This is a genomic window from Bradyrhizobium sp. ERR14, from assembly GCF_014198235.1.
In the GTDB taxonomy this organism is placed as follows: domain Bacteria; phylum Pseudomonadota; class Alphaproteobacteria; order Rhizobiales; family Xanthobacteraceae; genus Bradyrhizobium.
The window spans coordinates 270,728-327,459 of record NZ_JACIHD010000008.1 but is presented as its reverse complement, the minus strand read 5'-3'; the positions used below and the strand labels follow the sequence as shown (position 1 = coordinate 327,459).

54 protein-coding genes (1 of these 54 cut by a window edge) are annotated in these 56,732 nt (G+C 63.6%); 43 read left to right on the top strand and 11 right to left on the bottom strand.

Annotated features, from left to right (window positions below; translation table 11 throughout):
- The 4 genes in view from GGD62_RS23805 to GGD62_RS23790 are tightly spaced (at most 22 nt apart) and all read left to right on the top strand, a layout consistent with a single transcriptional unit that may run on beyond the window.
- Positions 1-725: the 3' portion of a carbohydrate ABC transporter permease gene (locus GGD62_RS23805; RefSeq protein ID WP_183710477.1), read on the top strand. The gene continues 124 nt to the left of window position 1, outside the view; 725 of the gene's 849 nt are visible here — the last part of the coding sequence; its start codon lies off the left edge, out of view; it ends in the stop codon at positions 723-725.
- Between the two features lie 22 nt (positions 726-747).
- Positions 748-1,845 carry a Gfo/Idh/MocA family protein gene (locus GGD62_RS23800; protein WP_183710475.1) on the top strand — a complete coding sequence of 366 codons (1,098 nt, stop codon included), beginning with the start codon at positions 748-750 and terminating at the stop codon, positions 1,843-1,845.
- Between the two features lie 10 nt (positions 1,846-1,855).
- Positions 1,856-2,500: a ThuA domain-containing protein gene (locus GGD62_RS23795; RefSeq protein ID WP_028143575.1), complete on the top strand. Its 645-nt coding sequence runs from the start codon at positions 1,856-1,858 to the stop codon at positions 2,498-2,500.
- Positions 2,497-3,546 carry a LacI family DNA-binding transcriptional regulator gene (locus GGD62_RS23790; protein WP_183710473.1) on the top strand — a complete coding sequence of 350 codons (1,050 nt, stop codon included), beginning with the start codon at positions 2,497-2,499 and terminating at the stop codon, positions 3,544-3,546. Before GGD62_RS23795 ends, GGD62_RS23790 begins: the two co-directional genes overlap by 4 nt.
- A 128-nt stretch (positions 3,547-3,674) precedes the next feature.
- Here the strand turns inward: GGD62_RS23790 and GGD62_RS23785 are convergent, their stop codons facing one another.
- A complete protein-coding gene (locus tag GGD62_RS23785) occupies positions 3,675-4,715 on the bottom strand; it encodes a tripartite tricarboxylate transporter substrate binding protein (protein ID WP_183258809.1) in 1,041 nt (346 codons plus the stop codon).
- Positions 4,716-4,926: 211 nt separating this feature from the next.
- Positions 4,927-5,895 carry a LysR family transcriptional regulator gene (locus GGD62_RS23780; RefSeq protein WP_183710536.1) on the bottom strand — a complete coding sequence of 323 codons (969 nt, stop codon included), beginning with the start codon at positions 5,893-5,895 and terminating at the stop codon, positions 4,927-4,929.
- 173 nt (positions 5,896-6,068) lie between these two features.
- Here GGD62_RS23780 and GGD62_RS23775 point away from each other — a divergent pair, with 173 nt between their 5' ends.
- From GGD62_RS23775 to GGD62_RS23735, 9 genes are all read left to right on the top strand, one after another.
- Positions 6,069-6,689 carry a UbiX family flavin prenyltransferase gene (locus GGD62_RS23775; RefSeq protein WP_183710471.1) on the top strand — a complete coding sequence of 207 codons (621 nt, stop codon included), beginning with the start codon at positions 6,069-6,071 and terminating at the stop codon, positions 6,687-6,689.
- 26 nt (positions 6,690-6,715) lie between these two features.
- A complete protein-coding gene (locus tag GGD62_RS23770; RefSeq protein ID WP_183710469.1) occupies positions 6,716-8,134 on the top strand; it encodes a UbiD family decarboxylase in 1,419 nt (472 codons plus the stop codon).
- A gap of 125 nt (positions 8,135-8,259) precedes the next feature.
- Positions 8,260-9,099 carry a helix-turn-helix transcriptional regulator gene (locus GGD62_RS23765; RefSeq protein WP_183710467.1) on the top strand — a complete coding sequence of 280 codons (840 nt, stop codon included), beginning with the start codon at positions 8,260-8,262 and terminating at the stop codon, positions 9,097-9,099.
- Positions 9,100-9,242: 143 nt separating this feature from the next.
- A complete protein-coding gene (locus tag GGD62_RS23760; protein WP_183710465.1) occupies positions 9,243-12,251 on the top strand; it encodes a molybdopterin cofactor-binding domain-containing protein in 3,009 nt (1,002 codons plus the stop codon).
- Positions 12,248-13,063: a xanthine dehydrogenase family protein subunit M gene (locus tag GGD62_RS23755; protein WP_183710463.1), complete on the top strand. Its 816-nt coding sequence runs from the start codon at positions 12,248-12,250 to the stop codon at positions 13,061-13,063. Before GGD62_RS23760 ends, GGD62_RS23755 begins: the two co-directional genes overlap by 4 nt.
- The gene (locus tag GGD62_RS23750) at positions 13,060-13,578 is read left to right on the top strand and encodes a (2Fe-2S)-binding protein (protein WP_183710461.1); all 519 of its coding nucleotides are present in this window, start codon (positions 13,060-13,062) and stop codon (positions 13,576-13,578) included. Before GGD62_RS23755 ends, GGD62_RS23750 begins: the two co-directional genes overlap by 4 nt.
- Entirely contained in the window at positions 13,571-15,115 is a 1,545-nt protein-coding gene (locus GGD62_RS23745; RefSeq protein WP_183710459.1) for an AMP-binding protein, read from the top strand. The genes GGD62_RS23750 and GGD62_RS23745 overlap by 8 nt, the downstream gene beginning before the upstream one ends.
- 29 nt (positions 15,116-15,144) lie before the next feature.
- The gene (locus tag GGD62_RS23740; RefSeq protein ID WP_092261952.1) at positions 15,145-15,951 is read left to right on the top strand and encodes an enoyl-CoA hydratase/isomerase family protein; all 807 of its coding nucleotides are present in this window, start codon (positions 15,145-15,147) and stop codon (positions 15,949-15,951) included.
- 76 nt (positions 15,952-16,027) lie between these two features.
- Positions 16,028-17,359, top strand: a complete 1,332-nt coding sequence (locus tag GGD62_RS23735; protein ID WP_183710457.1) for an MFS transporter — start codon at positions 16,028-16,030, stop codon at positions 17,357-17,359.
- A gap of 39 nt (positions 17,360-17,398) precedes the next feature.
- Here the strand turns inward: GGD62_RS23735 and GGD62_RS23730 are convergent, their stop codons facing one another.
- Together GGD62_RS23730 and GGD62_RS23725 are read right to left on the bottom strand one after the other, a co-directional pair.
- Complete coding sequence (locus tag GGD62_RS23730) at positions 17,399-18,133, bottom strand: SDR family NAD(P)-dependent oxidoreductase (protein WP_179731174.1); 735 nt, start codon at positions 18,131-18,133, stop codon at positions 17,399-17,401.
- Positions 18,134-18,142: 9 nt separating this feature from the next.
- The gene (locus GGD62_RS23725; RefSeq protein WP_018316072.1) at positions 18,143-19,183 is read right to left on the bottom strand and encodes a LacI family DNA-binding transcriptional regulator; all 1,041 of its coding nucleotides are present in this window, start codon (positions 19,181-19,183) and stop codon (positions 18,143-18,145) included.
- Between the two features lie 168 nt (positions 19,184-19,351).
- On the opposite strand from GGD62_RS23725, the gene GGD62_RS23720 reads away from it, so the two are divergent.
- The 11 genes from GGD62_RS23720 to GGD62_RS40900 all read left to right on the top strand — a co-directional run bounded on the left by GGD62_RS23720 (position 19,352) and on the right by GGD62_RS40900 (position 31,539).
- Positions 19,352-20,653, top strand: coding sequence for a sugar ABC transporter substrate-binding protein (locus GGD62_RS23720; RefSeq protein WP_183710455.1), 1,302 nt, complete (start codon positions 19,352-19,354; stop codon positions 20,651-20,653).
- A gap of 62 nt (positions 20,654-20,715) precedes the next feature.
- Positions 20,716-21,603, top strand: coding sequence for a carbohydrate ABC transporter permease (locus GGD62_RS23715; RefSeq protein ID WP_049814758.1), 888 nt, complete (start codon positions 20,716-20,718; stop codon positions 21,601-21,603).
- Between the two features lie 4 nt (positions 21,604-21,607).
- Entirely contained in the window at positions 21,608-22,435 is an 828-nt protein-coding gene (locus GGD62_RS23710; RefSeq protein WP_018316074.1) for a carbohydrate ABC transporter permease, read from the top strand.
- A 7-nt stretch (positions 22,436-22,442) separates the two neighbouring features.
- Positions 22,443-23,447 (top strand): zinc-binding dehydrogenase, encoded by a 1,005-nt coding sequence (locus GGD62_RS23705; RefSeq protein WP_183710453.1) that lies wholly within the window; start codon positions 22,443-22,445, stop codon positions 23,445-23,447.
- Between the two features lie 5 nt (positions 23,448-23,452).
- Positions 23,453-24,526, top strand: a complete 1,074-nt coding sequence (locus GGD62_RS23700) for an ABC transporter ATP-binding protein (RefSeq protein ID WP_183710452.1) — start codon at positions 23,453-23,455, stop codon at positions 24,524-24,526.
- A complete protein-coding gene (locus GGD62_RS23695; RefSeq protein WP_183710451.1) occupies positions 24,523-25,482 on the top strand; it encodes a sugar kinase in 960 nt (319 codons plus the stop codon). Before GGD62_RS23700 ends, GGD62_RS23695 begins: the two co-directional genes overlap by 4 nt.
- The gene (locus tag GGD62_RS23690) at positions 25,479-26,516 is read left to right on the top strand and encodes a tagatose 1,6-diphosphate aldolase (protein ID WP_179731161.1); all 1,038 of its coding nucleotides are present in this window, start codon (positions 25,479-25,481) and stop codon (positions 26,514-26,516) included. The genes GGD62_RS23695 and GGD62_RS23690 overlap by 4 nt, the downstream gene beginning before the upstream one ends.
- A gap of 48 nt (positions 26,517-26,564) precedes the next feature.
- A complete protein-coding gene (locus GGD62_RS23685; protein ID WP_183710450.1) occupies positions 26,565-27,692 on the top strand; it encodes a mandelate racemase/muconate lactonizing enzyme family protein in 1,128 nt (375 codons plus the stop codon).
- 736 nt (positions 27,693-28,428) lie between these two features.
- Complete coding sequence (locus tag GGD62_RS23680; RefSeq protein ID WP_183710449.1) at positions 28,429-29,628, top strand: ABC transporter substrate-binding protein; 1,200 nt, start codon at positions 28,429-28,431, stop codon at positions 29,626-29,628.
- A gap of 108 nt (positions 29,629-29,736) precedes the next feature.
- Positions 29,737-31,251: an AMP-binding protein gene (locus GGD62_RS23675; RefSeq protein WP_246800258.1), complete on the top strand. Its 1,515-nt coding sequence runs from the start codon at positions 29,737-29,739 to the stop codon at positions 31,249-31,251.
- 66 nt (positions 31,252-31,317) lie between these two features.
- Positions 31,318-31,539: a hypothetical protein gene (locus tag GGD62_RS40900; RefSeq protein WP_246800257.1), complete on the top strand. Its 222-nt coding sequence runs from the start codon at positions 31,318-31,320 to the stop codon at positions 31,537-31,539.
- Positions 31,540-31,645: 106 nt separating this feature from the next.
- Here the strand turns inward: GGD62_RS40900 and GGD62_RS23670 are convergent, their stop codons facing one another.
- Positions 31,646-32,158 (bottom strand): helix-turn-helix domain-containing protein, encoded by a 513-nt coding sequence (locus GGD62_RS23670; RefSeq protein WP_183710448.1) that lies wholly within the window; start codon positions 32,156-32,158, stop codon positions 31,646-31,648.
- A 236-nt stretch (positions 32,159-32,394) separates the two neighbouring features.
- On the opposite strand from GGD62_RS23670, the gene GGD62_RS23665 reads away from it, so the two are divergent.
- The 7 genes from GGD62_RS23665 (at position 32,395) to GGD62_RS23635 (ending at position 39,111) form a co-directional block, all read left to right on the top strand.
- Positions 32,395-33,024: a 2-hydroxychromene-2-carboxylate isomerase gene (locus GGD62_RS23665; RefSeq protein ID WP_183710447.1), complete on the top strand. Its 630-nt coding sequence runs from the start codon at positions 32,395-32,397 to the stop codon at positions 33,022-33,024.
- Positions 33,025-33,066: 42 nt separating this feature from the next.
- Positions 33,067-33,804 carry an SDR family oxidoreductase gene (locus GGD62_RS23660; RefSeq protein WP_018316088.1) on the top strand — a complete coding sequence of 246 codons (738 nt, stop codon included), beginning with the start codon at positions 33,067-33,069 and terminating at the stop codon, positions 33,802-33,804.
- A 13-nt stretch (positions 33,805-33,817) separates the two neighbouring features.
- A complete protein-coding gene (locus tag GGD62_RS23655) occupies positions 33,818-34,996 on the top strand; it encodes an acyl-CoA dehydrogenase family protein (RefSeq protein ID WP_183710446.1) in 1,179 nt (392 codons plus the stop codon).
- A gap of 24 nt (positions 34,997-35,020) precedes the next feature.
- Positions 35,021-36,151: an acyl-CoA dehydrogenase family protein gene (locus GGD62_RS23650; RefSeq protein ID WP_183710445.1), complete on the top strand. Its 1,131-nt coding sequence runs from the start codon at positions 35,021-35,023 to the stop codon at positions 36,149-36,151.
- 14 nt (positions 36,152-36,165) lie between these two features.
- Positions 36,166-37,353 carry an acetyl-CoA C-acyltransferase gene (locus tag GGD62_RS23645; protein WP_183710444.1) on the top strand — a complete coding sequence of 396 codons (1,188 nt, stop codon included), beginning with the start codon at positions 36,166-36,168 and terminating at the stop codon, positions 37,351-37,353.
- A 23-nt stretch (positions 37,354-37,376) separates the two neighbouring features.
- Positions 37,377-38,381 carry a nitronate monooxygenase family protein gene (locus GGD62_RS23640; RefSeq protein ID WP_183710443.1) on the top strand — a complete coding sequence of 335 codons (1,005 nt, stop codon included), beginning with the start codon at positions 37,377-37,379 and terminating at the stop codon, positions 38,379-38,381.
- A 118-nt stretch (positions 38,382-38,499) separates the two neighbouring features.
- Complete coding sequence (locus GGD62_RS23635) at positions 38,500-39,111, top strand: TetR/AcrR family transcriptional regulator (protein ID WP_183710441.1); 612 nt, start codon at positions 38,500-38,502, stop codon at positions 39,109-39,111.
- Between the two features lie 92 nt (positions 39,112-39,203).
- Here GGD62_RS23635 and GGD62_RS23630 read toward each other — a convergent pair whose 3' ends face one another.
- Positions 39,204-40,364 (bottom strand): iron-containing alcohol dehydrogenase, encoded by a 1,161-nt coding sequence (locus tag GGD62_RS23630; RefSeq protein WP_183710534.1) that lies wholly within the window; start codon positions 40,362-40,364, stop codon positions 39,204-39,206.
- A 233-nt stretch (positions 40,365-40,597) separates the two neighbouring features.
- Positions 40,598-40,891, bottom strand: coding sequence for a dihydroxy-acid dehydratase (locus GGD62_RS41880; RefSeq protein WP_210317909.1), 294 nt, complete (start codon positions 40,889-40,891; stop codon positions 40,598-40,600).
- Between the two features lie 127 nt (positions 40,892-41,018).
- Here GGD62_RS41880 and GGD62_RS23620 point away from each other — a divergent pair, with 127 nt between their 5' ends.
- On the top strand, positions 41,019-41,339 hold the full coding sequence (locus GGD62_RS23620; protein ID WP_183235987.1) for a hypothetical protein: 321 nt from the start codon (positions 41,019-41,021) through the stop codon (positions 41,337-41,339).
- A 523-nt stretch (positions 41,340-41,862) separates the two neighbouring features.
- The gene (locus GGD62_RS23615; RefSeq protein WP_183232656.1) at positions 41,863-43,152 is read left to right on the top strand and encodes a c-type cytochrome; all 1,290 of its coding nucleotides are present in this window, start codon (positions 41,863-41,865) and stop codon (positions 43,150-43,152) included.
- Positions 43,153-43,159: 7 nt separating this feature from the next.
- On the opposite strand, the gene GGD62_RS23610 is transcribed toward GGD62_RS23615, so the two are convergent.
- Entirely contained in the window at positions 43,160-43,459 is a 300-nt protein-coding gene (locus tag GGD62_RS23610) for a hypothetical protein (protein ID WP_038970411.1), read from the bottom strand.
- Between the two features lie 52 nt (positions 43,460-43,511).
- A complete protein-coding gene (locus GGD62_RS23605) occupies positions 43,512-45,482 on the bottom strand; it encodes a 4Fe-4S binding protein (protein ID WP_183710439.1) in 1,971 nt (656 codons plus the stop codon).
- Between the two features lie 179 nt (positions 45,483-45,661).
- Here GGD62_RS23605 and GGD62_RS23600 point away from each other — a divergent pair, with 179 nt between their 5' ends.
- The 10 genes from GGD62_RS23600 (at position 45,662) to GGD62_RS23555 (ending at position 54,834) form a co-directional block, all read left to right on the top strand.
- Positions 45,662-46,387, top strand: a complete 726-nt coding sequence (locus GGD62_RS23600; RefSeq protein ID WP_312014282.1) for a biotin/lipoate--protein ligase family protein — start codon at positions 45,662-45,664, stop codon at positions 46,385-46,387.
- Complete coding sequence (locus tag GGD62_RS23595; RefSeq protein WP_183710437.1) at positions 46,384-46,923, top strand: DUF6505 family protein; 540 nt, start codon at positions 46,384-46,386, stop codon at positions 46,921-46,923. The genes GGD62_RS23600 and GGD62_RS23595 overlap by 4 nt, the downstream gene beginning before the upstream one ends.
- A complete protein-coding gene (locus GGD62_RS23590; RefSeq protein WP_183258844.1) occupies positions 46,920-47,927 on the top strand; it encodes a DUF6352 family protein in 1,008 nt (335 codons plus the stop codon). Before GGD62_RS23595 ends, GGD62_RS23590 begins: the two co-directional genes overlap by 4 nt.
- Positions 47,924-48,439, top strand: a complete 516-nt coding sequence (locus GGD62_RS23585; protein WP_018316102.1) for a DUF3305 domain-containing protein — start codon at positions 47,924-47,926, stop codon at positions 48,437-48,439. Before GGD62_RS23590 ends, GGD62_RS23585 begins: the two co-directional genes overlap by 4 nt.
- The gene (locus tag GGD62_RS23580) at positions 48,436-49,071 is read left to right on the top strand and encodes a DUF3306 domain-containing protein (RefSeq protein WP_183710434.1); all 636 of its coding nucleotides are present in this window, start codon (positions 48,436-48,438) and stop codon (positions 49,069-49,071) included. The genes GGD62_RS23585 and GGD62_RS23580 overlap by 4 nt, the downstream gene beginning before the upstream one ends.
- A 137-nt stretch (positions 49,072-49,208) precedes the next feature.
- Positions 49,209-49,988: a molecular chaperone TorD family protein gene (locus tag GGD62_RS23575; protein WP_179731125.1), complete on the top strand. Its 780-nt coding sequence runs from the start codon at positions 49,209-49,211 to the stop codon at positions 49,986-49,988.
- 29 nt (positions 49,989-50,017) lie between these two features.
- A complete protein-coding gene (locus GGD62_RS23570) occupies positions 50,018-50,227 on the top strand; it encodes a twin-arginine translocation signal domain-containing protein (protein ID WP_183710432.1) in 210 nt (69 codons plus the stop codon).
- A gap of 14 nt (positions 50,228-50,241) precedes the next feature.
- Complete coding sequence (locus tag GGD62_RS23565; protein ID WP_018316105.1) at positions 50,242-53,184, top strand: formate dehydrogenase subunit alpha; 2,943 nt, start codon at positions 50,242-50,244, stop codon at positions 53,182-53,184.
- Positions 53,185-53,196: 12 nt separating this feature from the next.
- Complete coding sequence (gene fdh3B, locus GGD62_RS23560) at positions 53,197-53,793, top strand: formate dehydrogenase FDH3 subunit beta (protein ID WP_018316106.1); 597 nt, start codon at positions 53,197-53,199, stop codon at positions 53,791-53,793.
- Between the two features lie 39 nt (positions 53,794-53,832).
- Positions 53,833-54,834, top strand: coding sequence for a formate dehydrogenase subunit gamma (locus GGD62_RS23555; protein ID WP_018316107.1), 1,002 nt, complete (start codon positions 53,833-53,835; stop codon positions 54,832-54,834).
- A gap of 31 nt (positions 54,835-54,865) precedes the next feature.
- Here the strand turns inward: GGD62_RS23555 and GGD62_RS23550 are convergent, their stop codons facing one another.
- On the bottom strand, positions 54,866-55,063 hold the full coding sequence (locus GGD62_RS23550) for a hypothetical protein (protein ID WP_246784211.1): 198 nt from the start codon (positions 55,061-55,063) through the stop codon (positions 54,866-54,868).
- 851 nt (positions 55,064-55,914) lie between these two features.
- Positions 55,915-56,130 (bottom strand): hypothetical protein, encoded by a 216-nt coding sequence (locus GGD62_RS23545; protein WP_049814761.1) that lies wholly within the window; start codon positions 56,128-56,130, stop codon positions 55,915-55,917.
- Positions 56,131-56,732 lie beyond the last annotated feature (602 nt).

Here is a 56,732-nt window from a genome sequence, read left to right as displayed (position 1 = left end):
AATCGCTCGGCGAATTGCGCGTCAACCCGTTCGGTTTGCCGCGTCAATGGGAATGGCAGAATTACTCCGACATCCTGTTCTCCGCGCGCTACTGGCAGCTCCTGCGCAACTCGCTGATCATATCCTCGCTCGCGGTGGTGTTGACCCTGATCACCGCATCGATGGCGGCGTTCACCTTTGCCCATGTCAAGTTCTACGGCAGCTCGATGCTGCTGAGCTATCTCACGCTCGGCCTGCTGTTTCCGGCGGCGACCGCGGTGCTTCCGCTGTTCATCAAGGTGCGCGATCTCGGGCTGCTCGATACCTATTTCGGCGTTGCCTTGCCGCAGGTGGCCTTCAGCCTCGCGATGAGCGTGCTGCTGCTACGGCGGTTCTTCAAGGACATTCCCCACGAACTGCTCGAGGCTGCGCTGGTCGACGGCTGCAGCTACATCAAGTTCTTCCGCTATGTGACGTTGCCGCTGTCGCGGCCGATCCTGGCGACCGTCGGGACCATCACCTTCGTCAACAGCTGGAACGCCTACCTGTTGCCGCTGGTGATGCTCAACACGGATGCGCTCTATCCGTGGCCGCTCGGCATCATGGTCTATCAGGGCGAGTATTCGTCCGAATGGCACCTGATCCTGGCCTTCATCACGTTGACCATCCTGCCGACGATCATTCTCTTCCTTCTGGCGCAGAAGCACATCGTTGCCGGCCTCACTGCGGGTGCGGTCAAGGGATGAATGGACCCTTACGGAGATCACAATGAGAAAAGTCGGAATTGGAATCATCGGCTGCGGTGTCATCAGCACCGCCTACCTCAAGGCGGCGCAACGCTTCCCGGTCATGGAGGTCAGGGCGCTCGCCGATATGCGCAGTGAAGTCGCGGAGCGGCAGGGTGCCGTTTTCGGGCTGCCGGCGATGCGGGTCGATCAATTACTCAAACGCGATGACGTCGAGGTCGTCATCAATCTCACGGTGCCGCTGGCACACACTGATGTCAGTCTCGCGGTGCTGAATGCCGGAAAGCATGTCCATTCCGAGAAGCCGCTCGGCATCAACGCCGCCGAAGCCCGCAAGGTGATCGATCTCGCCGCACAGAAGAACCTGCGCGTCGGCTGCGCGCCCGACACGTTCCTTGGCGGCGGGCATCAGACCGCCCGCAAGCTGATCGACGACGGTGCGATCGGCACGCCGGTGGCGGGCAGTGCCTTCTTCGGCTGCCCCGGCCATGAGCGCTGGCACCCGGCGCCGGGCTTCTATTACTTGCGCGGCGGCGGACCGATGCTCGACATGGGGCCGTACTACATCACCGATCTCGTGCAATTGCTCGGCCCGGTCGCGAGCGTGATGGGCTCAACCGCGCGGCCGAAATCGGAGCGCCTGGTTACCAGCCAGCCGATGAACGGCACGCTGATCCCGGTCGAGGTTTCGACCCATGTCGCGGGCGCGCTTGAATTCGAGAGCGGAGCAGTCATCTCGATCGCGATGAGCTTTGATGTACCGAAGCACCGGCACGCGCCGATCGAGATCTATGGCGACAAGGGCAGCCTGCAGGTGCCGGACCCGAACCGCTTCGGCGGCGAGGTACACCTCGCCAGGACCGGTGGCGAATGGGAAGCAATGCCATTGACGCACGGCCATGTCGAAGGCGAGTTCCGCTCCATCGGGGTCGCCGACATGGCGTCCGCGATCCTGAACAACCGACCGCACCGCGCCAGCGGCGCGCTTGCGTTCCACGTGCTGGAGGTGATGGAGGCGTTCCAGACCTCCGCCGATGAAGGGCGCCGCGTCAAGATCGAGAGCAGCGTCGAGCGGCCGGCGATGCTGCCGGCGGGACTTGAAACGGGACAGATCGACTGAGGGAATGACCATGCGCAAGGCAATGATTGTATGGGGCGGCTGGCCGGGACACGATCCGGATCTCTGCGCCTCGATGATTCGCGGCTGGCTGAGGGCGGAAGGCTTCGAGGTGCGGATCGAGACGACGACGGCGGCATTCGCCGATCCCGCGATCCACGACATGTCGCTGATCATCCCGATCTACACGATGTCGAAGATCGAGAAGGCGGAAGCGCTCAATCTCTGCGCTGCGGTGCGGAGCGGCGTCGGGCTCGCCGGCCATCATGGCGGCATGTGCGATGCGTTCCGCGATTCCGTCGACTACCAGTTCATGTGCGGCGGGCAGTGGGTTGCCCATCCCGGCAACATCATCGACTACAAGGTCGACTTGACGAAGCCGGATGACCCCATCATGAAGGGCCTGAACAGTTTCGAACATCGTTCCGAGCAGTATTACATGCATGTCGACCCCGCCAACGAGGTGCTGGCGACGACGACCTTCACCGGCGAGCACGCGCCGTGGATCGAGGGTGTGGTGATGCCCGTGGTCTGGAAGAAGCGCTACGGCGCGGGCAGGGTGTTCTATTCCTCGCTCGGCCACCGTGCCTACGAGCTCGACGTGCCGGAGATCCGGACACTGATGACCCGCGGCATGCTGTGGGCGGCGCGCGAATGACGGGTGGGGCGACGCAGCCGGTGATTCGTGCCACGCTCGAGGACGTCGCGCGTGCGGCCGGCGTTTCGCTTGCGACCGTCGATCGAGTCGTCAACCGGCGCGAGGGCGTGCGCGCCAAGACCGTCGCGCGTGTCGAGGCCGCGGTGGCAAAACTCGGCTATCGCGCCGACCTCGCGGCGGCGCGGCTCGCCCGTGGGCAAACATTCCGCTTCGCCTTCGTGCTGCCGACCGGCAGCAACAGCTTCATGACCAATCTGAGCGAGCAGGTCCTGCGCACCGCGGACTGGCTCGCCGGCCAGCGCGGCTTCATCGACATTCTCCATGTCGATGTGTTCGATGCGGATGTGCTCGCCGGCGCGCTGGAGACCCTGTCGCCGGCCTACCAGGGCGTTGCCGTCATCGCGCTCGATCATCCCAGGGTTCGGGCCGCGATCGACGAGCTCGTCGGACGCGGGGTCGCCGTGGTGACCCTCGTGTCGGACGCGCCAAGCTCGCGCCGCCTGCACTATGTCGGCATCGACAATCCCGCCGCAGGCCGCACTGCCGCGACGCTGATGGGGCGCTTCCTCGCCGGGCGCGAGGGGACGGTCGCGGTGATCGCGGGATCGCTGTCGCTGCGCGATCACACCGAACGGCAGTTCGGTTTCCATCAGATCCTGTCCAGCGAGTATCCAAACCTGCCCGCGCTGCCGGTCATCGAGGGCCGCGACGACAGCGATCGCACACGGGAGCTCACGGCCGCGCTGCTCGCGCGCCATGCAGATCTTCGCGGCATATACTGCTGCGGTGCCGGAAACCGCGGCATCGCCGATGCGCTCGAGGCTTCGGGCCGCGCTCGCGAAGTGGTCTGGATTACCCATGAGCTGACCCAATACACACGGCGTTTCCTGGTTCGCGGCACCCTCGATGCCGTGATCAATCAGGATCCCGGGCACGAGGCGCGCTCCGCGGCACGCATTCTGCTCGCGCACTGTTCGGGCGAGCCAATCAGCGCCGACCAGGAGCGCATCCGCATCGACATTTTTCTGCGGGACAATCTGCCGTAACGCGAGCTTATACCGCCAGCACGCAGCGTTGAGCCAGGCGCGAGCCGGTCAGCGAGCGAGCTTTGGGCGAGCAGAGCGCGGATAGCGGATCACGCGGAAGAGGCTGACGACTAGCCAAAAGCTGTAACTCACATCGGCTCGATGCCGATCTTCTTGATGATCCCGGCCCATTTCTTGGTTTCCGCGGTCATGAAATCCTTAAGACCTCGGGGGTCCATCACCAGGGGCTCGGCGCCCTGCTCCACCAGGAGGGTGCGCACCTTCGGATCGTTCATGGCTTCGATCATGGCGGCATAGAGCTTGTCGATAACGGCGGTGCCCGTGCCCGCGGGCGCGAGCAGGGCAAGCCACGCCGCGCTCTCGTAATCCTTCAGGCCAGCCTCGGCCGCGGTCGGCACGTCCGGCAGCGCCGTCATGCGTTTGTCGCTGGCAACCGCGAGCGGGCGCGCGTCGCCGCTCCTGATCAGACCGATGACGTTCGGCAAGAGCTGGAAGCCCAGCGGGACTTGGCCCGCGATGAAGTCCGGCGTGTAAGCGGCGATGTTGCGGTAAGGAACGTGGGTTATCTCGGTGCCCGTGAGCTGCTCGAAATAGGCGGCAGCGAGGTGCTGCGACGAGCCGACTCCGACCGTCCCGTAGTTCAGCTCCCGCGGGCGCGCCTTGGTGTACTCGATCAGCTCGCGCAGCGATTTTGGCGGCAGCCTCGAATTGATCACAATGACATTCGGCAGCGTGGCAAACAGCCCGATCGGGGCAAGATCCTTCAGCGGATCGTAGGGCAGCTCCTTGTACAATGATCGGTTCGCGGCCAGTGGGCCGGAGGTGCTCATCAGCAGCGTGTAGCCGTCCGGGGCGGCATGTGCAGCGGCCGCGGTACCGATATTGCCGCCGGCTCCGGGGCGATTGTCGACCACGAAGGCCTGTCCCAATGACGCCGACATGCGGTTAAGGAGGATGCGCGTGATGACGTCGCTGGCGCTGCCGCCTGCGAAGGGCACGAGCACCTGGATCGGACGTGCGGGGTAGTCTTGCGCTTGCGCAGGACGCAGCCCGGTGGCGGAGAGAGCTGCGCCCAGGCCGAGCGAGAGCAAAGACCTGCGGTCAGGGTGAAATCCTTCAACGCGCGGCGCTGTGCCGTCCGTGATCTTGCTGTGACCGAACCTTGCCATCGCGGACTGAATCTCCCGACCGTGTCTTGTTCTGCAAGCCTTGGGAGCGTCCGTGACAAGAATGTCCGGGAGGAGCGCCAGGCCGCGATTTTCTGCGCCTGGACCGTAGTTAGCGGCTTGACGTGACCGTCATGCCGGCTCGTCTCGAAACTTACCAACCCGTCTCATTTTGCAACGGGCGCGACATCTTGTCCGAATGAGCGTTCGGAATTCAGGAAATCATCTTCCCAGCCTTGCGACGCCGCTTGCGGGATGACGAGGCTGCGCCGCCGGAGCCAGGTTCAGCCAACTCCTTTGCCACCGCCGCGGCCTGCGCCAGATCGTGGCTGATGACGTCCAGCACGGCCTTGGCCGCAACCGAGACCGCTCGCCGCGGGTGATGCACCCAGGCGATCGAGCGAACGATCCGTTGCGCGTCGAAACGATGGGCTCGAATGGTTCCGTTTGCCAGTGACTGCCGGAGCGCGATGGTCGGCAGCACGGTCGCGAAGTCGGTGGTCGCGATCACGTCGCAGAGGGCGGGCAGCGTGTCGAGCTCCAGGCGCGGCCGCAGGTCGATGCCGAGGGCTGCGGCGTGCTCATCGAGGATCAGCCGCAGTCCGTGGCGCTTCGATGGTAGCACCAGATCGAAATTCGCGATGTGGTCGAAGCGCAGTTTTGCGGGCGGCTTGATCGGGCCGTCCTTGCGGCAGGCGAACACCATTTCCTCGTCCATGATGTGATGTGCGGCGAGCGGCGTCCTTCGGCGCGGCACGTTGATCAGCGCGAAATCGAGCTGGCCGCTGTTGACCCAGTCGACCAGCGTTTCGGTGTAGCCTTCGCACGCGGAGAGGATGATCTCGGGATAGCGGCGCGCGACAGTCGCTGACGAGCTCGCCATCGTGCTCTGCGCGACGGAGGTGATGAGGCCGACCGCGACGCGGCCCGAAATCCGCCCGCCGACCTGGGCCATCTCCTGGCGCGCATACTCCGCATCGCGCACGATCGGCGCCGTCAGCCGCACCAGCGCCTCGCCGGCGCTGGTCAGCGTCATGCCCTGGACGCTGCGGTCGAACAGCTTTTGGCCGAGCTCGGCCTCGAGCTTGGCGATTTGCATGCTGAGCGCCGGCTGCACGATGTTGAGCCGGCGCGCGGCCCGCGTGACGTTCTTTTCATCGGCCAGGCACAGGAAATATTGCATCTGCCTGAGTTCCACGACGCTAGTCCTTCGTTCGCCAACTCGCTCGCGATCCATCATCTCTGATGATGAACGATATAATCAATCATTATTTGTTGTGATGGCAGAGATTGCCTAGTTTTGCGGCCGGCTACGTGACCTCGAGGGTACGTGCCTACGGGAGCGAAATCAGACATATGCAGCACGCAGCGCCCAAGCGGATGATCATCGGCATTTCCGGCGCCTCGGGCGTCACCTATGGCGTGCGCCTGCTGCAACTCCTGCGCAATGCCGGCGTCGAGACTCACCTGGTGATGTCGAAGACGGCCAAGCAGACCTTTGCCTACGAGACCGACCTGAAGATCGCGGAGGTGAGGGCGCTCGCCAATGTCAGCCATGCGATCGACGACATGGCTTCGGCAATCTCGAGCGGCTCGTTCCGTACCGCCGGCATGATCGTGGCGCCGTGCTCGATGCGCTCGATGTCCGAGATCGCCTCGGGCGTCACCACGACGCTTTTGACCCGCGCCGCCGATGTCGTGCTCAAGGAGCGCCGGCGCCTGGTGCTGATGGTGCGCGAGACCCCGCTGCACACCGGGCATCTCAGGACGATGACGGCGCTATCAGAGATGGGCGCGATCATCGCGCCACCTGTGCCCGCCTTCTACGCAAAACCCGAGAATCTCGAAGACATGGTCGAGCACACCGTCGGCCGGGTGCTCGACCTTTTCGATATCGATATCGGCGTGGTGCGCCGCTGGGGCGAGGACGAAGCGCTCAAGCGCCGCTCGCCGTCGCTGCGCAAGATCGCGCCCTGACCCGAACGGCCGAGGAAAGATACGTCATGCGAATGAAAAATTCGGCTAAGGGCTCGAACGCACCGGCCGATCTGCGTGCCTGGCTCGCTTACCTCGCCGAGCGCGGCAAGCTCGCGATTGCCCGCGAGGGCATTGCGCTGACCGATGAACTCGCCGCCATCGCGAAGCGGCTGGAGCGCGACAGCGCGGTGCTGTTCCCGCGCCCCGACGGGCACGAAATTCCCGTCATCGCCAACCTGTTTGCCGGCCGTGATTGGGTCGCCGATTCCATCGGCGTCACCGAGGACCAGTTGCTGCCACGATTCCTTGCTGCCGCAAGCAATCCGCTGCCGACCCGCGAGGTTCCCGACGGTCCAGTGCAAGAGGTCGTTCACGACGACGTCGATCTGCTCCGACAGCTTCCAGTGCCGAAGCACAATGAACGCGATAGCGGTCCCTATATCACGGCCGGCCTGCTGATCGCCCGCAATCCGAGGACCGGCGTTCAGAACGTTTCGATTCATCGTTGTCAGGTCAGCAGCAGGAATCGTATCGGCGTTCTGCTACTGCCCCGGCACACTTTCTCTTACTATCGTCTCGCGGAGGAGCTGGGCCAGGCGCTGGAGATCGCCATCGTCATCGGCGCGCATCCGGCGCTGCTGCTGGCTTCGCAGGCGATTGCCGCACTGGACGAGGACGAGATGGCGATTGCGGGCGCGCTGCTCGGCTCGCCCGTGGACGTCGTCAAATGTCGCACCAATTCGGTTCGCGTGCCCGCCCATGCGGAGATCGTGATTGAAGGACGGATTCTGCAAGGCGTACGCGAGCCGGAGGGTCCGTTCGGTGAATTCCCGCAATATTACGGCCCGCGCGCCAATCGCGAGGTGATCGAAGTCGATGCCATCACGCATCGCGCGGCGCCGATCTTCCATACCATCGTCGGCGGCGGCTTCGAGCACCTGATTCTCGGCGGCGTGCCGCGCGAAGCGACGCTGCTCCAGCATCTGCGCCGCAGCTTCCCGACCGTGCTCGATGTTCGCCTCACGCGCGGCGGCACCTGCCGCTACCATCTCGCGATCAAGATGGACAAGACCAATGACGGCGAGCCGAAGAACGTCATGATGTGCGCCTTCGGCGCGCATTACGACATCAAGCAGGTGGTTGTGGTCGACAAGGATGTCGATATCTCTTCCTCCGAGGAGATCGAATGGGCGGTGGCGACGCGCTTCCAGGCCGACCGCGATCTCATGGTCGTCGCCGGCGCGCTCGGCTCAAAACTTGATCCGACCACGGATGACGGTATCGGCGCCAAGATGGGCCTCGACGCGACCGCGCCGGTCAGGGCGTCCGAGCTCGCCTTCAAGCGCATCCGCGTCAAGGGCGAGGAGGACGTCGACCTGGCCAAGGCGCTGCAGGCCGATCCGGGCGCTGCGGTCGCGCGCCTTCTTGCGGAGGCGCGGATGTGAGCGGTTTACCGCCGCGGAAGCGGCTTGCGTCCGTTTGCGCCGTTGGAATATGTAGCTGGGGCGGCCTATAGTGCCGCACCAGCAAGGCAACCATTTTGCGGCGCAACGCCGGGAGGAAGAAACTGATGTCGACGGCCCTGCGCATCGCTCATGGCGCTTTCGGCAGGGTCGCTCTGCTCGACATGGACCGTTCGCTGGTCCGCCACGCTCATCATCACTGCCACGTCCTGCTCAAGGTCGAGGGCGCCGACACCCAGTTTCTGGTCGGCGACCAGGTCACGCCGCTCACGGACACGGCCGCCGTTCTGGTCGACGGCTGGAAGCCGCATGCCTATGTGCATGACGTCGATCGCCCGCGCACGCTCATCATGGCGCTTTATATCGAGCCGGAATGGCTGAAGGAGTTCCGGCCCGGATGGGCCGCGAGCGGCGCGCCGGGCTTTTTCGAGCGGCCCTCGGGCGAAGTCTCGCCGCGCATTCGGCAACTCACGCTGCATCTTGCGGCCGAAATGATGGCGAATCCCGATGCGGTGCGAACCCACGAGCAGACCCTTTCGGACCTCATGATCACGGTGATCGAGCGCTTCACGCCCTGGCGCAGCTTTCCGACCTCGATCCGCGGCATGAGCGCCGTGAGCTGCGACTGGCGGATCCGCCGCGCGATGGACGCGATGCGCGTGAACGATTCCTACGCCAACGTCGATCAGTTCGTGAAGGGCGCGGGCCTGTCGCGCGCGCAGTTCTTCCGCCTGTTCGAGACCTCGCTCGGCGTTTCGCCAAAGCTTTACCTCAACGTCGTCCGCATGGAGCGCGCGCTCGACGCGGTGATGCGCGAGGACACGCCGCTCGGCGAGCTCAGCGAGCGCTTTGGTTTTCCGGAGCCTGCGCATTTCACGCGCTTCTTCCGCGATCATGCCGGTGTCAGCCCGCGCGAGTTTCGCAACGTCTCGCGCCTCGCGGGCTGATCCTTGCGGGTTGATATTGCGCTGCACGCTCTCGAATGAGACGATTTGGTAAGTCGTGAGAGCGGGCGGTATGGCCCTCGCGCCTCCTGTCCTGACAAACGTCGCCGTCGCGTCAGAGAACGCGTCGGGAGGTATGCCGGGACATGGTGCAGGCCGCGGTTCAATCCGCAAATTCGGTTGATCAGGGTGGCGACAAGCCGTGGGTCGGGCGTTCAATCGAGCGTGTCGAGGATGCCACGCTGCTCAGCGGTCGCGGCCGCTTCATCGACGATCTCGGCGTCCAGCCCGGCACGCTGCATGCGACGATCCTGCGCTCGCCGCACGCCCACGCCGATATTGTTTCGATCGACGTTGAAGCGGCCAGGCGGCTGCCGGGCGTTGCCGCGGTCCTGACCGGCGAGCAGATCAAGGCGGTCACCACAAGTCTCGTCGTCGGCGTGAAGGCGCCGGTCGAGTGCTGGCCGATCGCGGTCGAGCGTGTGCGCTATGTCGGCGAACCGGTCGCCGTGATCGTGGCGACTGATCGTGCCCGTGCTGAAGATGCAGCCGAACTCATCAATGTCGCGTATCGCCCGCGAGCGGCCACAGTCGACCCGCTCGGGGCGATAGCACCGGGTGCACCGGTCCTGCACGACGGTTTTCCCGGCAATCTCGCCAGCGACCGCGCGTTCCACTACGGCGATCCTGAAAAAGCGTTTGCGGATGCGCCGCATCGCTTCTCCATCGACATCCGCTATCCCCGCAACTCCTGCACGCCGATCGAGACTTATGGCGTCGTCGCCTCGCATGATGCCGGCGAGGATGCCTTTGAGGTTCTCGCGAATTTTCAGGGGCCGTTCAGCATTCACACCGTGATTGCGCGTGCACTGAAGGTGCCGGGCAATCGGCTGCGGCTGCGTACGCCGCCGGATTCCGGCGGCAGCTTTGGCGTCAAGCAGGGCGTGTTTCCGTACATCGTTCTGATCGCGGCTGCTGCGCGCGTCACGGGCCGGCCGGTGAAGTGGATCGAGGATCGGCTCGAGCATCTCACCGCGTCGGTGTCAGCTTCCAACCGCGCGACGACATTGGCCGCGGCGGTTGCGGCCGACGGCAAGATTCTCGCGCTCGACTGGGACCAGGTCGAGGATTGCGGCGCGCATCTGCGCGCGCCCGAGCCCGCCACGCTTTACCGCATGCACGGCAACATGACGGGGGCCTACGACATCAACCACGTCAGGATTCGCAACCGCGTCGTGGTCACCAACAAGACACCGACCGGCCTCAACCGCGGCTTTGGCGGGCCGCAGGTCTATTTCGCGCTGGAACGCCTGGTGCAGCGCATCGCGATCGGGCTCGATCTCGATCCGCTCGATGTCATCAAGCGCAATCTGATCGAGGCAGGTGCCTTTCCCTATCGTACCGCAACCGGCGCGTTGCTCGATTCCGGCAACTACCAGGACGCGATCGCGCGCGCGGTCGAGCAGGGCAGGCTTGCGGAACTGAAGGCGCGGCGCGACGCGGCGCGGGCAGAGGGGCGTCTCTACGGGATCGGTTTCACGGCGGTGGTGGAGCCCAGCGTCTCCAATATGGGTTACATCACAACGGTGCTGACCGCGGCCGAGCGCCGCAAGGCCGGGCCGAAGAACGGGGCGCAGGCGACCGCCACTGTCGGCCTCGATCCGGTCGGCAGCGTCACTGTTCACGTCGCCTCCGTGCCGCAGGGGCAGGGCCATCGCACCGTGCTGTCGCAGGTGGTCGCCGACGTCTTCGGCCTTGAGCCGAAAGACATCCGCGTCAACACCGAGATCGACACTGCCAAGGACGCCTGGTCGATCGCGTCGGGCAACTATGCCAGCCGTTTTGCTGCGGCGGTGGCGGGCACCGCCAAGATCGCGGCCGAGCGCGTCGCCGGCCGTCTCGCCCGTATTGCTGCCAGTCAGCTCAACGTCGAGGCCGCGGACATCGAGTTCGCGAAAGGTTTCGTGGCCTCAAAACACAATCCGGAGAACCGGATCTCGTTCTCGCGTGTCGCAGCGCTCAGTCATTGGTCGCCGGGATCGCTGCCTGACGATGCCGGCCAGACCATTCGTGAGACCGTGTTCTGGACACCGCCGGAGCTGACGCCGCCCGGCGAGGACGACCGCATCAACTCCTCGCTGTGCCATGGCTTCATCTTCGACTTCTGCGGCGTCGAGATCGACCGCATTACTCTGCAGACGCGGATCGACCGCTACGTCACCATGCACGATTGCGGCACCATCCTCCATCCCGGCATGGTCAATGGCCAGATCCGTGGCGGCTTCACCCAGGCGCTCGGTGCCGCGCTCTACGAGGAATATGCCTACGCCGAGGACGGCAGTTTCCTCACGGGAACGCTCGCGGACTATTTGCTGCCGACCACCACCGAGGTGCCGGAGCCCGAGATCTTCCACATGGAGACGCCATCGCCGTTCACGCCACTCGGCGCGAAAGGCGTTGGCGAAGGCAATTGCATGTCGACGCCGGTCTGCCTCGCCAACGCGGTCGCGGATGCGCTCGGTATTGCCGACATCACGTTGCCTCTCGTGCCTGCCCGGCTTGCCGAGCTGGTGCGCGGCGCCGAGCCGCCGCCTCCCGCGGATGGCGTGGCCGCGGCGCCTGCGCGCGAAGCAGATCGGCGGCTCCGCGGCGAAGGGCAGGCCTCGGTGAGGGGGACGCCCGAGCAGGTCTGGGCCATGCTGCTCGATCCCGCCACGCTCCAATCGATCATTCCCGGCTGCCAGCGCGTCGACAAGATCACCGAGACGCATTTCCGCGCGGATGTCACGCTCGGCATCGGACCCGTCACCGGGCGCTATCGCGCCGACGTGGAGCTGTTCGATCTCGATCCGCCGTGCGCGGTCACCTTGCGCGGCGGCGCCACCGGCGCGCTCGGCTTCGGCAGCGCTGAGGGGCGCGTCACACTCGCGCCCGACGGCAGCGGCGGGACGAAGCTGACCTACAGCTATGACGCCGCGATCGGCGGCAAGATCGCAAGCATCGGCGGCCGGCTGCTCGACGGCGCGACGCGGGTGATCATCGGCCAGTTCTTCGCAGCGCTCGCCCGCAGGGCCGGCGGTGGTGGTGCGTCGGGCGGCTTCTCGCTGTTGGCTCTGCTGGCGAAGGTCGCCGGCCTGTTCGGGGGGCGCCGATGAAGCCGCCCGCATTTGACTATCTCCGCGCCGAGACCGTCGGCGAAGTCCTCGACGGGCTGGCGCAACAAGGCGGCGATGCCCGTGTGCTCGCCGGCGGACAGTCACTGATGGCGATGCTCAACATGCGCCTCGCCAAGCCGAAGCTTCTGATCGACATCATGCGGATCCGGGAGCTCTGCAAGATCGAGCGGACAGCCGATGCCATCGTCATCGGTGCCGGCGTGCGCCAGGCTGATCTGCTGGCCTGGCCGGATCTGGCCGAGGCATTGCCGCTGGTGGCGTTGGCGCTGCCCTGCGTCGGTCACATGCAGACCCGCAGCCGCGGCACCATCTGCGGTTCGCTCGCGCATGCCGATCCCAGCGCCGAGATGCCGCTCGCGCTGGTCGCGCTCGGCGGCGAGGTACTTTTGCGCAGTGCCAGGCGCCGTCGCCGCGTCGCGGCCAAGGATTTCTTCGCCGGGATGATGCTGACGGCGCGCAGCGACGACGAGCTGATCGAAGGCATCTCGCTTCCGGTCATCAATGGATCTCGCTTCGCGTTCCGCGAGGTCGCACGCCGGCACGGCGATTTTGCCATCGTGGCCTGCGCCGCGATGAAGACGCCATCCGGCGTCCGCCTCGCGGTCGGTGGCGTTGCGGACGTCCCGACCGCGCGGGACTGGCCGCGACTCGAGGGCAGCGCGGTCGACGATGCCCTCAACGCCTTTGCCTACGAGCTCGGCGCCCGCGACGACGTCCATGCCACCGCGCGCTATCGCCGCGACCTCGTGCGCATGATCGGCCGCGATCTGATCGGCGAGGTTCTGCGATGACCCGTTTCAAATCCGACGCCCGCCATCCCATCCACGTCTCGCTGAATGGCGAGCCCGTCGCGGGGGAAGCGGAACCTCGGACGCTGCTGTCCGATTTCCTGCGCCACCGATTGGGCGCCACCGGCACCCATGTCGGCTGCGAGCACGGCGTCTGCGGCGCCTGCACGGTCGTCGTCGACGGCATGCTGACCCGTTCCTGCCTCACGCTGGCGGCGCAGGTCGATGGCTGCGAGATCAGGACGGTTGAAGGGCTTGCACCCGCGGCCGATCGTCTCGGCGTACTGCAACAGGCCTTCCGCCGTCACCACGCGCTCCAGTGCGGCTTCTGCACCGCCGGCATCCTGATGTCGCTCGATCATTATCTCGCCAGGAACCCGGCGCCGACCGAGGCGGAGATTCGCGATCTTCTCAGCGGGCATCTGTGCCGCTGCACCGGCTACACGCCGATCATCCAGGCGGCCCTCGAAGCCGCCGCCCAGCTCGCTTCATCGAAAAAAGAGACGTCAGATGCTTGATCTCGCCAGCAGCTTCATGGCCAGCGCCGCGCGCGATCCGCGCGCCATCGCGCTGGTCGACGGCGATCTCCGCCTGACCTACCGGCAATGGTACGACAAGATCTCTGCTTTGGTCGCATCCTTCGGCCGCCTGGGCCTCAAGCCCGGCGACCACGTCGTCACGCTGCTGCAAAACCGCTGGGAGGCCGCGACGCTGCATTGGGCCTGCCAGTTCGCAGGACTCGTAATCACCCCGATCAACTGGCGCGCCAAGGCCGACGAGCTGGACTTCTGCATCGAGAACGCCGAAGCCCGCGCGGTTTTCTACCAGGATGTTTCTGCTGAGGCGGTGCAGGGTTCGGCGCTCGCCGGCCGGGTGCTACGCGTGTCGGTCGATCCGGGCGCAGGCGAGGCGGTGGGCTTTGCCGATCTGATCAGGGGCAGCGCGCTCGACGCCGAGCCGTGCGTCGGCCCTGATGCCTGGTCGATCATGCTCTACACATCGGGCACAACCTCGCGGCCGAAGGGCGTGCCGCGGCGTCATCGCGCCGAGCGTGCCGCGGCGATCGCCCATGTCGCGCAAAACCTCTACGGCCGCGGCGAGCGCACGCTCGGCGTGATGCCGCTCTACCACACCATGGGCGTCCGCTCGTTGCTCGCGATGTCGCTGATCGGCGGCAGCTTCATCTGCCTGCCGCGCTATGACAGCCGCCAGGCGCTGGAGCTGATCGAGCGGGAAGGGATCACCAATCTCTATCTGGTGCCGACGCTCTATCACGATCTCGTCCACCACGAGGCCTTTGCCGGGACCGACGTCTCCAGCGTGCGCAAGCTCGGCTTTGCCGGCGCCTCGATGACGGATGGCCTGCTGAAGAAGCTGAACGAGGCCTTCAGGCCGGAGCTGTTTGTCAATCATTACGGCAGTTCCGAGATCTACACCTTCACGATCGATCAGAACGCTACGGCAAAACCCGGCTCGGCGGGCAAGGCAGGGCTGAACCAGCACGTCAAGGTCGTGCGCATCGGCGCGCGTTCGGTGACGGAGCTTGCCGCGGTGGGCGAGGAGGGTGAGATCATCGCCACGCTCGCGGGCGACGAAGCCTTTGAGGGCTACTGGCGCCGCCCCGAGGCCGACGCCAAGTCGCTGCGCGAGGGCTGGTATTTCACCGGCGACACCGGCTTTATCGATCCGGACGGCGACCTGTTCGTCACGGGCCGCGTCGACGACATGATCATCACCGGCGGCGAGAACGTTTCGCCGGTCGAGATCGAGAGCTGCCTGTCGCTGCACCCGGCCGTCGACGAGGTCGCGGTGGTTGGCGTCGCCGACGAAAAATGGGGCAAGGTCGTCGCCGCCTTCGTCAAGCGCAATCGCAACGTTTCCGAGATCGAGCTGGAGAAGTTCTGCCGCACCTCGGGCCTCGCCAATTTCAAGCGGCCGCGTCGCTACGTCTTCGTCGACGCGATTCCGAAATCGCCGGTCGGCAAGCTGCTGCGGCGCCTGCTCGTCGCCGGAGAATACGAGACCGAGCGCCGGCCGCCATCGGACGCCGCTTGATCGTCACGCATCAACAGAAGGAAGCGAAAATGCCGTCACCCTATACTTTTGCCGATCCTCGGCTCGCCAAGCTCGATGGGTTCAAGGTCGAGATCGATGAGGCGCATGAGCGCGCGGACATCATCCTGGGACGTCCGCCCTACAACGTCGTGGCGATGCCGCAGCGTGACCAGCTCCGGCTGACCTTCGAGACTCTCGACGAGGATCCGCGCGTGCGCATCATCGTGCTGCGCGGAGAGGGCGAGCATTTCTCGAGCGGCGGCAATATCGGAGGCTTCATGGAAGCGAGCCCCGAGCACGTCTCCAAGCTCGCCTGGAACATCGCCGCGCCGGCGCGTTGCGCGAAGCCTGTCATCGTCGCCAATCGCGGCTATTGTTTCGGCGTTGGCTTCGAGCTGTCGCTGGCCTGCGACTTCCGTATCGCCTCGGAGACCACGCAGTACGCGCTGCCCGAGCAGAAGCTCGGACAGATCCCGGGCTCCGGCGGGTCGGCGCGGCTGCAGAAGATGGTCGGCATCACCCGCACCAAGGACATCGTGATGCGCTCCAAGCGCATCTCGGCGAAGCAGGCGCTGGAGTGGGGCATCGCCACAGAATGCGTGCCCGATTCCGAACTGGAGAAGGCGACCGACAAGCTTGTCGACGAGCTCCGCAGCTTCTCGCCGCTGGCGCAGCGCACCGCCAAAAAACTCCTGAACGACACCGAGGATTCGACGCTCGCCATCGCCATCGAGCTCGAAGGCCATTGCTACAGCCGTCTGCGCCAGTCGGAAGATTTCAGGGAAGGCGTCGAGGCCTTCAACGCCAAGCGTCCGCCGAAATTCGCCGGTCGCTGATACGCGACGCAACAAGCTGCCGCGGTTCGCAATGGCGCGGACCGCGGTCCTATTCAAACGGGGAGGGTAAATCAAAATGGCTGAGATGGATATGCCGGTCGCCGGTGCACGGGCATCGACCGATAACAAGCAGATGGTCAATGCGATCATCGCGTCAGTGCTCGGATGGGCGCTCGACCTGTTCGATTTGTTCATTCTGCTCTATGTGGCGCCGGTGGTTGGCGCGCTGTTCTTCCCGTCGAGCAATGCGGCGCTGTCGCTCGCCGCGGTCTACGGTTCATTCGCCGTTACGCTGCTGATGCGACCGCTCGGTTCGGCGGTGTTCGGGCACTACGCCGACGTGCACGGCCGCAAGCAGGCGATGCTGATCGCCATCATCGGCGTCGGCATCAGCACGGCCGCGTTCGGCCTGCTGCCGACCATTGCGCAGGTCGGCGTGATCGCTCCCATCGTGTTCCTGATCCTACGCCTGGTGCAGGGCGTGTTCGTCGGTGGTGTCGTAGCCTCGACCCACACGATCGGTACGGAATCGGTGCCGCCGCATTGGCGCGGCGCGATGTCGGGCCTGGTCGGCGGCGGCGGCGCCGGCATTGGCGCGCTGCTGGCGTCCTTCATCTTCCTGATCACGTCCTCGGTATTTCCCGGAGATGCCTTTGCCGTCTGGGGCTGGCGCTTCATGTTCTTCTCGGGGCTGCTGAGCTCGCTGCTCGGCTGGTTCATCTTCCGTAATCTTGAAGAATCTCCCTACTTCAAGGAGCTCAAGCGCCAGCAGGGCAACAAGCAGGCGAAGGTCTCGAAGGCGCCAGTCAAGGACGTATTGTCCCGCGAGTATCGCGGCGTCCTGCTGATCAACCTGCTCATTACCTTCGGCGGCGGCGCCGGTTATTATCTGACCTCGGGGTACCTGCCGAGCTTCCTGAAGGTCATCAACGCGGTTCCGAACCAGACCTCCTCGCTGATCCTGATGGGCGCCAGCGTCTCGGCGTTCTTCGCCGCGGTGCTGGTCGGCGCGCTGAGCGATCTCATCGGCCGCAAGAAGACGTTCCTGCTGATCGGCGTCCTGGCGGCGGTGCTGTTGCCGCTGTGCTATCTGAACCTCGCCACGACCAAAGACACCACGCAGATCACGCTTCTTGCGCTTGCCATCGCCTTCATCGGCAATGCCGGCTATGCGCCGGTGCTGATCTTTCTGAACGAGCGGTTCCCCACGGCGCTCCGCGCCAGCGGCACCGGCCTGTCATGGAACATCGGCTTTGCGCTGGGCGGTATGATGCCGACGTTCGTTTCGCTGGTAAGCGGCAGCCCCGCGGAGATTCCGATGTCGCTGGCCTACTTTGCAGTCGGCGTGTTCGTGATCTATTTGATCGGCGCGGTCGTGATCCCCGAGACCAAGGGCAACTTCCGCTGAGCTGGATCGGCGCGGCTGCACCTGCGGCCGCGCCAGCCGCTACCCCGCAAGAAACCCGCCATCCACCGCGACCACCGTTCCGGTCGCGTATTGCGAGGCCGGCATGCAGAGGAAGGCGACGGCACCGGCGATGTCCTCGGGCTGGCCCCAGCGCTTGAACGCGGTGCGGTCGGCGATGCGCTGATAATGGGCGCGGTCGGTGCGGCCGGCGGCATTGATCGCGGTTTCGACATAGCCGGGCGCAACGGCGTTGACGCGGATGCCGTCTTCGGCCCACGCCAAGGCCAGCGCCTTGGTCAACATCACGACGCCGCCCTTGCTGGCGCAATAGGCAGGAATCCGCGGCAGAGCCAGGGTTGCATTCATCGAGGCGATGTTGACGATCGATCCTTTCATCTTCGCCAGCTGCGAGCGGAACGCCATGCAGGTCCGGAACGTGCCCGTGAGATTGACGTCGAGCACTTTCATGAAGGTCTCGATTTCGTATTCCTTGTCCCGCGCCAGGATGCCGGCGCAATTGATCAGCGCATCGACGCGTTGGTGCTGCCCGGCGAGTGACGCGACGGCTTCATCGCTCGTGACATCGAGCGTCGTGAGCGCAAGTCCGGCGCGCGGCTTGAGCAGGGAGCGTGCGAGATCGGCGTCATTGACGCCTGTGGCGGTCACCGTCGCCCCGAGGTCGCAGAACTGGTTGCTGATCGCGGCGCCGATGTCGCCGGCGCCACCGATCACGACGGCATGAAAGCCGGGGGTGAGAGAAAAGCTGGCACTCATCGGAAGATCTCATTTCGGGATTGCGGGAGGCGGAGCTGTCGATTCCCGGACCACCAGCGAGAAGTCGATCTCGCGATGCATGATGGTCTGCTCGCCGGCGAGGCTGCGCACCAGATATTCTCCGGCCCGCTGCCAGGTCTCGTCGGTTGGGACGTGGATCGTCGTCAGGCTCGGTCGCAAATGGCGGCTCCAGTCGAGGTCGTCGAAGCCGACGACCGACAGATCACGCGGCACCGAAAAGCCGCTGCGCTCCGCTTCCAACAGGACGCCATAGGCAATGACGTCGTTGCCGCAGACTACGGCCGTCGGGCGATTCTTGAGGTTGAGGAGATGGCGGGCCGCCTCGCGCGCGTCGTCCAGGGTATAGGGCACCTCGACATGCCATTCCGGAGGCAACTCCAGGCCGTTCTCCGCGAGCGCGCGGCGAAAGCCGGCGACGCGGGCGCCGGCGCGGTCGTTGTTGCGCTGAAGCGCGGAAACGATTCCGATCCGGCGATGGCCGAGCTCGATGACATGCCCGGCCGCCCGATGGGCGGCCGCCTCGTTGTTCGTGCCGACGCAAGGGTAGGGCCGGTCGGGCTGATAGATCCCGACATTGATGAAAGGCACCGCATTGTCCGCGAGTAGCTTGCGCAACCCCTCGTGATGGCAGTCGCCCCGCAGCACGAGGCCATCGACGCCGCGGCCGATCAGGTTGCGGGCCTGTTGCAGCTCGACGTCGAGATCGTATCCGCTCGTGGTGAGAAACAGCATGTAACCCACCGAGGAGAGGTATTTTTGCAGCGAGGCGATGCCGCGCGCGAACATCGTGTTGTCGATCGTCGGCACGATCGCGCCAAGCGTACGCGATCGCCGCGATGACAGAATGCGGGCCGGCGCATGCGGGATGTAACCGACGGCTTCGATTGCCTGCGCGATGCGCGCGCGCAGGGACGGGCTCACCGCATCGGGATTGTTGAGCGCACGAGAGACCGATGCCGTCGACACGCCGGCTCGTGCCGCGACGGCGCGGATGCCTTGCTTCGTCAATTTGGCGGACGGTGCGTTCATAATGTAACGTTACAATGTCGTCCCACGAGCGAGGTAAGCAGAATAATTGCGATAATGCCGCACAAAGGATCGATTGTCTATCGCTTGACAGAGGTGCGTTGGCGCTTAGGATGTAACCGTTTTCAGAAAGTGCCGACAGCATAATGCGGCCAGCGGGAGGAGAGTTCGATGAAAGTCAGGATGCTCGCGACGCGAGTCGCGTTGCCCGTTCTTGCGATTGCCGCCGTCAGCGCGCAGGCGCGCGCAGCCGATTTCGACTGGATGAAGTTCAAGGGCAAGACCGTCACCTTTCTCGCCAACAACAATCCGGTTTCGCAGGCGCTGCTCACCTATAAGGCCGATTTCGAGAAGCTGACCGGCATGACCCTCAAGGTCGACGGCTATCAGGAACAGCAGATGCGCCAGCGTCTGGTCACCGTCATGAATGCGAACAGCGACGAGGTCGATGTGTTCATGACGCTGCCCTCGCGCGAAGGCGAGCAATTCGCCGCTGCCGGCTGGTACGGCGATCTCACCGCGATGGCCAAGAACGAGGTCGCCAAGGACTACGATCCGGTCGGGTTGAGCCAGGCCTTGCTGAAGGCCGCGACGTTCGGCGGCAAGCTGACCAGCATGCCAATGAACATCGAGGGCCCGATTTTCTATTACCGAACCGATATCTTCAAGAAGTGCGGCCTCGAGGCGCCGAAGACCATCAAGGACGTCGAGGCCGCCGCCGAGAAGATCAAGACCTGCGACAGCACGGTGACGCCGTTCGTCTCGCGTGGCCTCAAGCCTGCGATCGCCTACACCTTCAGCAACATGCTGCACAATATCGGCGGCACGTATATCGCGAGCGGCAAGTCGAGCCTGTGCTCGGCCAAGGGCAAGGAGGCGCTCGACACCTATAGCCGGTTGCTGCGCGACTTCGGACCGCCCGGCGTCGTCAATTATAGCTTCCAGCAGATTTCGGCGCTGTATCGCGGCGGCCGCGCGGCGATGGCCTTCGAATCCTCGAATGAATTGCGCACGGTGATGGAAGGCGGCGCGCGCCTGAAGGACACCGGCCTGTTGCCGTTCCCGGCGGGCGAGGCCGGCCAGGTGCCGACCACGATCGGCTGGGGCATGGCGGTGTCCTCGCACAGCAAGCAGCCCGATGCGGCCTGGTACTTCGTGCAATGGGCGACGAGCCCCGAGGTGCAGAAGAAGATGGCTCTGCAGGGCATTGCCCCGCCGCGTCCGTCCGTCGCCAAGGACCCCGAATATCGCAAATGGATCGACGAGGAGCCGGTGCGCAAGGAATGGCAGGCCGCGCTCGATGTGCTCGCCACCAAGGGCTCGTCCGAAGTCGGCTATCCCATCGTCGCCAATCCGCAATCGCGCGAGTTCATTGGTCAGGCGGTGCAGGATTTGATCCTGAAGCAGAAGACCGTCGATCAGGCTTGTGCGGACGCCGACAAGGCGCTGGACGCGCTGATCGCGCTGAACTGACCGCCTGGTGCCGGCTGGTGTCCGCGCCGGCCGGCACCTAACTCGATCGAGGACAGGAATACATGTCTGATACGGCTGCGACACTCACGCAGGACCGGCAGAAGCTGGAAATGGCGGCGCTCTCGGCACCGGCCGTGATTTTCACGGTCGCGATGATCGCATTTCCGGTCGTCTATACGATCTGGCTCGGCTTCCAGACTTTCTCTTCGACCGGCAAGCAGTCCTTTGCCGGCCTTGCCAATTACACCAAGCTGATTTCCGACGTCGAGTTCTGGCATGGGTTGTGGATCACCATTGCATTGTTCGTGCTCTCGCTGGTGCTGCAGCTCGTCTTCGGCGTCTGGCTTGCGTTGGTGCTATTTCATGCCAAGCGCCTTCCTGGGATCGTGCGCTCGCTGTTCATCTCGCCCTTCATGATGCCGCCGGTGGTCGCCGGAATGATGTGGCTCGTGATCCTCGATCCGTCGCTGGGCGCGGCCAATTACATCCTGCAATCGCTCGGCTTGCCGCCATCGGACTGGCTGGCGTCGCCGACATGGGTCATTCCGACGGTCGCGCTGATCGATAGCTGGCAATGGACGCCGTACGTCGCCCTGATCGTGCTTGGCGGCCTGCAATCTCTGCCGCCGAGCGTCTACGAGGCCGCGCAGATCGATGGCGCATCTGCGTTCAAGACCTTCCAGCGCATCACGCTGCCGCTGCTGCTGCCGACCATCGTCACTGCAGCCATCCTGCGCAGCGTCGATCTCCTGCGCTTCTTCGACATCATCTACATCACGACGCAGGGCGGCCCCGGCAACGCCTCGAATACGCTCAATATCTACGGCTTCCGGGTCGGCTTCGAGTTTTTCAACATCGGCTATGCCAGCGCGTTGATGCTGACGCTGACCGCGATCGTGTTCGGCGCCGTGCTCGCCTTCAACCGCCTGCGCGGCGCGGTAGCGTGGTGATCTCATGACCGACGCAGTCAACACCGACCGCTGGATACGCTGGCTCAACCTGGTGCAGCTCGTGCTGGCCGGCGTTATCATCATGACGCCAACGGTCTGGATGGTGCTGTCCTCCTTCAAGCCGTCCTTCGAGGTGACGGCCTATCCGCCGACCCTGATCTTCACGCCGACGCTGGACAATTATGTCGAGCTGACCAAGACGACGCCGTTCCTGAGCTACGCCCTCAACAGCCTGATCGTGACCGTCGGCTCGACCGCGCTCGGGCTACTGTTCGGAATCCCGGCCGCGTTCGCCGTTTCCTGGACGCGTATTTCGTGGCCGGCGATCCTGACGCTCGCGGCGCGCATGGCACCGGGAACGTTGTTCCTGCTGCCGTGGTACGTCATGTTCCGGCAGGTCGGCATGATCGGGTCGTACACGGCGCTGATCCTCAGCCACGCGGTGATCACGCTCCCGATCGTGATCTGGGTGCTGCTGCCGTCGTTCGATGCCATTCCACGCAGCGTGTTCGAGGCGGCACAGGTCGACGGTTGCAGCGTCACGCGCATCCTCTGGCGCATCGCGCTGCCGCTGGTGGCGTCCGGCATCGCCGTCTCGGCCATACTCGCCTTCGTATTCTCGTGGAACTACTTCCTGTTTGCGCTGGTGCTCTCCAATGGCGACACCAAGACGCTGATCGCGGCCGCCTTCAATTTCATCGGCGAAGGCTCGACGCAATGGGGCGCCCTGATGGCCGCGGCGACGCTGATCGCATTGCCACCGCTGGTGCTGGCGGCTCTGGTTCAGCGTTGGCTGGTGTCCGGGCTGACGCTCGGCGCGGTGAAAGGTTAGGTATCTGATGAACGAAATGCCTCGTCCGAACGCGATCATGCAGGCGGCGGTGTTCCATGGTCACGAACGCATCACCATCGAGCCGGTGCGGATGCCCGACGTCGGAGCAGGCGAGGTGCTGGTGCGGGTCTCGCGCACCGCGCTGTGCGGCTCCGACTTCAAGCTCTGGCACAAGGGCGCCGAGTTCACCGCCGGTCACGAGATTTTTGGCGTGGTCGAGCAGCCCGGCCACCGCCTGCATGGCGGCCGCTGCGCCGTCTATATCCCGCTGCACTGCGACCACTGTGCGGCCTGCAAACGCGGCGACACCCAGATGTGCCTGGAGGTCTCGAGCCTGATCGGCTGGAACAGGCCGGGCGGCTACGCCAAATACGTGCCGGTGCCGGAGAATTGCCTGCTGCCGGTGCCCGACGATATCGAGGACAGCCTCGCGCCGCTCTTGCTCGACACCATCGGCACCTCCGGCCACGCCGTTCGGTTCGTCAGTCGTGTCGTGCCGCCGGACGAGGCAGGTGCGGTCCTCGTGATGGGAGCGGGGCCTGTCGGTCTCGGCGTCGTGCTGGCACTCCGCAGTCTCGGCTATGATGACATCCATGTGGCCGATCCGAACGCCGCACGCTTGAATATCGCCCGATCGTTCGGCGCGAAACCGCATCCGGTCGGCGACACATCGAAACGGTTCGCCCTCATCATGGAATGCTCCGGCGCGCATGCGGCACGCAATCTCGGCATCGAGCTCGTCCTGCCGCGCGGGGCGCTGGTGCTGGTCGGCGAGAACGCCGCGCCCTGGACCATCGAGGAAGGCAAGGTGTTCCGCCGCAAGGACTTCTACATGATCCGGACCTTCTACTTCCCGGTCTCGGATTTCGAGCCGAACGTCGATCTGCTGCGCCGGTACAAGGACGAATACCGCGTTCTCGTCGACGGCGAGTTCGGCCTGTCCGCTTTGCCCGAGAATTTCGCCCGCTTCGCCAAGGGCGAGTTGATCAAGCCTGTACTGGCGCTGGACTAAGCGATATGGCCTCGATCTCGATCCGCAACCTTACCAAACGCTACGGCAATTTCACTGTGATCCCCGATCTCAATCTGGAGATCGCGGACCACGAATTCGTGGTTTTCGTTGGCCCGTCCGGTTGCGGCAAGTCGACCTTGCTCCGGATCATCGCAGGTCTCGAGCCCATTTCCTCCGGCGACCTCTACATCGGCGACACGCGCGTCAACGGCGTGCAGGCGGCGCAGCGCGACATCGCGATGGTGTTCCAGGATTACGCGCTCTATCCGCACATGCGGGTTTACGACAACATGTCCTTTGCGCTGGAGCTGCGGGGAACGCCGAAGGCGGAGATCGACGCGCGGGTGAAGCGCGCGGCGGCGCTGCTGCACATCGAGCCGTATCTCGACCGCAAGCCGAAGGAGCTCTCCGGCGGCCAACGCCAGCGCGTCGCCATGGGGCGTGCGATCGTGCGCAATCCAAAAGCCTTCCTGTTCGATGAGCCGCTCTCAAATCTCGACGCCAAGCTGCGCGGGCAGGTGCGCGCAGAGATCAAGGCGCTGTCGCAGGAACTCAAGACCACCATGGTCTTCGTGACGCATGACCAGATCGAGGCCATGACCATGGCCGACCGCATCGTGGTGCTTCAGAGCGGCACGATCCAGCAATACGACACGCCCGAGGCGGTCTACGAGCGGCCGGCCAACCAGTTCGTCGCCGGCTTCATCGGTTCGCCAGCCATGAATTTCTTCCCGGTCGAATGGCGACAGGAGCGTGCGATCCTTTCGCAAGGCGGAACGGTGGTGCCGTTGGGCGAGGAGACGGCAAACGGGCTGCGGCGGGCCCGGAGCGCTGTGCTTGGCATTCGCCCCGAACATTTTGCCGTTGCCACCGATGCTGCCGACGGCATTACAGTGAACGTCAAGCTCGTTGAGCCGCTCGGCTCGGACACGCTGATCCATTTCGATCTTGCCGGCGCGGCATCCATCGCGCGGGTTGATCCGTCGCTGCGACCGAAGGTCGGCGATCGCATCAATCTGCGACCGCAGCCCGGCAAGACGCATCTGTTCGATGCCGCAAATGGACAGGTCGTGCGGTGAGCGCATTGGTCAACATCGGCGATCTCTCGGCGCTGGCGGACGTCGCGTCCAAGGCGAGGCCCGTGCACGTGATCTGTCTCGGGTTGTCCGCGCTCGACCAGGTCTGGCGCGTCGACCGGCCGTTCTCGGGTGGAAGCGAGAAAGTCAAGGCCGTCGAGTACGGCACGCTCGGCGGCGGCATGGCCGCCAATGCGAGCGTTGCGGTCGCAAAGCTCGGTGCATCCGTCGCGTTCTGGGGGCGGGCAGGGAATGATGCTGCCGGGCACGAGATGAAGTCGGCCTTCACCGCGGAAGGCGTCGACATCGAGAATTTCCGGCTGTTTGCGGACGGCCGCTCGTCCGTCTCCGGTGTCATCGTCGACAATTCCGGCGAACGGCAGATCGTCAACTTCCGCGGTCTCTATCCGGAAGCAGCCGACTGGCTGCCGCTGGAGACCGTTGCCCGCGCATCCTCGGTGCTGGCGGATCCGCGCTGGGTCGAGGGGGCCGCGACGTTGTTCCGCGAAGCCCGCGCGCGCGGGATCCCGACGGTGCTCGACGGCGACATGGCCGATGCCGAGGTGTTCGAGCGGCTGTTGCCCCTGACCGACCACGCAATCTTCTCCGAGCCTGCGCTCACGGCTTTTGGCGGCTCGGCCAAGGATGAAACCCTCGCCGCGCTCGCCCGCTTCGGGTGTCGCATCATCGCCGTCACGCGCGGTGAAGAGGGCGTGAGCTGGTACGAGAACGGCTGCCTGCACCGACAGGCGGCCTTCGCGGTCGATGTGGTGGACACCACGGGCGCCGGCGACGTCTTCCATGGCGCTTATGCCCTCGCGATCGGCGCCGGTCTCGACGTGCGCGACGCTATGGCGTTTTCGGCTGCTGCGGCAGCGATGAAATGCCGCCACGCAGGCGGACGCAACGGAATCCCCACCATCAACGAGTGTCTTGCATTCATGAGGACGAAGCCATGAGAACGATTGGAAAGAACCGCGGCCTGGCACGTCTGGCCGACGCGGACGGTCATTTTCGCATGGTCGCGCTGGATCAGCGGCCGCCGCTGTTTGATGCTATTGCGAAAGCAAAGGGGATTACGCGGGACCAGGTCGAATATTCCGACGTGACGGCGGCAAAGCGTCTGCTCGTCGAGAACCTCGCGCCGCATTGCAGCTCGATGCTGTTCGATCCGAATTTCGCGGTGCCAGCGGCGATCGATCTTCTGCCGCCGCGTTGCGGTCTCATCATGACGCTCGAAGAGCACCGGGTGGATGAGACGTCGGGCGGACGCAAGTCGCGCGCGATCGCCGATTGGAGCGTTGAGAAGATCCGCGCCATGGGCGGCGATGCCGTCAAGGTGCTGGCGTGGTACCGGCCGGACGCCGATGCTGCGGTCAACGAGCATCAGAAGCGGTTCGTTCGCGAGATCGGGCAGGACTGCGCCCGTCACGACATTCCCTACGTCCTGGAACTGCTCGTCTATCCGTTCCTCGGCAGCGCCAATCACACCGCCGACTACGTGGAGTCGCCCGGAAAACTTCCAGGTCTGGTCATTGAGAGCGTGCGCGAGTTCGCCAAGCCGGAATATGGCGTCGACCTTCTGAAGCTGGAGAGCCCGCTGGCGGCCAACAGTCTGCCTGCCCGGGATGGCAGCGCCGAGGCGAAAGCCGCGCAGACGGAGTTCGATGCGATTGGCGACATCTGCCGCGCGCGCAGCATCCCCTGGGTGCTGCTCTCCGGCGGTGCTGCGCCCGAGAAATTCGAACGGGTGCTCGACTTTGCCTATGCCGCGGGCGCGGGCGGGTTTTTGGCGGGCCGCACGATCTGGCTCGATGCCGTCTTGAAGAATTTCCCGGACCGCGCGGCGGTTGCCGCCAGCCTGCGCAAGGACGGCCTTGGTGTGCTCGAACGGCTCAACGAGCTGACAAAGGCCAAGGGAACGCCGTGGAAGGCGCGCTTTCCCGTATTTACTGATATTAAGCGGGAAGGGGACTTCGCGCGCGCGTATTGAGCTGATGGCCGTTCCGCGTGGTCTGATCCCGATCGCAGGATCTGCAACATGACGTCTGACAGCTTCACAATCCGCTCGATCGAAGCGTTCTGCTATCGCTATCCGTTGGCAACGCCGGTGGTGACGTCGTTCGGCCGCATGCTCAACCGCCCCGCTGTCTTCATTCGCGCCGTCGATGAAGATGGCGTCGAGGGATGGGGCGAAGCCTGGTCGAATTTTCCCGCGCCGGGTGCGGAGCATCGTGCACGGCTCGTGAACGAGGTGCTCGCATCGGGTCTCGTCGGGCGCAAGTTCGACGGTCCGGCTCAAGCCTTCGAGAGCCTGACGAGGGGCACCGAAGTGCTGGCACTGCAATGCGGCGAACCCGGTCCGTTTGCGCAGGCGATCGCGGGCATCGATCTCGCGCTATGGGACCTCTCGGCGCGCCGTCGGCGTTTGCCGCTGTGGCGGCTGCTCGGTGGGCACGGCAGTACGATCAAGGTCTATGCCAGCGGCATCAATCCCGGCGGCGCCACGCAGACGGCCGAAGCCGCACTCGAGCGAGGTCATCGCGCGTTGAAGCTGAAGGTCGGATTCGGCGCCGACATCGACCTCGCCAATCTCGCAGCCCTGCGCCAGATCGTCGGCGCGGGCATGCTCGCGGCGGACGCCAATCAGGGCTGGTCGGTCGAACAGGCGCTTCAGATGCTGGAGCGGCTCGGCGGGTTCGATCTGCGCTGGCTGGAAGAGCCCATCCGCGCCGATCGGCCCCGCGAAGAATGGCAAAGACTGAGGGCAGGCGCGGACATGCCGATTGCGGCCGGCGAGAACATCTCGAGCGCCGAAGGCTTCAGGCAGGTGCTGACCGAGGACGTGCTCGGCGTGGTTCAGCCGGACATCGCGAAATGGGGCGGGCTCACGGTCTGTGCCGGGCTGGCGCGTGACATTCTCGACGTGCGCAAGACGTTTTGCCCACACTATCTCGGCGGCGGCATTGGACTGCTTGCCTCGGCTCATCTGCTGGCCGGTATCGGAGGAGATGGCTGGCTGGAAGTCGACGCCAACGATAATCCGCTGCGCGATTTGTTTTGCGGCTCCCTGATCGACGTGGGTGAAGGCGTGGTTCAGCTGAGTGACGACCCGGGGCTCGGAATAGTGCCGGATCTCTCAGCTATCGAGCGCTATCGCAGCATCTAGACGTGCGGGTTTGGGGTGTTCTTCGCCTAAAGCCCAGCAAGAGCACTTTCGGCCCCGTCGCGAGCGCGCGGACGTCCCGGCGCTGACCGCACTGATCCATAATGGCCGCCATTGCGCACCGTCTTGAAAATGCGGTTCGCCCCACTCTCTGAAAGCTTGCGCCGCAGTCGACTGGTCAGCGGCGCAGGCTGGCGCCCTGAACGTCTTGAAGGCGACCATGGAGCCCGGCCTCACAGAGAGCGCTCCTCCCGTCTAAGCCTGAACCTCTTCGGCCACGCGCTGCACATCCAAAGCTGATCGCCGGCTTGCGGGGCGCAAGCGTTGCCGCGCCGCTATTTGACGGCTCAACACCATCATTTCGTAAGTTCAATAATAGAATTAATTGGTCCGGTGCTGTATCGCACGGTGTCCAGGCCGACAGGGCGGGGCCTCGCGACTGGACAATGGTATCAACCGCTGATGCAGCGTCTAGCGACTTCCGAACATAACTCTCCACAAACCGCAAGCGCTGCTTTCGAGGTCGGGGGAAGTTCATCGAATCGCTTGACGAGTTCTAAAAAAGAACTGTAAGTTTGGGCAATGAGGCGGCCGATCCAAGAGCCGCAACGGTTGACGCGCTTGGCCATCGACGCTTGGCAAGCGCGCTCGATTTCGCACGGCATGACGCCTCGCGAGTCGTAGAGACACATAAGAATCGAACGGCGCACCGGAAGAGTGCGCCTCAGGGAGGATGCCGATGTTGCCGAGATGGAAGAGTCTTGCCGTTCTGCTCGTGCTGTTGGGCAGCCCGGCATTCGCGGCCGACGAGCCCGGGGTTACGGCGACTGAAATCAAGATTGGCGGGGTGTTTCCGTTCAGCGGGCCGGCTTCATCGATCGGTCTCGTGGGCAAGGGGCTGATCGCCTACATACAGTCCCTGAATGATCGCGGCGGCATCAGCGGCCGCAGGATCAATTACGTCGCCTATGACGATGCCTATAGCCCGCCCAAGGCGGTGGAGCAGGTCCGCAAGCTCGTTGAGAGCGATGAAGTTGCATTCATGTTCGGCCAGCTCGGCACTCCCGCCATTTCGGCAACGTCAAAATACCTGAAGTCGAAAGGGGTGCCCAGCATCGCGATCGTCAGCGGATCGTCCAAGTTCACCGACGTCGCCAGTTACCCGCTGATCACGACAGGTCTCGTCAGCTACGATACCGAGGGAAAGATCTACGCAAAATACCTCACGAAGGCCCTGCCGAACGCCAAATATGCGATCCTCTACCAGAATGACGACCTCGGAAAAGACTACGTCAACGCCTTCAAGGCGTTTCTCGGTAAGGACTATGATCGCAGGGTCGTCACCGCGTCCTACGAGGTCACTGAACCGACCGTCGATTCGCAGATCACCAACCTGAAGAGCTCCGGTGCGGATGCCCTGATGATTGCGGGCACGCCGAAATTCGCTGCGCAGGCGATCCGGCAGGCCTCTTTGATCGGCTGGAAGGCGACCGTGATCATCAACTTTCCGTCCGGTTCGGTTGGGGGCACGCTCACGCCGGCCGGCCTCGACAAGTCGACTGGCGTGATCGTCGGCACCATCAACAAGGATGTCGTGGATCCGAAGTGGAAAGATGATCCCGGCATGCAAGCCTATCGGGCGTTTATCGACAAATATCTGCCCGGCGTCGATATCACCAACGGCAGCTATCTCACCGGTTATCAGCAAGGCATCCTGCTCGAGCAAATCCTGAAGCAATGCGGGGACGACCTGTCCCGCAAGAACATCCTGGCGCAGGCCAAGAACCTCCGGGACTTCGTCGTCCCGACCGCACTGCCGGGCATCAAGATCAACACCAGCGAAACCGAGAACATGATCTGGACTCAGATGCGCCTGCAGCGATGGACCGGATCGACTTGGGAAGCCTTCGGTGAAGTGCTGGACGCCAGGTCCGAATGAGCAGGTAACAGGCGAGGGGCGAGCGGCATTGAGCCGGCGCCGGCGTCCTGCGCGACTTGAGCGCAACGGGTGCGATCGCCATCCCGGGTACTTCAGGAGATCAATTCGATGTCGACGAAGGCACTGACGTTTGCGCCGCGCGAGGTTTCAATCGAGCGCCGACCAGATGGCGCGCTTATATTGAGTTCGCCCCTCGAGTGGAAGCCGTGTGACTGGCGCATCACGGACTTCTTGCCGAGTTGGGCGAGCGCCACGCCGGACCGGATATTCCTCGCGCAGCGCAATGCGAAAGGCGGGTGGGACGAGATCACCTACGGCGAGGCATGGTCTCAGGTCCAGGCGGTGGGCCAAAGTTTGCTCGATCTGGGCGCAAAGCCAGCGGACAAGCTGGCCATCCTCTCCGGAAACTCGATCGAGAACGCCGTGGTTTCGTTTGCGGCGATGTCAATCGGGGTTATCCTGGCGTCGATATCGCCAAACTACACGCTGATGCCCGGTGGACTTGCTCGTCTCAAGGACATCGCCGAAGTGCTGCGCCCGAGCTTCGTCTTCGTCCAAAGCGGACGTGAGTTTTCCGCAGGCCGCACTATTCCGGAATTGGCGGCGGCGACCTGGATCAGTGTCGATGGCGCGCCGGACACGGTACCGTTCCGCACCCTGACAGCCAAAACCGCGTGCGACGGATTTGCCGGGGCATCTCATGCGGTCTCGTGCGACGCTGTCGCCAAGATACTCTTCACGTCGGGTTCGACAGGCTTTCCGAAAGGTGTGCTCAACACCCATCGCATGATGGCAAGCTCCCTGCAAATGGGCAGCCAGCTCGTGTCTCCTCCGGCTGCGCCAGTCCAAGTGGAGTGGCTGCCTTGGCACCACACGATGGGCAGCAACGTCATTCTTCACGGCATCCTCAAGAACGGCGGTACGCTCTATATCGACGACGGCCGTCCGCTGCCGCAGCTCTTTCACAAGACGGTCGCCAATCTCAAGGAAGTGTCGCCGACCGCCATGTTCAACGTGCCTGCCGGTTATAACCTCCTGTGTGACGCGGTCGAGAAGGATCCCAATCTGGGCGCCAGTGTATTCAAGCGGATGGACCGAATGAGCTATGCCGGCGCTGCAATTTCAAAGGACACGCTGGAGAAGCTCTATCGCTTGACACTCTCGGTGACCGGCCGGCGAATTCCGGTCATGTCGGGTTACGGTACGACCGAAACCGCCCCGACCATCAGTACGACCCATTGGGCGACAGATCGGCCCGGCGAGATCGGTCTTCCCGCGCCGGGACTGCGGCTCAAGCTCATTCCGGTCTCGGATACTTACGAGGTCAGGGTCAAGGGACCCAACGTCACGCCGGGTTATCTCGGGCGGCCGGATTTGACGGAAATGGCCTCCGACGAGGAAGGCTTCTATCGCATCGGCGATACTGTCTCGTTTCTGGATCCGCAGAAGCCTGAGCTCGGGCTACGCTTTACCGGACGAATTTCCGAGAACTTCAAGCTTGCGAATGGGACCTGGGTCTCGATCGGCAATATGCGCGCGGCAATCCTGGCCGCAACGCGCGGTGTCTTGCTCGACATGGTGGTCGCGGGTGAAAATCGTGAGGCGTGCGCGCTGCTCTGCTAGTTGAACCCCACGGAGGCCGCGCGAATCTCGAAAACTCCGGGTGCGGATTTGACCTCGGATCCCGCCGTGGTCGGATTCCTGCAGGATCGCTTTCGGGACTACAACGAGACTGTCGGAAGCAGCGAACGGATCTGCTCCTTCGTTCTGCTGAAAGATCCGCCATCAATGGCGGCAGGAGAGATCACCGACAAGGCCTATGTCAACCAACGCGCTGTGCTGAAAGTTCGATCCGAGCAGGTTGAGCGTCTCTACACACTTGAGGCTGGCGCCGACGTGATCCGGGTCTAAGAGCGAGCTTGTCGCTGTGCGGACGTTACGGACTCCTGGCCGCCAGATCGCGTCTGCCGGTACCTTCTGCGGGATTGTTTGCCGCGGAACGGCTTCGGTGCAGGCCTCAGGCGGCCCGCGAGCGCGGCTTTGTTTTCGAGGTCGTCGGCGCCACTGCCGCCGGGGCGCTGCGAGCACCCGGCCCGGGATGAGTATGAACCTCCTTGGCCGACAGCGGCTCGCCGCACTCGGAGCACACCATGACCGGATCAAAATCTTTTCCGCACTTGCGATGCTGGTGCAGGAGGGGGCGGCCGCGCTCGTCGACCATGTGAGTATCGCCCCAATGCACGATTGCCATCATGATCGGATACAGATCGAGCCCCTTCTGGGTCAGGATATATTCGTGCCGCTTGGGGGATTCCTGGTAGGGAATGCGGCGCAGGATGCCCTGCCGAACCAACTTCTTCAGACGTTCGGCAAGCAAATGCCGGGTGATTCCGAGTGCCGACTGAAATCCCTCGAAGCGGCGTGTGCGCAGAAAGCACTCGCGCAGGATCAGAAGAGTCCAGCGATCGCCGATCACGCCGATAGTTCGGGCCATCGAGCACGGCTCTTCCTCGAGTTCCTTCCACTTCATCCACACACTCCAATCGCCGCCGCGGCACGGACCTCGTCTCGAATCGTTGCGGAGGCCGGCGCGGGATTTGCCATTCTAGATAGGTACTAAACTCCAAACAATACCCTGCCAGCCAAGACGAAAGCAGCAGATTGCGGGAGCGTTTGACAGTTCTATTTTAGAACTGTATGTTTGAGGAAAGTCAGGCCGGCGACGGGATCGCCAGGGCAAGCACATGTTCCGCGGGAGGAGCCGAGATGACCTTGAAGATTGAATTCCAGTTCGATTTCGGTAGTCCGAACGCTTATCTGGCAGAGGTGGCGATTCCGGGCATCGAGCAGCGCACCGGTGCGAAATTCGAGTATGTTCCGGTCTTGCTCGGCGGCATCTACAAGGCAACGGGCAACATGTCGCCGTTCGACTCGCTTCGTGGGATCAAGAACAAGCCGCAATATCAGGCGCTCGAGACCCAGCGGTTTATCCGCCGCCACAACGTCACGAAATTCCGCCAGAATCCCTTCTTTCCCGTCAACACGCTGATGCTGATGCGGGGCGCCGTGGCGGCCCAGTTCGAGGGCGTGTTCGAGTCCTATTTTCGCGCGGCCTATCACCATATGTGGGAGGAGCCGAAGAAGATGGACGACCTCGAAATCTTCCGGAATGCGTTCATCGCTTCGGGGTTCGATATCGACAGATTGATCGCTCGCGCCCAACAGGACGACGTCAAGAAGAGGTTGATTGATCTGACCAACGATGCCGTCAGCCGAGGCGCGTTCGGCTCACCTACCTTCTTCGTCGGCAAGGAGATGTTCTTCGGCAAGGACCAGCTTCGAGACGTCGAGGAGTCCATCCTCGAGCAAACCAGGCCGGTCGCCAGGACGGCGTAGAGCTACGAGTTTACGAAGTTCAATTCAACCGGGAGACGATCCGTGCAAAAGAGAAACGCAACTGTCGCAGTGATCGGTGCCGGCGACTATATCGGCGGCGAGATCGCCAAGAAGTTCGCCTCTGAGGGCTTCACGGTGTTTGCCGGGCGCCGGAACGGCGCCAAGCTCGAGCCGCTCGTCAAGGAGATCGAGGCCACCGGAGGCGAAATCCACGCGCGCTCGCTGGATGCCCGCAAGGAGGAGGAGGTTATCTCCTTCCTCGCTGATGCCGACCAGCACGCGCCGCTGGAGGTCTGCATCTTCAACATCGGCGCCAACGTCAACTTTCCGATCCTCGATACGACCGAGCGCGTGTTCCGCAAGGTCTGGGAGATGGCCTGCTATTCCGGCTTTCTCGCTGGCCGCGAAGCCGCGCGGCTCATGCTGCCTCGCGGCGGCGGCAACATCTTCTTCACCGGCGCGACAGCGTCTCTCCGCGGCGGCAGCGGCTATGCCGCCTTTGCCAGCGCGAAGTTCGGCCTGCGGGCGGTGGCTCAGGCGATGGCGCGCGAGCTCGGCCCCAAGAACATTCACGTCGCGCATCTCATCATCGATTCCGGCGTCGATACGGAATGGGTGCGGCAGCGCCGGCTCGAGGCGCTCGGTCCGAATGCGCTCGACGATCCCGATCTCTTGATGCCGCCGTCGTCCGTCGCTGCGTCCTATTGGCAGCTTTATCAGCAGCCGAAGAGCGCGTGGACGTTCGAGCTGGAAATCCGCCCCTTCGGCGAGAAGTGGTAAGGAGGCCCTTACGATGGAGCTTGCGCTGTCTGCCGAGGACGCGGATTTCCGCGATGAAGTGCGCGCCTTCATCGCGGACAATTATCCGGCGGAGATGCGCGTTCCCAATCCGGAGACCGACCTGACCAAGGAGCAGTCACTGCTCTGGCACCGGATCCTCCACAAGAAGGGCTGGATCGCGCCGCTGTGGCCCAAGGAGTATGGCGGGCCGGGCTGGACGGTCACACAGCGGTTCATCTTTGAGCAGGAAACCTCCCGGGCGGGAACGCTGCCGCCGCTTGCCTTCAGCGTGACCATGGTCGGGCCGGTGATCTACACGTTCGGCAACGAGGCGCAGAAGAAGTTTCTGCCGCGAATTCTGTCCGGCGAGGATTGGTGGTGCCAGGGCTATTCCGAGCCGGGCTCCGGCTCCGATCTCGCAACCGTCAGAACCAAGGCGGTGCGCGAGGGGGACCACTACGTCGTCAACGGGCACAAGACCTGGACCACGCTGGCACAGCACGCCGACTGGATCTTCTGCCTGGTGCGAACCGATCCGAATGTGAAGCCGCAATCCGGAATCTCCTTCCTGCTGATCGACATGAAGTCGCCCGGCGTCACCGTGCGGCCGATCATCACGATCGACGGCAGTCACGAGGTCAATGACGTCTTTCTCGAAAACGTCCGTGTGCCCGTCGAGAACCTGGTCGGCGAGGAGAACAAGGGCTGGACGTACGCCAAATTTCTGCTCGGCAACGAGCGCACCAGCATGGCGGGCATCGGCCGGTCCACCCGTTATCTCCGGAAGCTGAAGCAGATCGTGAAGGCCGAGATACCGGCCGACGATCCGGCGCATCTGGAATTTCTACGCGACATCGCCCGCGTCGAGCTGGACGTGCTGGCGCTGGAGGCGACCGAACTGCGCGTCGTCGCCCAGATGGCGCGTGGCATCGATCCCGGTCCGGCGGCGTCGCTGTTCAAGATCCGCGGCACCGAGATCTTCCAGGACATCACCGAGCTCACGCACCGCGCCATCGGCAATTATGGTCTTGCGATCCGCGAGCATCCGATCAGCTCCAACCGCTTCATGCCGGGCCCGGACTACGGCCACACCGCGTCCGAGAAATATCTGAACGCGCGCAAGCTCAGCATCTACGGCGGGTCCAACGAGATCCAGCGAAACATCATCGCCAAAGCCGTGCTCGGGCTCTAAGCCACGGCGGATCGGGAGGATCGGATGGATATTCAGTTCACGGAAGAGCAGGAATTACTGCGATCCAGCGTTCAGCGCCTTTTGCGCGACCAGTATGATTTCGAGGCGCGGCGCAAGATCGTGGCGAGCGAGGAGGGGTTCAGCCGGACGCGGTGGAAGGTCTTCGCCGAGCTCGGCCTGCTCGCTGCGCCGTTTTCCGAGGACGCCGGCGGCCTCGGCGGCGGTCCGTTGTCGACCATGATCGTCATGCAGGAGTTCGGCCGTCACCTCGTCGTCGAGCCTTTCGTCGAAACGGTGGTGCTTGCCGGTGGCCTGATCGAGCAGCTTGGTACGTCCGAGCAGAAGCAGGGTTTCATTCCAGGCATCATCGACGGCTCCAGGATCTGGTCGCTGGCCTGGACCGAGAGAGCCTCCCGGTTTGATTTCGCCAATGTCGCGACCAAGGCGCGGCGTGAGGGAGGCGACTACGTTCTGAGCGGCGAGAAGACCATGGTGATGGCAGCGCCGTGGGCGGATCATCTGATCGTCTCGGCGCGGACCGCCGGCGATAATCGCGACCGCGGCGGCGTCAGCCTGTTCGTGGTCGACCGCCATGCCGGGGGCGTCAATCTCCAGAGCTTCAAGACGATCGACGGACGCCGCGCCGCCGAGATCAGTTTGCGCGAGGTCCGCGGTCAATTGCTGGGAGCAGAAGGCGAGGGCGTTGCCGCGCTGGAAACCTGTCGTGACCGCGCGATCGGCGCGCTCTGCGCCGAGGTCGTCGGCGCGATCGGCGAGCTGAATGCCGCAACGTTGGACTATTCGAAGACCCGCAAGCAGTTCGGCACCACCATCGGCTCCTTCCAGGTGTTGCAGCATCGCATGGTCGACATGTTCATTGCCCATCAGGAGGCGCTCTCCCTGATGCAGCATCTCAATCTCAGCCTCAACGCCCGTGATTCAGGCCTGTCGCGGCTCGCCTCCGGGGCCAAGTCGAAGATTGGCTATGCCGGAAAGTTCGTAGCCGACCAGGCGGTGCAGCTTCACGGCGGCATGGGAATGACCGACGAGCTGAACGTCGGACACTATTTCAAGCGAATCTCCTCCATCAACATCCAGTTCGGCGATCCCGCATTCCACGTCCTGCGCTACGCGCAGCTGGATGCGGCCGCGTAAAAGAAGAGGCCAGCATGACGACTGAAGCAGTCATCGTTTCCACCGCCCGGACGGCCGTCGGCAAGGCCTATCGTGGCGCGCTCAACAACACGGACGGCCCGACCATGGCCGGGCATGTGATGGCCGAAGCCGTGAAGCGCGCCGGCATTGCGCCGGGCGAGGTCGAAGACGTGGTGATGGGCTGCGCGATGCAGCAAGGCACCATGGTGATGAATGTGGCGCGCAAGGGCGCGATCCGCGCTGGCCTGCCCGTGACGGTGGCCGGCACCACGATCGACCGGCAATGCGCGTCCGGCCTGCAGGCCATCGCCGTTGCCGCGCGCTCGGTGATGCTTGATGGGGTCGAAGTCGCCATCGGCGGCGGGATCGAGTCGATCAGCCTCGTGCAGAACGAGCACATGAACAAGTTTCACGCCGTCGACGACGAGCTGATGGCGATGAAGCCCGAAATGTACATGTCGATGCTCGATACGGCGGAGGTCGTCGCCGAGCGGTACAGGATCGGCCGCGACAAGCAGGACGAATACAGTCTCGAATGCCAGCGCCGCGTCGGCGCCGCTCTGCAGGCCGGCCGCTTCAACGACGAGATCGTGCCGTTCACGACCAGGATGGCGCTCGTCAACAAGGAAACCAAGGAGGTCACCTACGAACAGGTGACGCTCACGAAGGACGAGGGTCCGCGTCCGGAAACCACGGCCGAGGGCCTTGCCAAGATCAAGCCGGTGTTCGAGGGCAAGACCATCAGCGCGGGCAATGCCAGCCAGCTCTCGGACGGTGCTTCGGCCTGTGTGATCACGAGCGGCAAGTTTGCAGCCAGCAAGGGGCTGAAGCCGCTCGGCATCTTCCGCGGCTTCGTTGCCGCCGGGGTCGAGCCGGACGAGATGGGTGTCGGCCCGGTCGCTGCGATCCCGCGCCTGCTCAAGCGCCATGGTTTGAGGATCGACGACATCGATCTCTGGGAGCTCAACGAGGCGTATGCGGTGCAGGTAATCTATTGCCGCGACAAGCTCGGCATCGATCCGGACAAGCTCAACGTCAATGGCGGCTCGATCGCGATCGGCCACCCCTACGGCATGACCGGCTCGCGGCTCACCGGCCATCTCCTGATCGAGGGACGGCGGCGCAAGGCGAAATACGGCGTGGTGACCATGTGCATCGGTGGCGGCATGGGCGCCGCGGGCTTGTTTGAAATCATCCACTGAGCGGAAACGCGGGGAGATCATTCGTGAAGACAGCGATCACTGAACTGTTCGGTATCGAACATCCGATCATCCAGGGCGGAATGCACTATGTCGGCTTCGCGGAAATGGCGGCCGCGGTATCCAACGCCGGCGGGCTCGGCTTGATCACGGGCCTCACCCAGCGGACGCCGGAGCTGCTTGCCAAGGAGATCGCGCGCTGCCGGGACATGACGGATAAACCGTTCGGCGTGAACCTGACGTTCCTGCCGACCTTCAGCGCGCCGCCTTATCCGGAGTACATCGCTGCCATCAGGGAGGGCGGCGTCAGGATCGTCGAGACCGCCGGGCGCAGCCCTGAACAGTACATGCCGGCCCTGAAGGCGGGCGGCATCAAGGTGATCCACAAATGCACCTCCGTCCGGCATTCGCTGAAGGCCGAACAGATCGGCTGCGATGCCGTCAGCGTCGACGGCTTCGAGTGCGGCGGTCATCCGGGCGAAGATGACATGCCGAACATGATCCTGCTGCCACGTGCGGCCGAAGAATTGAAGATCCCGTTCGTGGCCTCCGGCGGTATGGCCGACGCGCGCAGCCTGGTTGCGGCGCTGGCGATGGGAGCCGCGGGAATGAACATGGGTACGCGGTTCATCGCCACCAAGGAAGCGCCGGTGCACGAGAACGTCAAGAAGGCGCTGGTCGCAGCGTCCGAGCTCGACACCAGGCTCGTCATGCGCGCGCTCCGCAACACGGAGCGAGTCCTGAACAACAGGGGCGTCGAGAATCTGCTCGAAATCGAGCGCGAGAAGGGCAAGAGCCTCAAGATCGACGACATCCATGATCAGGTGGCAGGCGTCTATCCCAGGGTGATGATCGACGGCGACATGGACGCGGGCGCCTGGAGCTGCGGTATGGTCGTCGGACTCATTCGCGATATTCCGACCGTGAAGGAGCTGATCGACCGCATCATGGCGGACGCCGAGCGATTGATCAGGGGCAGGCTGACGGGATTCCTTGACGCCGACAGCGGGGCCACGCTCAAGGTCGCGTGAAGCCACGGCTTGGCGATCCGCGCTGCAGACGACATTTCGTCGTCTCTGCGCGGGCTGGAAGCTCCGGCCGTGATGGGACCGTCATCAGCGAATATCTTGGGCCATCCCGGAGCAGGCGATGCGTTACGCAAAGGACCATGGGCAGCACACCCGCAGACGCATCGTCGAAAGCGCTTCCCGCGGTCTGCGCCAGGCCGGGGCCGATGGCTTGAGTGTGGCCGACCTGATGAAGCTCGCCAATCTGACGCATGGCAGCTTCTACGCCTACTTCAAATCGCGCGATGCGTTGGTCGTCGAAGGGCTCGCCCTGGCCATGGATCGAACGATCGTGCATCGGCTCAGTCTCACGCAGGGGCTGCCCGCCGGGAAGGGATTCGACGCACTTGTCGAGTCTTACCTGAGCCCCCGCCACCGTGACGATCCGGGGCGGGGCTGCGCGCTGCCGGCCTTGGCGGCCGATATCGGGCGGTCGGGTCCGGAGGCGCGGCGCACCCTTGAAAGGGGGCTCGGCAAGATGATCGATATCATCGCGCGGTTGACCTCGGGGAGGCCGTCATCGGATGTGAGACAGACGGCCGCCGGCGCAATTGCGACCATGGTCGGTTCGGTCGTGCTGGCGCGTGCGGTCGACGACAAGCGTTTGTCCGACCTCCTGCTGGAGGCCGGACGGCAGGCTTTGGGCAATTCCGTTGCGTGCGACTGCGAGAGAGCGCATTCGGCCGACAATTGAGACCTGTCTTAACCGATGTTGGCTTCAGGGCGGTGCAGGCCGATGGCGGAGGCAAACGACCGTGCCTCCACCATCGGCCGCAGCCGTGGCGGCTACGCAGCCATTCGCAGCAGATCGACGATTTCGGCTTGATCGTTGAAGGGGCGCGGATTGGCTTTGACGAAGCGATGGTTGATCGCGATTTCGCTGATCTTGCCGAACTTGTCTTCGCCGATGCCGACCTCGGCGAGGCGGCCCGGTAGTCCAAGTTGCCTGACGAACTCCGCAAAGGCGTCTGCCGCGTCCCCACCGGGAGCACCCAAAGCTGCCGCCAAACGCTTCTGCGCGTCATCGGTGAACGGCTTGTTATAGCGAAGAAGGCTCGGCATGATGACGGGCGTGCAATAGTGGTGAGGTACCCCGAAGGTCCCGCCAAGCACGTGGCCGATGCCGTGACTTGCGCCCATGGGAACGCGTGCCTGCAGTCCAAAGGACGCAAGCCATGAGCCGTATTGACACAAGCGGCGCGCCTCGAAATCGTCGGGTTGCTGCAGGGTCCGGAGCATTCCCTCGCGCAGCTCGCGGATACCCGCCAGAACCACTTCGTCAGCAAGGGGAGTGCCAGCTGGCGAGCACAATGCTTCGATGCCGTGATCCATGGAGCGAGTGCCCGATCCCATCCAGAGATTCGAAGGCGTGTGAAGTGTGAGGGCAGGGTCGAGGATGACTGCCACCGGCATCATGTGGGGGTGAAAGAATATTTGCTTCAGCTTGTTGCGCTCATCGGTGACAAGCGCTGCGGCATTGTATTCGCCGCCATTCAGCGTTGATGGCACGGCGATCTGCCGGACTGCAGGCGCGCGGAACGGGGAATGGCTCACGCCCGGTCCCATGGGGAACGGATCGAAGCCCGCTTCATCGCGGATATCGTGCTCCATCGCCATGATGACGATCTTGGCGAGATCAACGGCAGAACCGCCGCCGACGGCCACGACGAGATCAGCGTGGGCTTCCTTGGCGTGGAGGGCAACTTCGGCGGCTTGCTTGCGCGTGGTGTGCTGCGCGATTCCGTCGAAGGTCGCAGCATGTTTGTCGCCGAGCGTATGCCGGATTTTCTCAATCTCGTCGGTCTTGGTGTTCAAGGTGCGGCTGACGATAAGGAAGACGCGCGTTGCCTTCAGTCGTTCCGCTTCTTCGTTGATGGCCTCAGCCGCCGGTCTGCCATAGATCACGCGATCAATTGCCGGAAAATTGTGTGCTCCAGTGCTGCGCATTTTTATCCTCCCATCGGAACTGCGGTCGAAGCCGACATAGTCTTTTATATTATGAGTATCATGCAATAGTGGTTCAAAAATATCGCACCACCTCGGGGTTAGACTGCCTTCGCCAGGTTCCACGCGAAGCACTGGCGAGGACTTGCCGGCTTCGCGCTCCATCATCCTTCGCCGCCCTTGCCCCGTCGAAAAGTCTCAGCCACATCATGTCTCTTGCAGCGGACTCGGACGCGTCAGTTTCCTGATGCCAATTGAGTGAAGCCACTACGCATGTGCACTCCAGTTTTCGTGTGCACCGAAAGGCCAAAACGGGTAGGGCTGGTCGAAAAAAGCTGACGCCGAACGCTGCGATGGTTTTCGGCGTTTGCGGTATACCTTGCTCCGCAATCGCCAAGGCCTGCGCACGAATGTTGCTCGATGCTCTCGAACTCCTCGCGTGTCATCTTGCCGATACAGGATGCCCCGACGGTCTCGAAAGCTAAGACGATCGTGAGGTCTTTCGCACGCGGAAGCGTGGAGAATGGCACCGGCCGACGGGGCCTAACGCTCTGCGAGATTTGAGTGTCTCAGAGACGCACCCCGGTCGTAGCAAACGCTTGGGCGACGGGCTCCTGGACCCGATTCAAGACCACCACTCCCGCAATCGCGATCACGATGGCCGCGACGCAGCCAAGAAGAAAAGCCTTCATCCGCAGCCTCCTTCGATCGAAACGTCAAGGTGTTTATACGACACGGCTTGCCGCGAGCAAACTCGTTGATCGCACCAAGGCACAAGCGATCTTATGGGCTCTTGAAGATGGGATCGATGGAAAATCCATCGCCCAACAAGCCTACGGACCGAAGCGCCGCGCTATTCAGGTCGACTTCCAATATCGCAAGAAGAAGCGCAAGCACGATGGCAACGAGGATCAGGAAGGGCGAGGCTTCCCGGGAAATGGGATCTTCCGGCCCATCAAGCGCGCGCAGAGCGCGTAGCCGCGCCATCATCCGCAGAAATGGCCGCGTTGGCCCCTGCATGTCAGTCGTCCTTGACGTGACCAGCAAGAGACTAGTCTTCGGACCACCGGCGTTCAAGCGGAGGAGGGCGAAGTCGGGTTATTGCAATGCACGCTCCGGAACGGAAGGCCGTGTTGCCCGGTTGAGTACGCGCACCGGAGGATCCGACGTGAAATTGCCAACAACGATCTTGTGCTTCGCAGCACTCTGCTTCTTCCAGAGCGCCTCCGCCCAACCCGCGCAAACCAACTCATCTGCGCCACCGAGCCCTCCCGAGGAGAAGGGGCAACCACAGCCGCAAGGCTGGACGGGCCCAATCAATACAGGTTCGGGTGGCGCGCCCGCCGAGAGTCCCCAAGGTCAGAGTCCGCCTGGAATGCAGGCCGCGCCTCACGGATCGTCCAAGAGCACGACGGCACCAGCCAAGTAGATCGGTTCGGATATTCTCCTCCGTCCGCTGTTCTGGCAATCTGAGAGCGTGAACGTGACGCGGCGAGGGTCAATGAAACTACCTTTCTGCGCGGGCGGCGCCGCAGCCTTGTGGGCCATCTTTGCCGTATCATCCGTGCACGCCGACATGGCGGGACACGGCGGCCCCGTGCGGGCTCTTGCTATTTCCCCCGATGGGAACGGACTCTTGTCCGGCAGCTTCGACTCAGCCGCCATTCGGTGGTCGCTAAAGGCGGAGACAGCGGAGGAGGTGCTGCGGTATCATGCTGATGCAGTCAATGCCGTCGCCTTTCTGAGCGACGGCCGCATGGTCACCGCGGGTGCCGATGCACGAATTGCGGTCTGGATGGCGGGCAGGCGGCAGCCGGACCGGGTGTTCGAGGGACACGTCGGTCCAATCGTCGCACTCGCGGTCTCTCCCGACGGCGCGCTGCTCGCGTCGGCTTCATGGGATCGGACGGTGCGGCTCTGGTCGCTGTCGGACGGCGTGTCGCGCGTGCTCGAAGGGCATTCGCAGAACGTCAACGGCGTCGCCTTCACGTCGGACGGGAGGTCGCTCGTCAGCGCCGGCTATGACCTTACGTTGCGCATCTGGCGGTTGTCGGACGGCCAGCCTGAAGTCGTGACGTTGCCGGCTCCGCTCAACGTGGTGGCCGTGGCGCCGGACGGTGAAATCGTCACAGGCGGGGTCGACGGCATGCTGCGGATGCTGACCATGGACGGCAAGGTCAACGGCGAGGTATCGGCCGGCCCAACACCAGTGGTGGCCTTGGCGATGTCGGCCGACGGCAAGCTGATTGCCGCGGCCAGCATCGGAGGCACAGTGGCGATCATCGATCGCAAGTCGCGCAGCCTGCTACGCACGCTGGTCGGGCCTGGGCTGCCGGTGTGGTCGGTTGCCTTCCTTCCGGATCGCGAGACGCTGATGACGGGGGGCGCGGACGGCAAGATCAGGCGGTGGAATGCACGCACTGGCGATCCCGTCGGCTCGAGTCTGATGGGCTCACCGGCCGATCCGCTTGCTGCCTATGCCGGCGATCATGGCGCCGACGTATTCCGGGCGTGTGTTGCCTGTCACACGCTGTCGGACAAGGAGGTCCAGCGCGCAGGCCCGACCCTTGCCGGATTGTTTGGCCGTAAGATCGCATCGCTGCCGGGCTACCGCTTCTCCGATGCCCTGAAGACGATGGACATCGTCTGGACGCCGGAGACGGTTGCAAAGCTGTTCGAGGTTGGACCGAACGCCTACACCCCCGGTACCAAGATGCCGGAGCAGCGCATCGGCTCGCCCGAGGATCGCCGCGCGCTCACCGATTTCCTTGGCCGCGTGACATCGCGATAGCTGCCTCTCAGATCGAATCCCAATTGTCCATCGGAAGATCCCTCATCTCCGGATGTTGCTTGAGGATCTGAATGACGTCGATGCTGGGGTGCTCCTTGAGCGCTTCCGCGACGCAGTGATTGACGTATTTGCGACGCGACAGCCATGCGATCTTCTTGCCCTTGGCCTCGGCTTTGCAGGCGGCGATCGCCTGTTTCACGGCAACCTTTTGTGCCTTGGTCAGTGGAGGAGCGGCAGCTTCGGCCGCTGCGCCGGCGAAAGCGATGGAGATCAAGCACGTCGACAGAGCTGTGATCAAACGAGACATGGTGATGCTCCCCCTGGTTTCCTGCCCCTGCGTAGATGTCTGGTGGTCTTGTCTAGTCCTTGCCCTCGCGCTGACGTAGGTAGTCGTCCGTGGTTCGCGGTGGCGTGCGTTCGGGAACGCCCTTGAACGGATTGAACTGCTGCTCGCTCATGACGATGACGCGGCAGTCGGCGCACATCCTGAGTGCCTCGATCCGTTTGTCGCCGGCGGGATACATCCAGTGCCGCCCCTCGAGCTTGGCGGCGATCCGGTCGATCGTGCTTTTGACGCCAAAGGCCGCGCCGCAGCGGACACAGAGCGCGGGCTCCTCTTCCTTGATGACCGCGGCGGGTGCGCGGGCGGCGCGGAAATCGATCTGCGGCTTGAGCGTGATGACCTTTTCCGGACAGGTGGTCTGGCACAGGCCGCACTGCACGCAGGCATCCTCGATGAATTTCAGCACGGGCCGCTCGGGGTCGTCGCGCAGCGCGCCGGTCGGGCAGGCGGAGACACACGAGAGACACAGCGTGCAGCCGCCCGTGTCGACGCTGATCGCGCCGACTGGTGCGCCCTGCGGCAGCGCAATCACGTCCACCGGCTTTGGCGCAAGGCGATGCAGCTCGCTGAGGCCGAAGCGCAGGAGGTCGCGCCGCTTGCCGACGGTCTTGAAGGTCGCCGGTGTTGCGACCGCCGCAAGCGTGCCGATGCCAGTCAGATGGCCGCCGAGCGCGTCAGGGTCGTCGGTCTCGATCGTGGCGACGCGCTGGCCCTCAAATCCGAGACCGCCAAGGATTGCATCGGCAATGCCGATCGTCTGCGATAGTCCGGTCACATCGTGGCGCGGCTTTGCGCGCAGCAGGAAGCGCACGGCTGTTACGCCATAAGCGAATGCTCCGACGATCGCTTCCAGCCCGACCTGCGTGAGTCCGTTGACGACAAAGGGAAGCACGTTCGCCGGAAGACCGTCGCCATGTCGTGCCAGAGCATCGATCAGCGGTGTGCCGTGCGGGCCGTCATGGAACAGCAGCACCGCGTTGGCGCCGCCGGCTTCGTGGTAGGCGAGCAGCATGGCGCGAATTCGTTGAAGCTGCGTATCGGCAGGCGGCAACGTGTAAGATGCAGCGCCGGTCGGGCAGGCGGCGGCGCATTGCCCACAGCCCGCGCAGATGTTCGGGTCAACAGCGACATGATCGCCGGCGGGCGTGATTGCGCCGGTCGGGCAGAGATCGAGGCAGCGATGGCACCCCGTGCGCTTCGAGCGCGAATGGGCGCAAAGACCGGGCGTAACGTCGACATATTTTGGCTTGTCGAAGCTGCCGACGAGATCGCGTGCGGCGAGCACGGCACGCAGCACCTCGGCGGGATCGTTCGGGTCGGCGCGGAGATACCCATCGCGCAGGTCGTGTGCGGGAAACAGTGGCATTCCGCCCGAAAGGTCCAGCACGATATCGCAGTGCGACGTCACTCCGTTTCGGGGAGCGTCAAGCATGAAGCGATCGCGCGAGGAGGGGCGGGGCCTGGCATAGTCGTCGATCGTGAGCTCGAAGGCGCCAAAGTGTCCTTTTGCGGAGCGGATGGTGCCCCTCACGATCGGGAAGACCGTTGCCGCCTGCGGCACGGTGTCACTGATCTGCTTCAGCATGACCGTGACGTCGAGGTGATCCGCAAGCAGCCGGCCGGCCTCGATCGCGGCTTCGTCGCGCCCATAGATCAGGATCACGCCGTCGCTCGACAGGGTGACCAGCGGATAGTCGGGCGCCGGGATGGAGGCGGCCGCCAACAGGGCGGCCATTTTCGCGCCGGTGCGCGCCCCTTCGTGTGACCAGCCGGCCGTCTCGCGGATATTGACAAAGCTGATCGCCTTGGCCCGTTCGCCCGCCTCGTGCGAAAACTGCGCGGCCTGCTGCGTGCAGGCGACCGTCAGCGGGCCAGTCTCCGCGGCTGCCTTGCGGAAATGATCGAGTTCGGGTCCGCAGAGATGGCGAAAGCCTCTGATCTCGCTGTTCGGACATCCGCGCCGGATCGCGGCCATGTCGAGACGCATCGTGTCTTCGCACGAGCAGATCAGGACGGTCTTCGATGGCTGTTCCAGGTTGACCCCTCCGCCATTCGGGCGCCGACGACGGACTCGCGCCGACCCTTCGCCTCGTATAGACATTATTCATCGGGAAGAAAAGGAAAGCGGAGGACGGCCTGACGTCGACCCCTGTCAGCCACGTTTCCGTGGCGGAACCGATCCATCTGCCGCCGCCGTTCACATTGGTGCGGTTGCGCGAGAGTGGCGACGCTTTTGCCCAAGCATGCCGCATTGCACCGGAGAGTGGCGCCGGCACGCTCGTCTACGTTGGGCGCTTTGACCTGGCGGAGTTCGCCGTGGTGCTCGAGCCGGCTGAGCCGCTGCGCAGCGCGCGACGCGCGTTCTACGCCGGCATGGTCGCGCTCACCGATGCCCTGCGCGCCTACGCGCCGCCGAGCAAGTCGATCGCGATCGGCTGGCCGGACGCCGTCTGGATCGACGGAGGCCTGGTCGGCGGCGGCCGCATGGGGTGGCCTCTCGCGGCCGTTGAGGAGGAGCCGTCGCCGTGGCTGGTGTTCGGCGCGATGATCCGGACGATTGCCATGAATGACGACGAGCCTGGTGTTCATCCGCTCGCCTCGACGCTCGACCTGGAAGGCTTTGGTGAGGCCGGCGCGGCGCAGATCACAGAGAGCTTTGCCCGGCACCTGATGCTGGCATTCGATGGCTGGCAGGCGGACGGTTTTGACGGCGTCGCGCGCGAATATCTGTCCCGCATGCCGCGCGAGCGACAGACCGTACGGCGCATCGACGATCGCGGCGATCTGTTGACGCGCCGGATTGGGGCGGGCGCGATCGAGCGTGGCGACCTCGTTCAGGCGCTCGCGACCCCATCCTGGCTCGATCCGGCACGCGGGGGGCCGCGGCTGTGAAGCTCCTGCGTACCATCGCGCTCGATCCCTCCGACACATTCGTATTCGACGTGGCGGCGGAGCCGGGCGAATGGGCCGTCTCCGGCGTTTTCCGCTTTTGGGATTGCGATGCTGCGAAGCTTGAGGGCAAGGCGCGCGCGGCTTTCCGCGGCGGTTTCCTAGGGGTGCAATCCTGGGGCTGGTCGACGCTGGCGCAGATCGTTCCGGCGACCGGGGACGATTACCGCAGCCTGGTCGATCTCCTTGCCAGGCAACTGGTCGATCGTTTCGGCGCGCCGGATATGGCAACAGCGAAGAGCGCCGCAGAAGAGGAGGTGGCGTTTTCGCAGTCGCTCTGCAGCCATCCGATCAGCTCCCTTGTTGCGGTGCACCGGGCCGTAAGCGACGGCGAGGTTCGCGAGTCCTTCCGCCGACTGCAACTGCGCGAAGGGCAGGGGCACGGCAAGGCGTTCTCGTTCATGGAAATGGAGGACGACATCGAGCCTGGCGGCAATCTCAAGCTTGTGGATCTGGGCCGGAGGCCAACCGCCAGATGAACGATTTCTGGATTGCCTGCGGCCATCATCTGCTCGATCGCGACGAGGGCGGTGGGCTCCGCGTTACCGACGAATTCCTCAAGGCCTATTTTGCCCGTCCCGAGCTGATGCCGCCGGAGGATGCGTGTCAGGTCGAACGCCGACTGCACCGGGAGTTGCTCTCGGATCCGCGCCAACCGGTCAGCGCCGGCGAAATCGCCGGTATTGCCGACCCCGACGCCCGGGAGAACTGGCAGTTCGTGCTGGCCTTTCGCGATCTCCTGTTGCGGCATCCGACGCTCGAAGCCGCTTATCTTGCGACGGTGCGCGCAGGCGCGAACGATCTGCCGCCGCTGTTCGTCAATCAGCTCGTGCACGTCATCCTGCGCAATGCGCTCGACGGTTGCGACGATCCGTTCGTGCTGCGCGCGGCCGAACTGTTCTTCCGGGCCCAGCGGATTCTGCCGCATGAGCAGGCCCTGCTGCTCGGCGACGAGGAGATCGTCGGCGGAATTAGCCCAACTCCGGTGCTCTCGCTGATGTCGATGCTGGGCGCTACGACCGATGCGGTGGTCGATGTCTTGAACGCGGAGAATGTTGCTGCCTATTGGCAGCGCAGCGACCAGTTCGACATGGCCTTCGACCTCACGGCCGACGGTATGGGGCCGACTGCCCTGGCGCAGGTGATGAGGCGCTGGCTCTCTCATCTGCTCGGTCTGGACGTCACGATCGAACCGCTGCGCGCACTGCAGGACGCAAAGCTCACCTGGTATGTCGGGCTCGATGCCGATGCCACAAGGCTCGGTGATCGTCTCTGGCACGGCGAGGAGCTCGACGGGCCCAGCGCCGACCGTGTGCTCGCGCTGTTCCGCCTCACCTTTGTCGATTCAGCGCTCGCGCTCGACGATGTCGAGGACGAGCCGGTCTACCTGATCCTGTCGATGTCGGCGGATCAAAAACTGCGCATGAAGCCCCAGAATCTGCTGACAGGCTTGCCGGTCAAACGTCTGGAGATGGTGACATGAGCCCCGCGGCGCTGCCATTGCTGTCGATTCCGGTCGGTGTCGTGGTGGAGCGGCGCAAGGCCGACTCTCCTTGGGTCGATTTCATCTGGCGTGGCGTCGCCATCCTGCCGGACGAGCCCGCCACGAGACCCTGGACCGTGCTTCGCGAGCAGGACTGCACGACGCTGTTCTATGCCGGAAGCGCGACCGTGGATCTTTATCCGTCCGAGACGGCGCGCTATCGCGACAATCTCGCCTCCGGCAGTCCGAGCATCTGGACCGTGCTGTCGCCTTCGGAAGGCGTGTGGCCCTATGTCGTCACGACCGTTACCGCCGATCCCGCGGAAGGCGAGAGCTTTACCGAGGCTGCCGACAATCTCGTCGAGGCGGTGCCGATGCCGGAGGTGCTGCGGGAGGTGATTGAAAGCTTCGTTGTCGAGCACCATGTCGAGCGGGAGTTCGTCAAGCGCAAGCGGCGCCGGGCTGACCCCGAGGCGCTCGCCCGGCGCGAACATGAAGGCGGACAGGAATGAGCCAGGAAGAGTTCCTTGCGCGTTGGTCCCGCCGCAAGCGCGAGTCGCGACCGGAGCCGGCTAAGCCTGCCGAGGCGCAGCCCGCGCCGCCGCCCGAGGCCAAGGATGGTGCAAAGGACGTCGCGAAGGACGGCGAGAGCGAGTTCGACCTCTCAAGCCTGCCATCGATCGACGAGATCAACGCTGCGACCGACGTCACCGCGTTCCTGCGCAAGGGTATTCCGCAGGCGTTGAGCCGTGCGGCCCTTCGCCGCGCCTGGGCGGCCGATCCCGCCATTCGCGACTTCATCGGGCTCGCGGAGAATGCGTGGGACTTCAACGATCCGACCGCGATGCCGGGTTTTGGGCCGCTCGATTGCTCTTCGGAGGAACTGGCCGCGCTCGTCGATCGCATCGTCGGCGGGGTGCGTGAGGCAGTCCGATCCCTCCCCGAGGCGTCGATTGAAACTGCGGATTCTTCAGCGCATTTGCATCAAGCCGATTCGACAGCCGTATCCGACGTCGTCGAGCCACCGATCGAGGCGGAATGCCCAGCGATCCCTGCTGCAGTGCAACTGACGGTGGCGGACAGACCTGCGGATCTTGCCGAGCCCGTCAGGCCGCGTACGCACGGTGGTGCACTGCCGCACTGAGCAGCACGACCAAAGACTATAGGCTTGGGCTATGGGCGGGCGATTGACGGTTCGTGGAACCGGGATTACGCTTCTTCCTAGTGCTTTGTTAGAAAAGCAAAAATCAAGCAGACGGGACTCTTGGATGGGAGGTCCACGTGCGTGATGACGGGCTTGATCGTGCGATCGATGCCGCGGGCGGCATCGCCCAGCTTGCGCGCAAAATCGGCATCAGCCAGCCGTCCGTCTCGAACTGGACGCGCGTGCCCGCACAACGGGTGATTGCGGTCGAAACCGCCACCGGCGTTCCTCGCAACGACCTGCGGCCCGACCTCTACAGCGAACAAGCCGTTTCCTCAGAGCTCGTCGATCCCGTCGATGCCGCGCGGGCGCAGGAATACGCGCTGCTGGCAATGCTGCTGTCTGCGCCGCCGTCGCGACGATTGCTCGACCAGCTTTCCATGTTGACGGGCGACACGACGCCGCTCGGGCGCGCGCATGTTGCGCTGGCTGAGGCGGCCTCAAGCGCTGTCGCGGCGAAAGTCGAGCGCGAATATTTCGACCTGTTCGTCGGGCTCGGCCGCGGCGAATTGCTGCCCTACGCCTCCTATTACCTCACTGGCTTCCTCAACGAACGGCCATTGTCGCGCCTGCGTGCGGACCTGGCGGGGCTCGGCATCGAGCGGGTTGCCAACAACTCCGAACCTGAGGATTCCGCCGCCATCCTGTGCGAGATCATGTCGGGCCTTGCCGACGGACGCTTCGGCGTCTCGCCCGATGCCCAGCGCGCCTTCTTCGAAAAACATGTGTCGCCCTGGATGGCGCGGCTGTTCGCCGACATCGAGAGTGCCGGGAACGCCCGTTTCTATCGGGCGGTCGGCGCGCTCGGTCGCACCTTCATCGGGATCGAGACGGAAGCATTCACATTCGCCAACTGATCGACGCGCGTCGGTCCGGGAGAGATGCGATGAGTGAAGAAACCAAAGCCAAGGTCGGACGCCGCGATTTCTTGCGCAAGGTCGGCATCGGTACGGTCGGCGCGGGCGCGACGCTCGCGACGCCGCTGGTCGGCTCCGCGCAAGCGGACAGCGAGAACAACGATGAGAAGCGCAAGGCGCGCTACAAGGAAACCGACCACGTGAAGGCCTATTACCGCGTCAATCGCTACCCGACTTGAGAGGGAGGCCGCCCGTGCTTATCAAGCGAACCCACCAGAATTCCAATCGCCGCGGTTCTGTCGCGAACACCCTTGCAAGCCAGACTACCGGTCTCGATCGCCGTACCTTCCTGCGCCGGTCCGGTCTTGCGGGTGGCGCGCTCGCAGCCCTCGGCACCCTGCCGGTTTCAGGCGTGCGCAAGGCGGAAGCGGCCGTGGCGGGTCCGCTGACCGCCGGCGCCGCCGTCAAGAAGAGCATCTGCACGCATTGCTCGGTCGGATGCACCGTGACCGCGGAGGTATTGAACGGGGTTTGGATTGGCCAGGAGCCGAGCTGGGAGTCCCCCATCAATCGCGGATCTCATTGCGCGAAGGGCGCTTCGGTGCGCGAGCTGGTGCACAGCGAGCGGCGTCTGCGCTATCCGATGAAGCTCGTGAATGGGCAATGGACGCGCGTCTCCTGGGACACCGCGATCAACGAGATCGGCGACAAGATCTTCGAGGTTCGCGAAAAATCGGGGCCGGATTCCGTCTATTGGCTCGGCTCGGCCAAGATGACCAATGAAGGCTCGTATCTGTTCCGCAAACTCGGGGCGTTCTGGGGCACCAACAACACCGATCATCAGGCACGCATCTGCCATTCCACCACCGTCACCGGCGTCGCCAACACCTGGGGCTACGGCGCGATGACGAACAGCTACAACGATATTCGCAATGCCAAGACCCAGATGATCATGGGTGGCAATCCGGCCGAGGCGCATCCGGTTTCGTTGCAGCATTTGCTCGAGGGCAAGGAGCTGCAAAAGGCCAACTTCATCGTCATCGACCCGCGCATGACGCGCACCGCCGCGCACGCGACGGAATACGTGCGGATGCGTCCGGGTACCGACATTCCTGTGCTCTATGGCATCATGTGGCACATCCTCCAGAACGGCTGGGAGGACAAGGAATTCATCAAGCAACGCGTCTACGGCTTCGACGATCTCCGCAAGGAAGTGGAGAAATGGAATCCGCAGGAGGTCGAGCGCGTCACCGGCATTCCCGGCGAACAGCTCAAGCGGGTGGCTAAGATGTTCGCCACCGAGAAGCCGTCGACGCTGATCTGGGCCATGGGCCAGACCCAGAAGACCGTCGGCACCGCCAATGTGCGGGCGAGCTGCATCCTGCTGCTCATGACCGGCAATGTCGGCGGACCGGGCATGGGCGCCAACATCTTCCGCGGCCACGATAACGTGCAGGGCGCGACCGATGTCGGGCTCGATATCGTGACGCTGCCGTTCTACTACGGCCTTGCAGAAGGCGCCTGGAAGCACTGGTCGCGGGTCTGGGAAGTCGACTACGAGTTCCTGAAGTCGCGCTTTGATTCCAAGCAGATCATGGAAACTCCCGGCATTCCGCTGACCCGCTGGTTCGAGGCGGTGACGCTGCCGAAAGATCAAGTCGCTCAGAAGGACAACGTGCGGGCCGTGTTCGTTCAGGGACACGCCAGCAACAGCATCACCCGCATTCCGGAGTCTCTCAAGGGCCTGAAGGCGCTGGACCTGCTTGTCATTGCCGACCCGCATCCCACGACCTGGGCGTCGCTGGCGGTGGAGGCTGGCCGCAAGGACGGCATCTACATTCTTCCGGTGGCCACGCAATTCGAGTGCAAGGGATCTCGCGTCGCCTCGAACCGCTCGCTGCAATGGGGCGAGCAGATCGTGAAGCCGATATTCGAATCCAAGGATGATCTCGAGGTCATCTATCTCATGGCCAAGAAACTCGGCTTCGCCGACCAGATGTTCAAGAAGATCAAGGTCGAGAACAACCTGCCTGAAGCAGAAGACGTGCTGCGCGAGATGAACCGCGGCAGCTGGTCGACCGGCTATTGCGGCCAGTCGCCGGAGCGGCTCAAGGCGCACATGAAGAACCAGGCAAAGTTCGACATGCTGACGATGCGCGCGCCGAAGGACGATCCCGAAGTCGGTGGCGATTATTACGGCCTGCCGTGGCCGTGCTGGGGCTCGCCGGAAGTCAGGCATCCCGGCACGCCGCTGCTCTACAACACCAATCTCGCGGTGATGGACGGCGGCGGCACGTTCCGACCACGCTTCGGTATCGAGCGCGAGGAGAAGCTGCCGGACGGAACCACGCGCAAGGTCAGCATGCTGGCCGACAAATCCTATTCCAAGGATTCCGAGATCCAGGACGGCTATCCCGAATTCACGCTGGCGAGCCTGAAGAAGCTCGGCTGGGACACCGATCTCACCGAAACGGAGATGGCCACGATCATGAAGGTCAATCCGACCAATCCGGATTCGGTGTCGTGGTCGCTCGATCTCTCAGGGGGCATCCAGCGGGTCGCGCTCAAGCACGGCTGCGTGCCTTATGGCAATGGCAAGGCTCGCATGAACGCATTCGGCCTGCCTGATCCGATTCCGGTCCATCGCGAGCCGATCTACACGCCACGCGTCGACCTCGTCGAGAAATATCCGACGCTGCCCGATGCCAAGCAGTTCCGCATGCCCAATATCGGCTTCTCGGTGCAGAAGGCTGCCGTGGAAAAGGGGATTGCCAAGCAGTTCCCGCTCATCCTCTCCTCGGGCCGTCTGGTCGAGTATGAGGGCGGTGGCGAGGAGACGCGGACCAATCCGTGGCTTGCCGAACTGCAGCAGGACATGTTCATCGAGATCAATCCGGCCGATGCTGCCGATCGCGGTGTCAAGGATGGCGGCTGGGTCTGGGTCACGGGCGCCGAGAACAATTCCAGGGCGAGGATGAAGGCGCTCGTCACTGAGCGCGTCGGCAAGGGCGTCGCCTGGATGCCTTTCCATTTCGGCGGCTGGCTGGGAGGCAAGGATCTTCGTAGCGCCTACCCGAAGGGGACCGATCCGATCGTTCTTGGCGAAAGCGCGAACACCATCACCACCTACGGATACGATCCCGCGACCGGCATGCAGGAGCCCAAGGTCACGCTTTGCCAGATCGCGGCGGCATAAGGAGCAACGACGATGGCACGTATGAAATTCCTCTGCGACGCCGACCGTTGCATCGAATGCAATGCCTGCGTCACCGCTTGCAAGAACGAGCATGAGGTGCCCTGGGGCATCAACCGGCGCCGCGTGGTCACCATCAATGACGGCAAGCCGGGCGAGCGCTCGATCTCGATGGCCTGCATGCATTGCACCGACGCGCCCTGCGCGGCGGTGTGCCCGGTGAACTGCTTCTACACCACCGCCGATGGCGTGGTGCTGCATTCCAAGGATCTCTGCATCGGCTGCGGGTATTGCTTCTACGCTTGTCCGTTCGGCGCGCCGCAATATCCGAAGGTCGGAAACTTCGGCTCGCGCGGCAAGATGGACAAATGCACCTACTGCGCCGGCGGCCCGGAGGCCGACGGAAGCAAGGAGGAATACGAGAAGTACGGCGCGAACCGCCTCGCCGAGGGCAAGCTGCCGCTGTGTGCCGAAATGTGCTCGACCAAGTCGTTGCTTGCGGGCGACGGCGAGATCATCGCCCAGATCTACAAGGAGCGCGTCTTGAAGCGCGGCTACGGCTCGGGCGCGTGGGGCTGGAAGACCGCGTATCGCGAGACGATCGAGTCCTGAAATGGACAACCGAAGGGCGCACAACACCGGGAGGACGTGATGGCGTCAATTGAAAGGATCATTCGCCTGGCTTTCGGCGCGTGCGCGCTGCTCCTCTTGGTCATGGCGGCGCCCGCAACTGCTCAGCAGGTCAATCCGACCGCGAGTGCGGTCAAGGAGCAGCAGCTTTTGCAGGAGCTCAACCGGATCCAGGGGCGCGTCAGCATTCCCGATCAGCGGTCGGGCGTTCTCGAGCAGCCGCAGGGGCGGGAATGGCGTGAGTTCCGCAACGTGACATTGCGCTGGGTCGGGGGCGTTGCCATCCTTGGCATGATCGCGATCATCGTGATCTTCTATCTCTCCGTCGGGATGGTACGTCTCGAAGCCGGACGGTCGGGCCGCACCATCGTGCGCTTCAACATGTTTGAACGCTTCGTGCACTGGATGACCGCGAGTTGCTTCATTGTCCTGGCTATTTCCGGGCTGAACATCACGTTCGGCCGGCCATTGCTGCTGCCGCTGATCGGCTTCGAAGCTTTCTCCGAATGGTCGCAATGGGCCAAGTACGCCCACAACTATCTGAGCTTCCCCTTCACCATCGGCGTCGTCCTGATCTTCCTGATGTGGATCGGCGGCAATATCCCGAACAAGGTGGATGTCGATTGGGCGAGGCGCGGCGGCGGCCTGATCGGTCACGATCATCCGCCGGCCTATCGCTTCAATGCCGGCCAGAAGATGATCTACTGGATCGTCGTGATCGGCGGCGGCTTGGTTGCAATCACCGGGTACGCGCTCATGTTCCCGTTCTATATGACCGGGATCGAGGCCATGCAGATGGCCCAGATCGTCCACTCCATTGTGGCCGTACTGTTTGTCGCGGCGATGATCGGGCACATCTATATTGGCACGATCGGAATGGAAGGTGCGTTCGAGGCGATGGGCTCAGGCGAGGTCGACGTCAACTGGGCGCGCGAGCACCATAGCCTCTGGTTCGACCAGGAGACGGCACGAGCGGGGCCCGACGACGGACAGTCACGACCCGCAACCGAGGCGGCAGAGTAAGACGGACAGCCGCGAAAACGGGTGGTTCGCTCTATTGCGCCGGTTCTTTCGCAAACAAGATCGAACGGTCTTGCATCTCCTGTTCAGGGAGCTTGTTCGCCTGACCTGTCTGCAATTCTTGGATGGATGGCATGCCCTTCTGATCGAACAGTGCGTGCGATCTGAGCATGCTGCTGGCCGCTCCGGCGAGAAGCAAGGCTGCAATGAGCGAGAGCATGAGGCGTTTCATGCGCATCTCCGTCTGCCATGTCCACCCAGCACGACGGATACACGTATATTGCCTTGCGCAATGTGAGCCACTTCACAGCTAGCGGTTCCGAAGTCATCGACGCGTCTCGTCCAACGAAGCCGGAAGTACGAAGCGAGGAAACGGGAAGAGCTGGATCAGACTCGCACGAATACGTTCGGCGCTGTCTGTTGTGATGCGGCTTTGGTCGTGACGAGAGCCGGAATCAGGGTCTAAGCTGCGATGTTTGCCGCTGTGCAAGTGGCCGTATGGCCTCGCTCTCGTGGGCGCGATGTGGGCACCGGTAGACCCCAAAGGATCCATCGAAGGCAATTGGCGCCTGTCGAAGGCGGGCTAGAGAGGACACGGCACGCTTGCGGCGAATAGGCGTTGCGCATCCATGCTGGTCTTTGATTCAGCCAGCATGGTGATCAGAAATGCACTAATTTGGGGATCGTTCGCGTGCGATATCTCGTTGCTCGTGGCTTTCGCGCACGCGACGCCGATGGTCGTCTGTCTCCCGAGCGCCGTGCTTCCGCCCTTCGTACTCTCTCCCGGAGCCGCTTCAATTGAGCGAGCAGGTTAACGAGCTCGATCGCTGTATGATGCAGAACAGCCAGGCTGCAAACCCCAGTACTCACTATAACACCCCAACAGGCCTTGCCGAATCCGTGACGGGAAGATCGAATTTGTGACGACGTGACAATAATTTCTAAGCAATGGATCCCGGAGTCGTCCGTTCGCTTTACGACGATACGCAGAAATATTTTCGAGCACTCTAGTGCATTGCATCAAAATGCTTGCATCGGAAAAGGGAGTTTGGACGCGCGCTTTGAAATGGCCCTGGCATTACTTCAGCGCGAAGGAGCCGCACGAAGGATATCCACCGTCCGGGCGATTGATTCTTCGACCCAGGCCTCGCGGGCGAACCAGTTGTGATTGGCCTCACAGATTGGGCAAAGAGTATTGCCGAAAAACACGATGCTCCGCAGGAAAGTCTCGCGATCGGATTTGATGCCGGTAGGAATCGCGCGACCCGTTTGCGGACACTCGACCATGACCATACCCATGTGACCCTCCCAGAAACATACTGCTGAAAAAGGGGCCGGTCGGCTGGAGTGCGCTCTCGTCGGTGCGGGTTACTTGGGGGGCATCGCACCTGGGGTCGTTGTCGAGCAAAGGGCAGCTTGCTCGTGACGACGCTTCTCCAACCGACCGGATTCCTGCTTGGCGAATTCTCGGGATACCGCCGGCTTAGCCGGCAGGCCTATGCAATGAGGCTTTCGGCTTCAACCGAAGGCTTCTGGGAGGCCCCTCACAATTAGCATGTCCAAATCCCTGCGGCTTCGTGCCAAATATTCTGCTAAATATCTTCCTCTTGACGGACAGATCGGCCAACCGGATCACTGGTCTCACTCCCCCTCACGCAACTCGTTAACATTATCTTTTCGCATTTAATGCGCAATTAAATTCGTGTTGTCGGTCCGGTTTGCGACTCTCGGTCGATTTATTTTGTGGGCTGTCGCGGCGGGGTGTCGTCATCGAAAAGGTCGGGCCCTTCGCGCGCTCGGCCCATCCCTCACTACCTGCCATCAGTCGGGTGCACGCCGCCAATTAGCTTTGGTAACGGGTGGTTAGGTTCGGTTCAAATATGAAATAAATTTTGATTATA

Excerpts from the sequence above, each read along its gene's own strand:
- GGD62_RS23800 (WP_183710475.1), top strand. The coding sequence starts at position 748 with ATGAGAAAAGTCGGAATTGGAATCATCGGCTGCGGTGTCATCAGCACC.
- GGD62_RS23795 (WP_028143575.1), top strand. The coding sequence starts at position 1,856 with ATGCGCAAGGCAATGATTGTATGGGGCGGCTGGCCGGGACACGATCCG.
- GGD62_RS23790 (WP_183710473.1), top strand. The coding sequence starts at position 2,497 with ATGACGGGTGGGGCGACGCAGCCGGTGATTCGTGCCACGCTCGAGGAC.
- GGD62_RS23785 (WP_183258809.1), bottom strand. The coding sequence starts at position 4,715 with ATGGCAAGGTTCGGTCACAGCAAGATCACGGACGGCACAGCGCCGCGC.
- GGD62_RS23780 (WP_183710536.1), bottom strand. The coding sequence starts at position 5,895 with ATGCAATATTTCCTGTGCCTGGCCGATGAAAAGAACGTCACGCGGGCC.
- GGD62_RS23775 (WP_183710471.1), top strand. The coding sequence starts at position 6,069 with ATGCAGCACGCAGCGCCCAAGCGGATGATCATCGGCATTTCCGGCGCC.
- GGD62_RS23770 (WP_183710469.1), top strand. The coding sequence starts at position 6,716 with ATGCGAATGAAAAATTCGGCTAAGGGCTCGAACGCACCGGCCGATCTG.
- GGD62_RS23765 (WP_183710467.1), top strand. The coding sequence starts at position 8,260 with ATGTCGACGGCCCTGCGCATCGCTCATGGCGCTTTCGGCAGGGTCGCT.
- GGD62_RS23760 (WP_183710465.1), top strand. The coding sequence starts at position 9,243 with ATGGTGCAGGCCGCGGTTCAATCCGCAAATTCGGTTGATCAGGGTGGC.
- GGD62_RS23755 (WP_183710463.1), top strand. The coding sequence starts at position 12,248 with ATGAAGCCGCCCGCATTTGACTATCTCCGCGCCGAGACCGTCGGCGAA.
- GGD62_RS23750 (WP_183710461.1), top strand. The coding sequence starts at position 13,060 with ATGACCCGTTTCAAATCCGACGCCCGCCATCCCATCCACGTCTCGCTG.
- GGD62_RS23745 (WP_183710459.1), top strand. The coding sequence starts at position 13,571 with ATGCTTGATCTCGCCAGCAGCTTCATGGCCAGCGCCGCGCGCGATCCG.
- GGD62_RS23740 (WP_092261952.1), top strand. The coding sequence starts at position 15,145 with ATGCCGTCACCCTATACTTTTGCCGATCCTCGGCTCGCCAAGCTCGAT.
- GGD62_RS23735 (WP_183710457.1), top strand. The coding sequence starts at position 16,028 with ATGGCTGAGATGGATATGCCGGTCGCCGGTGCACGGGCATCGACCGAT.
- GGD62_RS23730 (WP_179731174.1), bottom strand. The coding sequence starts at position 18,133 with ATGAGTGCCAGCTTTTCTCTCACCCCCGGCTTTCATGCCGTCGTGATC.
- GGD62_RS23725 (WP_018316072.1), bottom strand. The coding sequence starts at position 19,183 with ATGAACGCACCGTCCGCCAAATTGACGAAGCAAGGCATCCGCGCCGTC.
- GGD62_RS23720 (WP_183710455.1), top strand. The coding sequence starts at position 19,352 with ATGAAAGTCAGGATGCTCGCGACGCGAGTCGCGTTGCCCGTTCTTGCG.
- GGD62_RS23715 (WP_049814758.1), top strand. The coding sequence starts at position 20,716 with ATGTCTGATACGGCTGCGACACTCACGCAGGACCGGCAGAAGCTGGAA.
- GGD62_RS23710 (WP_018316074.1), top strand. The coding sequence starts at position 21,608 with ATGACCGACGCAGTCAACACCGACCGCTGGATACGCTGGCTCAACCTG.
- GGD62_RS23705 (WP_183710453.1), top strand. The coding sequence starts at position 22,443 with ATGAACGAAATGCCTCGTCCGAACGCGATCATGCAGGCGGCGGTGTTC.
- GGD62_RS23700 (WP_183710452.1), top strand. The coding sequence starts at position 23,453 with ATGGCCTCGATCTCGATCCGCAACCTTACCAAACGCTACGGCAATTTC.
- GGD62_RS23690 (WP_179731161.1), top strand. The coding sequence starts at position 25,479 with ATGAGAACGATTGGAAAGAACCGCGGCCTGGCACGTCTGGCCGACGCG.
- GGD62_RS23685 (WP_183710450.1), top strand. The coding sequence starts at position 26,565 with ATGACGTCTGACAGCTTCACAATCCGCTCGATCGAAGCGTTCTGCTAT.
- GGD62_RS23680 (WP_183710449.1), top strand. The coding sequence starts at position 28,429 with ATGTTGCCGAGATGGAAGAGTCTTGCCGTTCTGCTCGTGCTGTTGGGC.
- GGD62_RS23675 (WP_246800258.1), top strand. The coding sequence starts at position 29,737 with ATGTCGACGAAGGCACTGACGTTTGCGCCGCGCGAGGTTTCAATCGAG.
- GGD62_RS23670 (WP_183710448.1), bottom strand. The coding sequence starts at position 32,158 with ATGAAGTGGAAGGAACTCGAGGAAGAGCCGTGCTCGATGGCCCGAACT.
- GGD62_RS23665 (WP_183710447.1), top strand. The coding sequence starts at position 32,395 with ATGACCTTGAAGATTGAATTCCAGTTCGATTTCGGTAGTCCGAACGCT.
- GGD62_RS23655 (WP_183710446.1), top strand. The coding sequence starts at position 33,818 with ATGGAGCTTGCGCTGTCTGCCGAGGACGCGGATTTCCGCGATGAAGTG.
- GGD62_RS23650 (WP_183710445.1), top strand. The coding sequence starts at position 35,021 with ATGGATATTCAGTTCACGGAAGAGCAGGAATTACTGCGATCCAGCGTT.
- GGD62_RS23645 (WP_183710444.1), top strand. The coding sequence starts at position 36,166 with ATGACGACTGAAGCAGTCATCGTTTCCACCGCCCGGACGGCCGTCGGC.
- GGD62_RS23635 (WP_183710441.1), top strand. The coding sequence starts at position 38,500 with ATGCGTTACGCAAAGGACCATGGGCAGCACACCCGCAGACGCATCGTC.
- GGD62_RS23630 (WP_183710534.1), bottom strand. The coding sequence starts at position 40,364 with ATGCGCAGCACTGGAGCACACAATTTTCCGGCAATTGATCGCGTGATC.
- GGD62_RS23620 (WP_183235987.1), top strand. The coding sequence starts at position 41,019 with ATGGCCGCGACGCAGCCAAGAAGAAAAGCCTTCATCCGCAGCCTCCTT.
- GGD62_RS23615 (WP_183232656.1), top strand. The coding sequence starts at position 41,863 with ATGAAACTACCTTTCTGCGCGGGCGGCGCCGCAGCCTTGTGGGCCATC.
- GGD62_RS23610 (WP_038970411.1), bottom strand. The coding sequence starts at position 43,459 with ATGTCTCGTTTGATCACAGCTCTGTCGACGTGCTTGATCTCCATCGCT.
- GGD62_RS23605 (WP_183710439.1), bottom strand. The coding sequence starts at position 45,482 with ATGCGTCTCGACATGGCCGCGATCCGGCGCGGATGTCCGAACAGCGAG.
- GGD62_RS23590 (WP_183258844.1), top strand. The coding sequence starts at position 46,920 with ATGAACGATTTCTGGATTGCCTGCGGCCATCATCTGCTCGATCGCGAC.
- GGD62_RS23585 (WP_018316102.1), top strand. The coding sequence starts at position 47,924 with ATGAGCCCCGCGGCGCTGCCATTGCTGTCGATTCCGGTCGGTGTCGTG.
- GGD62_RS23580 (WP_183710434.1), top strand. The coding sequence starts at position 48,436 with ATGAGCCAGGAAGAGTTCCTTGCGCGTTGGTCCCGCCGCAAGCGCGAG.
- GGD62_RS23570 (WP_183710432.1), top strand. The coding sequence starts at position 50,018 with ATGAGTGAAGAAACCAAAGCCAAGGTCGGACGCCGCGATTTCTTGCGC.
- fdh3B (WP_018316106.1), top strand. The coding sequence starts at position 53,197 with ATGGCACGTATGAAATTCCTCTGCGACGCCGACCGTTGCATCGAATGC.
- GGD62_RS23555 (WP_018316107.1), top strand. The coding sequence starts at position 53,833 with ATGGCGTCAATTGAAAGGATCATTCGCCTGGCTTTCGGCGCGTGCGCG.
- GGD62_RS23550 (WP_246784211.1), bottom strand. The coding sequence starts at position 55,063 with ATGAAACGCCTCATGCTCTCGCTCATTGCAGCCTTGCTTCTCGCCGGA.
- GGD62_RS23545 (WP_049814761.1), bottom strand. The coding sequence starts at position 56,130 with ATGGGTATGGTCATGGTCGAGTGTCCGCAAACGGGTCGCGCGATTCCT.